The 55,163-nt window shown below is 56.8% G+C and carries 58 protein-coding genes (2 of these 58 cut by a window edge); 21 read left to right on the top strand and 37 right to left on the bottom strand.

Annotation, left to right across the window (positions count from 1 at the left end):
- From VPX56_RS11585 to sad, 5 genes are all read right to left on the bottom strand, one after another.
- On the bottom strand, positions 1–803 hold the 5' portion of the coding sequence (locus VPX56_RS11585; protein ID WP_326471912.1) for a sensor domain-containing diguanylate cyclase. 637 nt of this gene lie to the left of the window's left edge; the window shows 803 of its 1,440 coding nt (coding positions 1–803); the start codon lies at positions 801–803; its stop codon lies beyond the left edge, outside the window.
- A 116-nt stretch (positions 804–919) separates the two neighbouring features.
- Positions 920–1,276 carry a DUF4186 domain-containing protein gene (locus tag VPX56_RS11580; protein WP_131632652.1) on the bottom strand — a complete coding sequence of 119 codons (357 nt, stop codon included), beginning with the start codon at positions 1,274–1,276 and terminating at the stop codon, positions 920–922.
- Entirely contained in the window at positions 1,276–2,178 is a 903-nt protein-coding gene (gene glsB, locus VPX56_RS11575; RefSeq protein WP_407655152.1) for a glutaminase B, read from the bottom strand. Before glsB ends, VPX56_RS11580 begins: the two co-directional genes overlap by 1 nt.
- Before the next feature lie 86 nt (positions 2,179–2,264).
- On the bottom strand, positions 2,265–3,854 hold the full coding sequence (locus VPX56_RS11570) for a methyl-accepting chemotaxis protein (RefSeq protein ID WP_326471907.1): 1,590 nt from the start codon (positions 3,852–3,854) through the stop codon (positions 2,265–2,267).
- Between the two features lie 122 nt (positions 3,855–3,976).
- Positions 3,977–5,365 (bottom strand): succinate-semialdehyde dehydrogenase, encoded by a 1,389-nt coding sequence (gene sad, locus VPX56_RS11565; RefSeq protein ID WP_326471905.1) that lies wholly within the window; start codon positions 5,363–5,365, stop codon positions 3,977–3,979.
- 99 nt (positions 5,366–5,464) lie between these two features.
- Here sad and ptrR point away from each other — a divergent pair, with 99 nt between their 5' ends.
- A complete protein-coding gene (gene ptrR, locus VPX56_RS11560) occupies positions 5,465–6,343 on the top strand; it encodes a putrescine utilization regulator PtrR (protein ID WP_326471903.1) in 879 nt (292 codons plus the stop codon).
- On the opposite strand, the gene VPX56_RS11555 is transcribed toward ptrR, so the two are convergent.
- From VPX56_RS11555 to VPX56_RS11545, 3 genes are all read right to left on the bottom strand, one after another.
- A complete protein-coding gene (locus VPX56_RS11555) occupies positions 6,297–6,779 on the bottom strand; it encodes a GNAT family N-acetyltransferase (protein WP_326471901.1) in 483 nt (160 codons plus the stop codon). The two genes, ptrR and VPX56_RS11555, sit on opposite strands and share 47 nt — an antisense overlap.
- Before the next feature lie 79 nt (positions 6,780–6,858).
- Entirely contained in the window at positions 6,859–7,653 is a 795-nt protein-coding gene (locus VPX56_RS11550) for a PhzF family phenazine biosynthesis protein (protein WP_326471899.1), read from the bottom strand.
- 27 nt (positions 7,654–7,680) lie between these two features.
- Positions 7,681–8,469, bottom strand: a complete 789-nt coding sequence (locus VPX56_RS11545; RefSeq protein WP_326471897.1) for a PhzF family phenazine biosynthesis protein — start codon at positions 8,467–8,469, stop codon at positions 7,681–7,683.
- A 176-nt stretch (positions 8,470–8,645) separates the two neighbouring features.
- Here VPX56_RS11545 and VPX56_RS11540 point away from each other — a divergent pair, with 176 nt between their 5' ends.
- A complete protein-coding gene (locus VPX56_RS11540; RefSeq protein WP_326471895.1) occupies positions 8,646–9,842 on the top strand; it encodes a sugar transporter in 1,197 nt (398 codons plus the stop codon).
- 203 nt (positions 9,843–10,045) lie between these two features.
- On the opposite strand, the gene VPX56_RS11535 is transcribed toward VPX56_RS11540, so the two are convergent.
- Both VPX56_RS11535 and VPX56_RS11530 read right to left on the bottom strand, forming a co-directional pair.
- Positions 10,046–10,330 carry a hypothetical protein gene (locus VPX56_RS11535; protein ID WP_326471893.1) on the bottom strand — a complete coding sequence of 95 codons (285 nt, stop codon included), beginning with the start codon at positions 10,328–10,330 and terminating at the stop codon, positions 10,046–10,048.
- A gap of 106 nt (positions 10,331–10,436) precedes the next feature.
- Positions 10,437–11,102, bottom strand: a complete 666-nt coding sequence (locus VPX56_RS11530) for a MarC family NAAT transporter (protein ID WP_131632662.1) — start codon at positions 11,100–11,102, stop codon at positions 10,437–10,439.
- 256 nt (positions 11,103–11,358) lie between these two features.
- Between VPX56_RS11530 and marR the strand changes: the two genes are divergently transcribed.
- Genes marR through marB form a run of 3 tightly spaced genes read left to right on the top strand, consistent with a single transcriptional unit; the run spans position 11,359 to position 12,456 of the window.
- Positions 11,359–11,793, top strand: a complete 435-nt coding sequence (gene marR, locus VPX56_RS11525) for a multiple antibiotic resistance transcriptional regulator MarR (protein WP_131632663.1) — start codon at positions 11,359–11,361, stop codon at positions 11,791–11,793.
- A gap of 19 nt (positions 11,794–11,812) precedes the next feature.
- Entirely contained in the window at positions 11,813–12,193 is a 381-nt protein-coding gene (marA, locus tag VPX56_RS11520; RefSeq protein WP_001303241.1) for an MDR efflux pump AcrAB transcriptional activator MarA, read from the top strand.
- A gap of 47 nt (positions 12,194–12,240) precedes the next feature.
- Positions 12,241–12,456, top strand: coding sequence for a multiple antibiotic resistance protein MarB (gene marB / locus VPX56_RS11515; protein WP_131632664.1), 216 nt, complete (start codon positions 12,241–12,243; stop codon positions 12,454–12,456).
- A 37-nt stretch (positions 12,457–12,493) separates the two neighbouring features.
- Here the strand turns inward: marB and eamA are convergent, their stop codons facing one another.
- Positions 12,494–13,393, bottom strand: coding sequence for an O-acetylserine/cysteine exporter (gene eamA, locus VPX56_RS11510; RefSeq protein ID WP_326471889.1), 900 nt, complete (start codon positions 13,391–13,393; stop codon positions 12,494–12,496).
- 192 nt (positions 13,394–13,585) lie between these two features.
- On the opposite strand from eamA, the gene ydeE reads away from it, so the two are divergent.
- Positions 13,586–14,779, top strand: coding sequence for an efflux MFS transporter YdeE (gene ydeE, locus VPX56_RS11505; RefSeq protein WP_131632666.1), 1,194 nt, complete (start codon positions 13,586–13,588; stop codon positions 14,777–14,779).
- A 45-nt stretch (positions 14,780–14,824) separates the two neighbouring features.
- On the opposite strand, the gene zinT is transcribed toward ydeE, so the two are convergent.
- The 8 genes from zinT to VPX56_RS11465 all read right to left on the bottom strand — a co-directional run bounded on the left by zinT (position 14,825) and on the right by VPX56_RS11465 (position 22,839).
- The gene (zinT, locus tag VPX56_RS11500; protein ID WP_326471886.1) at positions 14,825–15,463 is read right to left on the bottom strand and encodes a metal-binding protein ZinT; all 639 of its coding nucleotides are present in this window, start codon (positions 15,461–15,463) and stop codon (positions 14,825–14,827) included.
- A 52-nt stretch (positions 15,464–15,515) separates the two neighbouring features.
- Positions 15,516–16,214, bottom strand: a complete 699-nt coding sequence (gene urtE, locus VPX56_RS11495; RefSeq protein ID WP_131632668.1) for an urea ABC transporter ATP-binding subunit UrtE — start codon at positions 16,212–16,214, stop codon at positions 15,516–15,518.
- A 9-nt stretch (positions 16,215–16,223) separates the two neighbouring features.
- Positions 16,224–17,021 (bottom strand): urea ABC transporter ATP-binding protein UrtD, encoded by a 798-nt coding sequence (urtD, locus tag VPX56_RS11490; RefSeq protein ID WP_131632669.1) that lies wholly within the window; start codon positions 17,019–17,021, stop codon positions 16,224–16,226.
- Positions 17,021–18,094: an urea ABC transporter permease subunit UrtC gene (gene urtC, locus VPX56_RS11485; protein ID WP_326471883.1), complete on the bottom strand. Its 1,074-nt coding sequence runs from the start codon at positions 18,092–18,094 to the stop codon at positions 17,021–17,023. The genes urtD and urtC overlap by 1 nt, the downstream gene beginning before the upstream one ends.
- On the bottom strand, positions 18,094–19,668 hold the full coding sequence (gene urtB, locus VPX56_RS11480; protein ID WP_326471881.1) for an urea ABC transporter permease subunit UrtB: 1,575 nt from the start codon (positions 19,666–19,668) through the stop codon (positions 18,094–18,096). The genes urtC and urtB overlap by 1 nt, the downstream gene beginning before the upstream one ends.
- A gap of 24 nt (positions 19,669–19,692) precedes the next feature.
- Entirely contained in the window at positions 19,693–20,964 is a 1,272-nt protein-coding gene (urtA, locus tag VPX56_RS11475; protein ID WP_263609701.1) for an urea ABC transporter substrate-binding protein, read from the bottom strand.
- Positions 20,965–21,165: 201 nt separating this feature from the next.
- Positions 21,166–22,269, bottom strand: a complete 1,104-nt coding sequence (locus VPX56_RS11470; protein WP_263609702.1) for a cobalamin-independent methionine synthase II family protein — start codon at positions 22,267–22,269, stop codon at positions 21,166–21,168.
- A 156-nt stretch (positions 22,270–22,425) separates the two neighbouring features.
- Complete coding sequence (locus VPX56_RS11465) at positions 22,426–22,839, bottom strand: rhodanese-like domain-containing protein (RefSeq protein ID WP_326471878.1); 414 nt, start codon at positions 22,837–22,839, stop codon at positions 22,426–22,428.
- A 73-nt stretch (positions 22,840–22,912) separates the two neighbouring features.
- Here VPX56_RS11465 and ftrA point away from each other — a divergent pair, with 73 nt between their 5' ends.
- Positions 22,913–23,911: a transcriptional regulator FtrA gene (gene ftrA, locus VPX56_RS11460; protein WP_326471876.1), complete on the top strand. Its 999-nt coding sequence runs from the start codon at positions 22,913–22,915 to the stop codon at positions 23,909–23,911.
- 145 nt (positions 23,912–24,056) lie between these two features.
- Here the strand turns inward: ftrA and VPX56_RS11455 are convergent, their stop codons facing one another.
- Positions 24,057–24,419, bottom strand: coding sequence for a hypothetical protein (locus VPX56_RS11455; protein ID WP_131632676.1), 363 nt, complete (start codon positions 24,417–24,419; stop codon positions 24,057–24,059).
- Between the two features lie 218 nt (positions 24,420–24,637).
- Here VPX56_RS11455 and VPX56_RS11450 point away from each other — a divergent pair, with 218 nt between their 5' ends.
- Entirely contained in the window at positions 24,638–24,868 is a 231-nt protein-coding gene (locus VPX56_RS11450) for a DUF2554 family protein (RefSeq protein WP_131632677.1), read from the top strand.
- Here the strand turns inward: VPX56_RS11450 and VPX56_RS11445 are convergent, their stop codons facing one another.
- Entirely contained in the window at positions 24,869–26,833 is a 1,965-nt protein-coding gene (locus tag VPX56_RS11445) for a peptidase U32 family protein (RefSeq protein WP_326471872.1), read from the bottom strand.
- 80 nt (positions 26,834–26,913) lie between these two features.
- Complete coding sequence (locus VPX56_RS11440) at positions 26,914–27,441, bottom strand: helix-turn-helix domain-containing protein (protein WP_263609706.1); 528 nt, start codon at positions 27,439–27,441, stop codon at positions 26,914–26,916.
- 92 nt (positions 27,442–27,533) lie between these two features.
- Here VPX56_RS11440 and VPX56_RS11435 point away from each other — a divergent pair, with 92 nt between their 5' ends.
- Positions 27,534–28,700, top strand: coding sequence for a benzoate/H(+) symporter BenE family transporter (locus VPX56_RS11435; RefSeq protein WP_326471869.1), 1,167 nt, complete (start codon positions 27,534–27,536; stop codon positions 28,698–28,700).
- Here VPX56_RS11435 and VPX56_RS11430 read toward each other — a convergent pair.
- Positions 28,680–29,552, bottom strand: a complete 873-nt coding sequence (locus tag VPX56_RS11430) for a helix-turn-helix transcriptional regulator (protein ID WP_326471867.1) — start codon at positions 29,550–29,552, stop codon at positions 28,680–28,682. The two genes, VPX56_RS11435 and VPX56_RS11430, sit on opposite strands and share 21 nt — an antisense overlap.
- Positions 29,553–29,725: 173 nt before the next feature.
- Between VPX56_RS11430 and VPX56_RS11425 the strand changes: the two genes are divergently transcribed.
- On the top strand, positions 29,726–30,622 hold the full coding sequence (locus VPX56_RS11425; RefSeq protein ID WP_326471865.1) for a DMT family transporter: 897 nt from the start codon (positions 29,726–29,728) through the stop codon (positions 30,620–30,622).
- 32 nt (positions 30,623–30,654) lie between these two features.
- Here VPX56_RS11425 and VPX56_RS11420 read toward each other — a convergent pair whose 3' ends face one another.
- Both VPX56_RS11420 and VPX56_RS11415 read right to left on the bottom strand, forming a co-directional pair.
- Positions 30,655–31,329, bottom strand: a complete 675-nt coding sequence (locus VPX56_RS11420; protein WP_131632683.1) for a DUF3313 domain-containing protein — start codon at positions 31,327–31,329, stop codon at positions 30,655–30,657.
- A 133-nt stretch (positions 31,330–31,462) separates the two neighbouring features.
- Entirely contained in the window at positions 31,463–33,058 is a 1,596-nt protein-coding gene (locus tag VPX56_RS11415) for an ABC transporter substrate-binding protein (protein ID WP_326471862.1), read from the bottom strand.
- 112 nt (positions 33,059–33,170) lie between these two features.
- Here VPX56_RS11415 and pepT point away from each other — a divergent pair, with 112 nt between their 5' ends.
- Entirely contained in the window at positions 33,171–34,400 is a 1,230-nt protein-coding gene (gene pepT, locus VPX56_RS11410) for a peptidase T (RefSeq protein ID WP_131632685.1), read from the top strand.
- Here pepT and tehB read toward each other — a convergent pair.
- Both tehB and tehA read right to left on the bottom strand, forming a co-directional pair.
- A complete protein-coding gene (tehB, locus tag VPX56_RS11405; protein WP_326471859.1) occupies positions 34,397–34,990 on the bottom strand; it encodes a tellurite resistance methyltransferase TehB in 594 nt (197 codons plus the stop codon). The genes pepT and tehB overlap by 4 nt on opposite strands.
- Positions 34,990–35,982 (bottom strand): dicarboxylate transporter/tellurite-resistance protein TehA, encoded by a 993-nt coding sequence (tehA, locus tag VPX56_RS11400; RefSeq protein WP_131632687.1) that lies wholly within the window; start codon positions 35,980–35,982, stop codon positions 34,990–34,992. The genes tehB and tehA overlap by 1 nt, the downstream gene beginning before the upstream one ends.
- A 122-nt stretch (positions 35,983–36,104) precedes the next feature.
- Between tehA and ydcK the strand changes: the two genes are divergently transcribed.
- Positions 36,105–37,085 carry a YdcK family protein gene (gene ydcK / locus VPX56_RS11395; RefSeq protein WP_263609713.1) on the top strand — a complete coding sequence of 327 codons (981 nt, stop codon included), beginning with the start codon at positions 36,105–36,107 and terminating at the stop codon, positions 37,083–37,085.
- Here ydcK and rimL read toward each other — a convergent pair.
- From rimL to VPX56_RS11375, 4 genes are all read right to left on the bottom strand, one after another.
- Entirely contained in the window at positions 37,080–37,619 is a 540-nt protein-coding gene (rimL, locus tag VPX56_RS11390; protein ID WP_326471855.1) for a 50S ribosomal protein L7/L12-serine acetyltransferase, read from the bottom strand. The two genes, ydcK and rimL, sit on opposite strands and share 6 nt — an antisense overlap.
- Positions 37,620–37,713: 94 nt before the next feature.
- Positions 37,714–39,369 (bottom strand): glucan biosynthesis protein D, encoded by a 1,656-nt coding sequence (locus tag VPX56_RS11385; protein ID WP_131632690.1) that lies wholly within the window; start codon positions 39,367–39,369, stop codon positions 37,714–37,716.
- A gap of 229 nt (positions 39,370–39,598) precedes the next feature.
- Positions 39,599–40,372 carry an ABC transporter substrate-binding protein gene (locus VPX56_RS11380; RefSeq protein ID WP_326471852.1) on the bottom strand — a complete coding sequence of 258 codons (774 nt, stop codon included), beginning with the start codon at positions 40,370–40,372 and terminating at the stop codon, positions 39,599–39,601.
- Positions 40,373–40,403: 31 nt separating this feature from the next.
- Entirely contained in the window at positions 40,404–41,573 is a 1,170-nt protein-coding gene (locus tag VPX56_RS11375) for a pyridoxal phosphate-dependent aminotransferase (RefSeq protein ID WP_326472036.1), read from the bottom strand.
- Between the two features lie 115 nt (positions 41,574–41,688).
- On the opposite strand from VPX56_RS11375, the gene VPX56_RS11370 reads away from it, so the two are divergent.
- Positions 41,689–42,531 (top strand): LysR family transcriptional regulator, encoded by an 843-nt coding sequence (locus VPX56_RS11370; protein WP_326471850.1) that lies wholly within the window; start codon positions 41,689–41,691, stop codon positions 42,529–42,531.
- Here VPX56_RS11370 and VPX56_RS11365 read toward each other — a convergent pair.
- Together VPX56_RS11365 and hglS are read right to left on the bottom strand one after the other, a co-directional pair.
- On the bottom strand, positions 42,518–44,023 hold the full coding sequence (locus tag VPX56_RS11365; RefSeq protein ID WP_326471848.1) for a carboxylesterase/lipase family protein: 1,506 nt from the start codon (positions 44,021–44,023) through the stop codon (positions 42,518–42,520). The genes VPX56_RS11370 and VPX56_RS11365 overlap by 14 nt on opposite strands.
- 42 nt (positions 44,024–44,065) lie before the next feature.
- Positions 44,066–45,409: a 2-oxoadipate dioxygenase/decarboxylase HglS gene (hglS, locus tag VPX56_RS11360; protein WP_326471846.1), complete on the bottom strand. Its 1,344-nt coding sequence runs from the start codon at positions 45,407–45,409 to the stop codon at positions 44,066–44,068.
- 455 nt (positions 45,410–45,864) lie between these two features.
- On the opposite strand from hglS, the gene VPX56_RS11355 reads away from it, so the two are divergent.
- The 7 genes from VPX56_RS11355 (at position 45,865) to VPX56_RS11325 (ending at position 52,195) form a co-directional block, all read left to right on the top strand.
- Entirely contained in the window at positions 45,865–46,050 is a 186-nt protein-coding gene (locus VPX56_RS11355) for a con-10 family general stress protein (protein ID WP_119936120.1), read from the top strand.
- 77 nt (positions 46,051–46,127) lie between these two features.
- Complete coding sequence (locus VPX56_RS11350; protein ID WP_326471844.1) at positions 46,128–46,625, top strand: YciE/YciF ferroxidase family protein; 498 nt, start codon at positions 46,128–46,130, stop codon at positions 46,623–46,625.
- A gap of 58 nt (positions 46,626–46,683) precedes the next feature.
- A complete protein-coding gene (locus VPX56_RS11345) occupies positions 46,684–47,190 on the top strand; it encodes a ferritin-like domain-containing protein (protein ID WP_131632696.1) in 507 nt (168 codons plus the stop codon).
- Between the two features lie 15 nt (positions 47,191–47,205).
- Entirely contained in the window at positions 47,206–48,078 is an 873-nt protein-coding gene (locus tag VPX56_RS11340; protein ID WP_131632697.1) for a manganese catalase family protein, read from the top strand.
- 69 nt (positions 48,079–48,147) lie between these two features.
- The gene (locus tag VPX56_RS11335) at positions 48,148–49,551 is read left to right on the top strand and encodes a cytochrome ubiquinol oxidase subunit I (RefSeq protein ID WP_010435240.1); all 1,404 of its coding nucleotides are present in this window, start codon (positions 48,148–48,150) and stop codon (positions 49,549–49,551) included.
- A complete protein-coding gene (gene cydB, locus VPX56_RS11330; RefSeq protein ID WP_119936125.1) occupies positions 49,551–50,561 on the top strand; it encodes a cytochrome d ubiquinol oxidase subunit II in 1,011 nt (336 codons plus the stop codon). Before VPX56_RS11335 ends, cydB begins: the two co-directional genes overlap by 1 nt.
- Before the next feature lie 8 nt (positions 50,562–50,569).
- Entirely contained in the window at positions 50,570–52,195 is a 1,626-nt protein-coding gene (locus VPX56_RS11325; protein ID WP_326471839.1) for an alpha-amylase family protein, read from the top strand.
- On the opposite strand, the gene VPX56_RS11320 is transcribed toward VPX56_RS11325, so the two are convergent.
- From VPX56_RS11320 to VPX56_RS11305, 4 genes are read right to left on the bottom strand one after another with little or no spacing between them, the layout of a single operon-like run.
- Complete coding sequence (locus VPX56_RS11320; protein ID WP_326471837.1) at positions 52,196–53,182, bottom strand: SDR family oxidoreductase; 987 nt, start codon at positions 53,180–53,182, stop codon at positions 52,196–52,198.
- Positions 53,183–53,192: 10 nt separating this feature from the next.
- Entirely contained in the window at positions 53,193–53,708 is a 516-nt protein-coding gene (locus tag VPX56_RS11315) for a 2-oxo-tetronate isomerase (protein ID WP_131632700.1), read from the bottom strand.
- A gap of 11 nt (positions 53,709–53,719) precedes the next feature.
- Positions 53,720–54,166 (bottom strand): DUF421 domain-containing protein, encoded by a 447-nt coding sequence (locus VPX56_RS11310; protein WP_326471834.1) that lies wholly within the window; start codon positions 54,164–54,166, stop codon positions 53,720–53,722.
- Positions 54,167–54,175: 9 nt separating this feature from the next.
- The gene (locus VPX56_RS11305; protein ID WP_326471832.1) at positions 54,176–54,679 is read right to left on the bottom strand and encodes a hypothetical protein; all 504 of its coding nucleotides are present in this window, start codon (positions 54,677–54,679) and stop codon (positions 54,176–54,178) included.
- Between the two features lie 139 nt (positions 54,680–54,818).
- Between VPX56_RS11305 and VPX56_RS11300 the strand changes: the two genes are divergently transcribed.
- Positions 54,819–55,163, top strand: the 5' portion of a protein-coding gene (locus VPX56_RS11300) for a YdeI family stress tolerance OB fold protein (protein ID WP_131632702.1). 45 nt of this gene lie beyond the right edge of the window; 345 of the gene's 390 nt are visible here — the first part of the coding sequence; its start codon is at positions 54,819–54,821; the stop codon falls past the right edge of the window.

Genomic DNA, 55,163 nt, shown 5'->3' with positions numbered 1-55,163 from the left:
AACATCATCGGTGTCGACAGCGGTGCGGCGACGGCAATATTGATAATGGAATTAGCGACCAGGACGATCTCCACGGCACCCGTGACAAACGTCAGCAGGCAGGTGGCCGGTAAAGAGTAGCGCACCGCGCACCAGATAAGCGCAGGCAGCGGGAAGGCCAGGCTCCCCGCACCGCCAATCACCACGGATGCCAAAACGGAAACCACCAGGGCCAGCACGGGTAACAGCTGTTCAACGCGTATCCGAATCTGCCGCGTCGGCATTTTTACGGTCAGCATACACGGCACAATGAGCACACCCGTTGAAAACTGCTCGCTGAACCAGTCGGCATACAGCGGCCAGAAGGTTTGGCTATCAATACCGACCGATCCCACCGCTCCCAGCAGGGCGCACAGCAGTGCGGCAATCAGACAGTAGTTAAACAGCCGCAGGGCGTTAAGGGGATCGGGGGTTTTCTTCATCAGCCGTTTATCGCGTATGACCAGCAGCGCGACCACCACGATAAACACCATATTCGACAGGTTAATCACCAGCGAGGCCGCACCCCAGCGGGTGGTCAACGCGTCGTACACCAGCATAGCGACGTAACACACCGCATAGTAATGCAGGCGATTAAGATAGGCGTAGCGGGCGAATATCCCGGCCATGACGCCGTTCAGCGGCCAGAAGAGGGATAGCGCTTCCACCAGGCGTAGCTCCGCGCCAACAAAGTAGAACAGCGTGGTGAGAACAAAGATAGCCGCAGCATTCTGCAGCGGGCCGTCTGGTCGAAAAAGCCTGAGGGTGGAAATCGCAGAACGCATTAAATATCAATCCATATAATTACGCGTGGCAATTATTTGCGGTTGTCAGCATGTGTGTGGGGATCATTCAACATGCATCTATAACACATATACAACAGGATCATAACTCGTCAAATTTAGGGGTTCATTTGCATCACCAGCCAGTGGTGAATGACGCCAACTATATAATGCTGCTGCTCCCCGCTGAGCTGAACACCCTGAGGAATGTTATGCCATTTCGCCAGGCACCCGCGACAGCAGGTGGCGGTCGCATGCTGGGCGATAAAGACCGGATGCCCGCGCATCGGCGTTTGCTTTCCGTCGTTAGCGGGATGCGCGGGTGCAAGACGTTTTGCAATAAAATCGGCGGCGTGCCGATCGATGGTTTCGGCACCCTTGTCCCAACAGTATTGCCGTTCTTTGTCGCCCAGGCGAAAGCGCGACCGAAAAGGTGAACGCGCCAGGCGAGAAAAAAGGGGTTCCAGCGTCGTCATCAGTAAACGGATCGCCCCAGGCGCTGGGTCAGTCTTTCCAGAACCGCCACGCCGGCAAGTGAATTTCCCGTTTCATCCAGTTCCGGGCTCCACACGGCTATCGCCATCTCATGCGGGACAATGGCAACCACCCCGCCGCCTACGCCTGATTTCGCGGGCAGCCCGACGCGCCAGGCAAACTCCCCGGCGTTCTGATACATCCCGCTGGTCGCCATCAGCGCGTTCACCTGACGCGCCTGCATCGGAGTAACAACCTCCTGATCAAGATGCGGGGCATGGCCCTGATGCGCCAGGAAAAGAAACGTCTGGGCCAGTTCGACACAGTTCATCTTCAGGGCACAGTAATGGAAGTAATTTTGCAGAACGGTCGCCACGTCGTTGTGGAAATTGCCGAAGGACTTCATGAGCCAGGCGATGGCCGCGTTGCGGGCGGAGTGTTCAAACTCCGAGCGGGCCATGACCGGATCGTAGGCAATATCCGATATGCCGGAAAGCTGGCGCACGATTTCGAGCATCCGCTGGCGAGGCGCGCTTAGGCGGCTTTGCAGCATATCGCACACCACCAGCGCCCCGGCATTGATAAAGGGATTACGCGGTTTGCCCTGCTCCATTTCGAGCTGAAGCAGCGAATTGAAGGGCTGGCCTGACGGATCTTTCCCGACCCGCTGCCAGATCTCCTCTTCTTCGTACTGACGCATGGCCGCGACCAGGCTCAGCACTTTGGAAATGGACTGAATCGAAAAACGCTCCGTCGCGTCACCGGCCTGAAAACGTTGTCCGTCTACGGTGCAAATGGCAATGCCCAGCTTATTGCCGCTCACCGAGGCGAGTGCCGGAATATAGTCGGCCACCTTCCCTTTTCCGAGTAAGGGACGAACCTGCGCCAGAACCTCGTCCAGCATCTCATTATGGATGACCGCAGCCACTCTTTGCTCCTTGCCCTCAGGCTAAAACGGGCTGCGAGTATAACAGACGCTTATATGTTGCGTCAGGCGCTAAGACGAAAACGGGAAACCGCCTGCAGCAAAAGGTCGGACGCGTTGTGCAGGCGGTCCGATGCCGTCGACGCGTCAGAAACCAGCGCGTCCGTCTGGCGGGAAACCTGATTCAGCGCCTGCAGCCGGCGCGTCATCTGATGAATACTCTCTCCCTGACTCAGGGTGGCGGTTGAGATATCGTTCAGCAAACTGCTTAAATTCGCCACCAGCCCGGTCACCTGCTGCAGATTATCCTCCAGACGGTTCACCGCCTTCGAGCCATCTTCAATCCCCTGCAGCGAGTGGTTAATCAGCTCCTGAATAGTTTGCGTCGAGTGGCTACTCTTTCTGGCAAGCAATCCGACCTCCCGCGCCACCACGGCAAATCCGCGCCCCTGATTTCCGGCATGGGCAGCTTCGATCGCCGCATTCAGCGCCAGAATATTGGTCTGGAACGCCACGCTGTCGATCATCGCCACGATCCCCCGCATTTCAGCGGATCGGCTGACGATCGCCTGCATGGAGTTATTTACGGTAGACATCATTTGATCGCCACCGGCCGCCGCCCGACGCGCCTCATCGGCACGCGTGCTGGCAAGTTTTGCATATCCCGTACTGCCTTCCACATGGGTTTCTAGCGTGGCGATATGGGCCGTTACGTCGTTCAGCTCTTTCGCCTGACGCGCCGACTGCTGGTAGAGCTTTTGGTTACCCTGCTCCAGAGAGCCAATGTTCTCGACCATTGAGGTTGTCGCATTGCTGACCTGGGTCACCAGCTGCTGCAGCCCCTGCTGCATGGTGGAAATACTGGCGCTGAGCTGCCCGATCTCGCGGTTAAAGCGCAGGACGTCCGGCGGCGTACCGGAGAGATCGCCTGCTGCGAGACGATTAATATGCATAATCAGGCGACGCAGCGGTGCGATGACCCATTTCACCATGCCAAACCAGACCGCAACGGCGATCGCCAGCAGAACTATCGGCGCCAACAGGAATAAGCGCTGCAGGCCGGAAAGCCGTTCCATCAGGGACTGCCGCCCCTGAATCGCCCGCTTCTCGCTGAGCTGCTGGTAGCGCGCATAGTTGTCGTTAAAGTCGCTCTCAAACGCCTGGGCCGGCACGGCAAAGAAGGCGTCAATGGCGTTGGTTTTAATCAGCCCTTCCGCCTGCTCTTTTATGGCACCGTAGAAAAGCTGATAGCTCGTGATCAGGGCATCATCTTTGGGGGGATTCAGCGCAAGCCACGCGTTCCATGCCTGCTGCGAGGCGTCCAGCGCCTGCCGCGCTTCATCCATCAGGCTATGCCAGCTTCCTTCGGAGCCGGTCTCTTTATCCTGCATGAAATACACGCCCGAGCGGTTAAGCAGATCGCTTGCGGCGAGCAGAGACACCCGCGCCAGATCCAGCTTGCCCTGCTGCTGATACGCCAGCTGGTTATGCCGTTCATTACGCTGGGCTTCTTTCAGGGAGGCGGTAAGCAGGAACGATGAGGAAAGCTGCAGGGCGGAGAAAAGACCGATAATACAAAAGATGCCGGCCAGCAGGCCAAACTGACGCGGGAGGATGCGCTGCGCAATACGGCGAAAAATTTGCGTTAGGTTCATAATTTTCTTCTGTAACAACACGTTAGACGCGAAGGAGTCTACGAGACGAAAATGACAGAACCATTGCAAAAAAATGACAGCGCGCAGAGAGTGCCGGGCGGCGCCACCGCCCGGCATCACAATCAAACGCGGTCTTTCCACACCGTCTGCACGTTACAGAATTCGTGCAGACCGAAGTGGGACAGCTCGCGACCAAAGCCGCTCTTCTTCACGCCGCCAAAGGCGACGCGCGCATCGCTGGCGCTGTAGCCGTTAATAAACACCCCACCGCACTCCAGCTCGCGCGAGAATCTATCGGCAAGCGCGGCGTCTGCGGTAAAGACCGTGGCAGACAGGCCAAAGTCGCTGTCGTTAGCCAGACGCAGGGCGTGATCCGCGTTTTTTGCTACCGTCACCGCCGCGACCGGGCCAAACAGCTCCTGACGGAACGCCGTCATCTCAGCGGTCACGTTGCCCAGCACGGTTGGCGCGTAATAGTTACCCTCACCCGCCATTTTCTCACCGCCCAGCAGCAGCGTAGCGCCTTCTGCCAGCGTGGCCTGCACCTGCTGATGCAGTTCATCGCGCAGATCGAAGCGCGCCATCGGGCCAATGTAATTTTCTTCCTCGTCCGGTGCGCCCATCCTGAGCGCGGCCACTTCCTCAACGAAGCGCCGGGTAAAGGTATCCGCAATGCCTTCTTCCACAATGAAGCGTTTTGCCGCCGCGCACACCTGCCCGGTGTTTTGATAGCGTCCGGCGACCGCCGCCTTCACGGCCAGATCAAGATCGGCATCGTTCAGCACGATAAACGGATCGGAGCCGCCCAGCTCAAGCACGCATTTTTTCAGCGCTGCGCCCGCCTGAGCGCCAATTGCCGCCCCGGCGCGCACGCTGCCGGTAACGGTAACGGCGGCAATGCGCCGATCGCCTATCGCCTGGCTGACGCCGTCATTGGTGGCGTTTACCCAGCCAAACACGCCCTGCGGGAAGCCGGCATCGATGAAGATCTGCCCAATCAGCTCTGCCGAACCAAGCACGTTCGGGGCATGTTTCAGGAGATAGCTATTCCCGGCCAGCAGGATCGGTACCGCGCCGCGCAGCACCTGCCAGAGGGGGAAGTTCCACGGCATAACCGCCAGTATCGGTCCCATTGGACGATACTCAATGACCGCCCTGTTGTTCTCCACCAGGGTCGGTTCCGCGCCCAGCATCGCGGGTCCTTGCTCAGCGTACCAGTCGCAGAGGCTGGCCGATTTAGCCACTTCAGCACGCGCCTGCAGAATGGGTTTGCCCATTTCGCGAGACATCATCTGCGCCATCTCTTCCGCACGGTTACGCAGCGCGGCCCCAAGGTCACGAAGCTTTTGCGCGCGATGCAGCACGCTTTCGCTTCGCCACTGGCGAAACCCCGCGTCGGCCAGGGCAATCGCACGGTCAACCTCTTCGGCCGTCGCCCATGGATAGGCCGCGAGGACTGCGCCCGTGGCGGGATTAACGGAGAGTGCGTGTGTTTCAGGTGAATGAGTCATTTTGTTCTCCACATGATAAGAGTTGATTCATTGTGGCCCACTCTGCTATTTCTTAAAACTGAATAATACTAACCACCTTATTCACGAATCGAGAATGCCATGGACTTAACCCAGCTTGAAATGTTTAACGCCGTCGCGCTCACCGGCAGCATCACCCAGGCCGCGCAGAAGGTGCATCGCGTGCCGTCAAATCTGACCACCCGCATCCGCCAGCTTGAGGCCGATCTGGGCGTAGCGCTGTTTATTCGCGAAAACCAGCGCCTCAGGCTATCGCCCGCCGGACATAACTTCCTGCGCTACAGCAGGCAGATCCTGGCGCTGGTCGACGAGGCGCGAATGGTGGTCGCAGGCGATGAGCCACAGGGGCTGTTTGCCCTCGGCGCGCTGGAGAGCACCGCAGCGGTGCGTATTCCGGAAAGTCTGGCGCTGTTTAATCAACGCTATCCGCGCATCCAGTTTGCGCTTTCAACCGGACCGTCCGGGACGATGATTGACGGCGTGCTGGAGGGAACCCTGAGCGCTGCGTTTGTGGACGGTCCGCTATCGCACCCGGAGCTGGAGGGGATGCCGGTTTACCGGGAAGAGATGATGCTGGTGACGCCCGCGGGGCATAGGAAAGTAGCCAACGCTATGCAGGTCAGCGGCAGCGATGTCTATGCCTTCCGCGCTAACTGCTCCTACAGGCGGCATCTGGAAAGCTGGTTCTATGCCGACCGGGCCACGCCCGGGCGCATTCATGAAATGGAGTCGTACCACGGCATGCTCGCCTGCGCGATCGCCGGCGCAGGGATTGCGCTCATGCCCCGCTCAATGCTGGAAAGCATGCCGGGGCATCATCAGGTTGAAGCGTGGCCGCTGGCGGAAAACTGGCGCTGGCTGACCACCTGGCTGGTCTGGCGTCGCGGCGCGATGACCCGCCAGCTTGAGGCGTTTATAGCGCTGCTAAACGAACGTCTTCAACCAGCGCCTTCTCCATAAACAGGCTTAGCGGATCTTCACTGTAGGGGGCAAATGCCGTACGCCGTTCATACCCGCTGTTTTCATACAGACGGACGGCGGCATGTTGCTTAATGCCCGTCTCCAGCCGAAGCGTATGGCAATCGCGGCTAAGGGCCTCATCCTCGAGGGCCGCCAGCAGCCGATCCCCCAGCCGTTGGCCGCGATGGGCTGGATCGATATAGACTCGTTTCATTTCGCCGGTGCCGTCGCCGTTAAGCACAACGGCACCGCATCCCACGGCTTTAAGCTGCGGGTCGCGAATAATCATCAGGATTAACGACGCTTGCGGGAGTGCAGACAGATCGAGCAAATGGTTGCTCTCGGCCGGATAGAGTTCGCTCTGGTAGCGGTCGAGGGCCGCTATCAGGCTGAGAATATCGGGATGACGTGCAGACTCAGAGGTAATGGAATACATGGCAGGCTCCTTGTTATTTTCCTTCAACATAGCGCCCGCCACGTCTTCTCACCTCATAGTTTTTGTTTATGACGGCGGCCTACCGGCGAAGGAAGATCTTTCCTTTCAGATACAGCGTCGCCTGGCCGCCAATCAGCACGCGATCGCCCTTCAGCTCGCAGCGCAGATCCCCGCCGCGGTAGGATACCTGGCGAGCGTTAAGTGCCGTTTTGCCCAATTTTTCGCTCCAGTAGGGAATCAGCATGCTGTGGGTTGAACCCGTCACCGGATCTTCGGGCACCCCTTCGCCCGGGCAGAAGAAGCGGCTGACGAAGTCATAGTCATCTCCTGGAGCCGTAACGCAGACCATTTTCCCCAGCGGGATCATCGCCGCGATATCCGGAGTCAGGGCTTCGACCTGCCGCTGGTTTTCCAGCACCACCATGTAGTCACGCCCGACGCGCACCTCCCGGGCCGCCTCAATGCCCAGCGCGCTGAATAGCGCCGACGGTGGATTATCGACAGACTCCGTTGACCAGGCCGGGAAGTTCAGCGTCAGCCAGTCACCGCTGCGTGAAACCGTCAGCTCGCCCACGAAGCGCGTGGAGAACGTGATTTCGGTATGCGGGTAATCAAGGTATTCGAAGATGACGTGGGACGCCGCCAGCGTCGCATGTCCGCACAGGTTGATCTCGTGCAGCGTGGTGAACCAGCGAAGCTCAAACCCGTCGTCAGTGCGAACGAAAAATGCCGTCTCGGACTGGTTATGCTGCTGGGCCATCTTCAGCAGCGTCTCGTCCGGGAGCCACGCTTCAAGCGGACACACGGCGGCGGCGTTGCCGCCAAAGGCTTTATCGCTAAAGGCATCTACCAGATAAAAATCAATTTCCTGCATCGTCTCTACCTCTCTTGTTATACGTCGTTAGCGCAGAAATACTGTGCCTTTCAAATACAGGGCTGCCTGCCCGCTCATCAGCACGCGGTCGCCTTTCAGCTCGCAGCGCACGTCTCCTCCACGCGCCGAAACCTGACGCGCAAGCATAGCCGTTTTGCCCAGCCTCTCGCTCCAGTAGGGAATGAGCATCGTATGTGCCGACCCCGTGACGGGATCTTCCGGAACGGCAACGCCCGGCGAGAAGAAGCGGCTGACAAAATCATATTCGCCCTCTCCCCGCGCGGCGATCGCCACTTTATGATCGCCTGGGGTCATGGCGGAAAAGTTCGGGGCTATCGCCTCAACCTGCGCGCGGTTTTCCAGCACCAGCATCCAGGCGCGGCCTTTACGGGCGTCAACATACTGGCTGATGCCCAGAGCCGCGAGTATTTCCGGCGGCGGCGTCTGTTCCTGCGTTGGACAGGCCGGGAAATCCAGCGTCATCCATTCACCTTCCCGACTCACGGTCAGTCGACCCGAGGCGGTCTCAAAATGGATTCGCGAGTCGGGATAATTAAGCTCGTTGAACAGGACGTATGCTGCTGCCAGCGTGGCGTGGCCGCAGAGATTGACTTCGGTAAGCGTGGTAAACCAGCGAAGCTCAATACCCCCTTTCGTGCAGACGAAAAACGCGGTTTCCGACTGGTTGTGCTGCTGCGCCATTTTAAGTAACGTCTCATCCGGCAGCCACGCTTTCAAGGGGCAAACGGCCGCCGGATTTCCGCCAAACGTGGTATGGCTAAACGCATCGACCAGATAAAAATCAATCTCCTGCATTGTCTTATCGCCTGTTATTGTTGTGTTGTTCTTTATATTCAATGAAAAAAACGCCCTTCGCTACCGCTTTGACAGGGTAAATTTTGAGATCTAAGTCACATAATGGTTGAGTTTTCGCCGTTTCTCGCTTTAAGATCGTCTCCTCATCTTTCAAGCAACGAATCCCAGATATCCCTATGACAACTCAGACTGTTTCCCGCAGGGTCGCGTGGCTACGGGTGGTCACGCTGGCCATTGCCGCGTTTATTTTTAATACCACTGAATTTGTTCCGGTTGGGCTGCTGTCTGACATCGCCGGGAGTTTCCAGATGGAGACGGCTCAGGTGGGCATTATGTTGACCATTTACGCGTGGGTGGTGGCGCTGATGTCGCTGCCGTTTATGCTGCTGACCAGCCAGATGGAGCGGCGCAAGCTGCTGATAGGCCTGTTTGTGGTGTTCATCGCCAGCCATGTGCTGTCGTTTATGGCGTGGAATTTTACGGTGCTGGTCATCAGCCGCGTCGGCATTGCCTTCGCGCACGCGGTGTTCTGGTCGATAACGGCCTCGCTGGCGATACGCCTGGCGCCGGCGGGCAAGCGCGCGCAGGCGCTGAGCCTGATTGCGACCGGTACGGCGCTGGCGATGGTGCTGGGCCTACCGATTGGCCGCATCGTGGGGCAATACTTTGGCTGGCGCACCACCTTCTTCGCTATCGGCATGGGGGCGCTGGTGACGCTGCTGTGCCTGATCAAGCTGCTGCCTAAGCTGCCGAGCGAACATTCCGGCTCGTTGAAAAGCCTGCCGCTGCTGATGCGTCGTCCGGCGCTGATGAGCATTTATTTGCTGACGGTGATTGTGGTGACCGCCCATTACACGGCCTACAGCTACATTGAGCCGTTTGTGCAGGTGGTTGCGGGCTTTAGCGCCAACTTTGCCACCGTCCTGCTGCTGATCCTGGGCGGTGCGGGCATCATCGGCAGCCTTCTGTTTGGCAAGCTGGGAAATCAACATGCTTCAGCGCTGGTCAGCAGTGCCATCGGCCTGTTATTAGCCTGCCTGCTGTTATTGATGCCTGCGGCAGGAAGCGAAAGCCATCTGGCGATCCTGAGCCTGTTCTGGGGCGTGGCGATTATGATTATCGGGCTGGGTATGCAGGTTAAAGTGCTTGCTTTGGCCCCTGACGCAACCGACGTAGCGATGTCGCTATTCTCGGGGATTTTCAATCTCGGGATTGGCGCGGGCGCGCTGGTTGGAAATCAGGTAATACTGCACGTCTCGATGTCGGCGATTGGCTATCTGGGCGCGATTCCGGCGCTTGTGGCGCTGATCTGGTCGGTGCTGATCTTCCGTAAATGGCCGGTGGCGATGGAAGAACATGGCCAGCATGGGTGACGTTGTTTGTGCCGGGTGGCGGCTTCGCCTTACCCGGCCTACGCGACTGCGTTAATAATCTGCTTCCTCATTGCCACCCAAATAACGGAACCTGTCCTCCGTCATTTTAGTCTGGCAATTATAGATGCTGGTTCTGGTAGCAAGCGGCGTGGTAGTTGATGACGCGTCGCTAATTTTTCCACATTTCTTCGCTTTTTCGTCAATTAAGCCTTTTCCAGCTCGTTTTTATTCATGACCAGAATCGTCACGCCAGCCAAAGATTCAGAAATATAATCCCTGTTAGCGTATTCATATAAGACTGAAATGTCTTTGCCGTTGTCCACTAACGACAATGCGTAGACAAATGCATCCCACTGAACGTTATTGTTGAGAACTTTAGCGTCACCCGTAGTGATGCCTTCCAGCATGCGCGGGTTGGAAGCGATGTAGTTCATGATGTCGGCCGGTACGGTGAGTAAAACTTTCGCTGTAATGCGGTTATTTTTCATCCTGAAATTTCGCAAAAGAATAAATTTTCAGAATTGATTTATATTCACAATAATTATGTTGGCAATAAGTAGGCCGGGTAAGGCGAAGCCGCCACCCGGCAAAAAATCAGTGGTAGTTTTTAATAATTTCCAGCACGCCGTTAATAATAAACTGCACGCCCATGCACACCAGCAGGAAGCCCATCAGGCGGGAAATGGCTTCGATACCGCCCTTGCCCACCCAGCGCATGATCGCTCCTGAACTGCGCAGCGATGCCCAGACGATGACCCCGATAAGCGCAAAAATCAGCGGCGGCGCTACGGCCAGCACCCAGTCAGGGAAGGTAGAACTGTCGCGCACCGTGGACGCGGAGCTGATGATCATCGCAATCGTCCCGGGCCCCGCCGTGCTCGGCATAGCGAGCGGTACAAAGGCAATATTCGCACTTGGCTCCGTTTCCAGCTCTTCGGATTTGCTTTTCGCTTCCGGTGATTCATGCGCCTTTTGCGCGGGGAACAGCATGCGGAACCCAATAAAGGCCACGATCAGCCCGCCGGCGATACGCAGGCCCGGAATCGAAATCCCAAAGGTGTTCATCACCACCTGTCCGGCGTAATAGGCAACCATCATGATGGCAAAGACGTAGATGGAGGCCATCATCGACTGATGATTGCGCTCCGCGCTGTTCATGTTGCCCGCCAGCCCAAGAAACAGCGCTACCGTCGTTAACGGGTTCGCCAGGGGCAGCAGCACCACCAGCCCAAGACCAATCGCTTTAATCAAATCCACCATAATACGTCGTTGTCCTTATCCATATTCAACACCGCAATTATAGGGTGAAACCATGACAATCAGCCATCTACACAACGTAAGCATTATTTACGCCGCACAATGATAACCCTCCGTTATGTTTTTGATTTGAAAGAGCACAAAAAAAGTTCATGAAACGTTTTAGCAATTCGTGGCATCGGCTTATTCATTCAGTTGACTTATACTTGCCTGAGCAATAATATCTGCCGTGACTAAACTACTTGCCAGGGCAACCATTGTGAAAAGCACCAGTGATCTCTTCAACGACATAATTCCACTGGGTCGTCTTATTCATATGGTTAACCAGAAAAAAGATCGCCTGCTCAATGACTACCTGTCACCGCTGGATATCACCGCGACACAGTTCAAAGTGCTGTGTTCCATTCGCTGCGAAGTGTGTATCACGCCGGTTGAGCTAAAAAAGGTGCTCTCTGTCGATCTGGGTGCGCTGACCCGCATGCTGGATCGTCTGGTCTGCAAAGGATGGATAGAACGAAGCCCTAATCCGAATGACAAACGTGGCGTCCTGGTGAAACTCACCGGCGACGGCGCGGCCATGTGCGAGCAATGTCATCAACTTGTAGGACAAACACTGCATCAGGAACTAACAAAAAACTTAACGGCAGATGAAGTGGCAACGCTTGAGCTTTTGCTTAAGAAAATACTGCCGTAAACAGAAAAGAGGTATGACGATGTCCAGACGCAATACTGACGCTATCACCATTCATAGCATTTTGGACTGGATCGAAGATAACCTGGAATCGCCGCTCTCCCTTGAAAAAGTGTCAGAGCGTTCAGGTTACTCAAAATGGCACCTGCAACGGATGTTCAAAAAAGAGACCGGTCATTCATTAGGTCAATATATCCGCAGCCGCAAGCTGACGGAAATTGCCCAAAAACTGAAAGAGAGCAATGAGCCGATCCTCTATCTGGCGGAACGTTATGGGTTTGAATCGCAACAAACCCTGACGCGAACGTTTAAGAACTACTTCGACGTGCCGCCTCATAAGTATCGTATCACCAGTATGCCGGGTGAATCCCGATATCTCTATCCGTTAAAACATTGCAGTTAACACGCTGTAGTTAATCATCGCCTGTAAAAGACGTAACCGAGGAATTCATGAAAGTTATCGCCTCCGCCGCCCTCGCCTTGCTGGTGCTCGTTTCCAGCCAGACCTTCGCGGAGCAAACTCCCCGTGCAACGCAGCAAAATAATCGCGATGCGATGATTTTGCCGTCCGCACATGACCAGACGCCGTATGATTTCAACCACATGGGCGCTGGTAGCGACAAATCCGACGAATTAGGCGTGCCGTATTACAACCACGACCTCTGATTCGTTTTGCCCCGCAGATGCGGGGCTTTTTTCTGCCTTATCCCCGCACCCGCGCCGCCCGACGCAAACGCAACCCAAACACGTTGATGTACAGCCCGGCCATGATCAGCACCGCGCCCAGCAGCTGTAGCGCACTCAGGTGTTCATCCAGCAAAATGACCGCGCTGGCAAGCCCCACCACCGGCACAAGAAGCGACAGCGGCGCCACCCGCCAGGTTTCATACCGTCCGAGCAGCGAGCCCCAGATGCCGTAGCCCACAATAGTGGCGACAAACGCCAGGTAGATAAGCGACAAAATGGTCGTGAGATCGATGTCGAGCAGGCTATGTAGCATCGCGTCCGTGCCGTCCAGGATAGATGACGCAACCATAAAGGGCACAATGGGAATTAATGCGCTCCAGACCACCAGCGACATCACCGGCGGGCGCGCCTCATGCTGCATAATCAGCTTGTTGAAGATATTTCCGCACGCCCAGCTCAGCCCTGCCGCCAGGGTTAGCATAAAGCCCAGTAGCGCCACGTGCTGGCCGTTCAGGCTGGCTTCAATCAATACCAGCACGCCAAACACCGCCAGCGTAATCCCCGCCAGCTGCTTGCCCTGCAGCCGCTCGCCAAACACAAACGCGCCAAGAATGATGGTAAAGAATGCCTGCGCCTGTAGTACCAGCGACGCCAGCCCGGCGGGCATACCAAATTTGATAGCGCAGAACAGAAATGCAAACTGACCGAAGCTGATCGTCAGACCGTAGCCTAACAGTAATGTAAACGGGATTTTCGGACGGGGGACAAAGAAGATTGCCGGGAAGGCGACCAGCATAAAACGCAGGCCGGCCAGCATCAGCGGAGGCATGTTGTGTAAGCCCACCTTAATGACCACAAAATTCAGCCCCCATACTACGACCACCAGCAACGCCAGCAGTCCGTCTTTACGCGTCATACCCTGCCCCTGAATTATTAAATTTTTGTAAACACTTCAAGGTAACAGAAAAAATAGCGCCGCGAATAGATCATTATTTTTGGGAGTCAGTCGAAGCACTTAGGGATAAATTAGGCGCTATACAAGCCCCTTATGCCGTGGTAATCCTGTTAGAACACAACAAAAAAATATAAGCATTTGTCGGGCAGGAATATGAAACCATCAATCAGGCGCTCAACCGCAGCGCTGCTGGCATCGTCATTGTTATTAACAATTGGTCGCGGGGCAACGCTGCCGTTTATGACCATCTACCTCACGCGCGTCTATAACATGAGCGTAGAGAATATTGGTTATGCCCTCACCATTGCGTTGACCATTGGCGTGGTGTTCAGCTTAGGGTTTGGCATTCTGGCCGACAAGTTCGATAAGAAACGCTACATGCTCATTGCCATCGTCGCGTTTATTGCTGGCTTTGTCGCGATCCCGCTGGTGGATAACGTCACGCTGGTGGTGCTGTTCTTTGCGCTCATCAACTGCGCCTACTCCGTTTTCTCCACCGTGCTGAAGGCCTGGTTTGCGGATGTACTCACCTCCAGCGAAAAGGCGCGCGTTTTCTCGCTGAACTATAGCTTCTTGAACATTGGCTGGACGATAGGACCGCCGATCGGCACCCTGCTGGTGATGTACAGCCTGCAGCTGCCGTTCTGGCTGGCGGCCTTCTGCGCCGCGCTTCCGCTCGGCTTTATCCATTTCTTTGTGCAGAAAAGCGTTGCGTTAGATACCGCAGAGGAAAAGATGCCGTGGCAGCCTTCCGTGCTGTTGAAAGACCGCGCGCTGTTCTGGTACACGCTGTCCGGCCTGCTTGCATCATACGTTGGCGGATCGTTTGCAACCTGCATTTCGCAGTATGTTCTTGCTGCGCATGCCGACAGCGATTTCGCCGAAAAAGTGGTGGCCGTGGTGCTGCCCGTCAACGCCGCCGTGGTGGTGACGCTGCAGTATGCCCTCGGGCGTAAGATCTCCGCAAGCAACATCCGTCCTTTGATGACGGCGGCGACCCTGTTCTTTATCGTCGGGTTAGGCGGCTTTATGCTCTCCGGTGAAAACCTGGTTTACTGGGGCATCGCGGCGGCCATTTTTACGCTTGGGGAAATTATCTACGCGCCGGGGGAATATATGCTGATCGACAACATCGCCCCGCCGGGAATGAAAGCAAGCTATTTCTCCGCCCAGGCGCTGGGCTGGCTGGGCGCGGCGGCGAACCCGATGATCACCGGGCTCATCCTGACCCATCTGCCGCACTGGTCGCTGTTCGTGATTATGATGGCCGCCATCGTCATTGCGTGGCTGATGATTTTGCGCGGCATGAGCGTGAAAGCGTGGTGTGAAGCGCCCAAAGTCGCGTAACCCTGTAGGCCGGGTAAGGCGTAGCCGCCACCCGGCAATAAAGCATTAATGGTGCAACATCTCCTCCACCACCTGCTCTTTGTACATCTCATTTGGATAATAGGTCGGCCAGTTATCCATCTCTTTCAGCAGCGCCTCATGGGAGGTGTTGCCCATGAAAATGTGGAAGTGTGAAGAGGCTTTCGGTCCAATAATATGGTCGCTGAACTGAACAAACTTCGGTGCCTTGCTGCTGGCATCCTTACACTCAAACAGATAGCGAACGCCTTTTTTGCCTGAGGCATAGGTCAGGATTTTGTAACCGCTGTAGTCATAGTGACAGCGGCTTACCGTTTCCCCCTGGTGGAATTCCATCACGCTATTTTCGATGCCGATAGATCCCACGTCCGTTGCGTAGCCCGTCCGGTAATAGGCTTTCACCGCCTCGACGGATGTGTGGTCCTTCTCCGCTTTCTTCTTAAACACCGGATCGAGCGAACCGTCCAGCAGGAACGGATAGACGGATTGCCAGGTGCCGTCCCAGTCGGAGAGCGCTCTGTCCTTGACGTCTTTATTCTCGAACACGCCGTTCGCCGCCTTCTGCTCCGCTTCGGTCATCTGGTGTCCGTGCGAATGGGCAAACAGCTGGCCGCTGACCAGCAGCGCCCCCAGAGTCATTGCAAATTTCCCAATATGTGCAGCCAAAACAAAACCCTCATTCCGTTTTATAAGAATGAGGATGTTATAGTATAACATTTCAAATCGCAACCAGCCCGCGCACGCCCTCCTGCTCCATATTTTCGCCGCGCCCGCGCTGGACGATCGCGCCTCGCGACATCAGCAGATAGCTGTCCGCCAGCTCTGCGGCGAAATCGTAAAACTGCTCAACGAGCAGAATAGCCATGTCCCCTCGATCCGCGAGCGTGCGGATCACCTGCCCAATCTCCTTGATGACCGAGGGCTGGATCCCCTCCGTCGGCTCATCGAGGATCAAGAGCTGCGGACGACTCGCCAGCGCTCGCCCAATCGCCAGCTGCTGCTGTTGCCCACCGGAGAGATCGCCGCCGCGACGATGCTTCATCTCTTTTAGCACCGGAAACAGCTGCCAGATATCGTCCGGTACGCTGTTTGCCTCACGCGCGGAAAATCGCGACAGCCCCAGAAGCAGATTCTCTTCGACGGTTAAGCGCGGGAAGATCTCCCGTCCCTGCGGAACATAGGCCACGCCGGACTGCACCCGCTGGTGCGGCCTGCTGTGCGTGATGGTTTTCCCCTGCCATATCACCTCCCCGGTTTTGGCCGGGATCAGCCCCATCAGGCACTTCAGCAGCGTGGTCTTCCCCACGCCGTTGCGCCCCAGCAGGCAGGTGACCTCGCCGGTCACGGCTTCGAAGCTCACGCCGCGCAGGATATGGCTTCCGCCGTAATATTGATTCAGTTCGTTAACCTGTAACATTCCGCCTCCCTAGCGACCAAGATAGACTTCAATCACCTGCTCGTTGGCCTGCACCTCGCGAAGCGATCCTTCCGCCAGCACGCGCCCCTGATGCAGCACCGTCACGTGGTCAGCGATAGTTTCGACAAAGCCCATATCGTGCTCCACGACCATTAACGAATGCTTGCCCGCCAGGGTTCTGAACAGCTCGGCGGTATATTCCGTTTCCGCATCCGTCATTCCGGCTGCGGGCTCATCCAGCAGTAAAAGATGCGGGTCCTGCACCAGCAGCATGCCGATCTCCAGGAACTGTTTCTGGCCGTGAGAGAGCAGCCCGGCACGGCGATCCCGCTCGGCGCTGAGGCGCAGCAAAACCAGCATCTCGTCAATTCGATCGCGCTGTTCGCCGTTGAGCTTTGCCCGCAGGCTGGCCCAGACGGACTTGTCGGTTTTCATCGCGATTTCGAGGTTTTCCCACACGGTCAGGGCTTCAAAGACCGTCGGCTTCTGGAATTTTCTGCCGATCCCCTGACGGGCAATCGCTGCGGGCTCCAGCGTGGTCAGGTCGATGGACTGATCGTAAATCGCCTTCCCGCTTTTTGGCCGCGTTTTGCCGGTGATCACGTCCATCAGCGTGGTTTTTCCCGCGCCGTTAGGCCCAATCACGCAGCGCAGCTCGCCCACGCCGATGTTCAGAGAAAGATCCGTCAGCGCCTGAAAGCCGTCAAAACTGACGTTGATTGCGTCAAGCTGCAGCACCGGATCGGTCTGGTCGCGGTAGCGATCGCCCGGCAGCTGGCGGGTAAAAAGTTCTTCGGCTGGCTGCATTATTTCTCTCCCCTGCGAAACAGGCCATAGACGCCGCGCGGCAAGAACAGCGTCACCGCGATAAAAATCAGGCCTAAAAATAGCTGCCAGTACTCCGGCATCGCGACCGTGAAGAAGCTCTTCGCGCCGTTGACCAGCGCGGCGCCTATCGCCGGGCCAATCAGCGTGCCTCGCCCGCCGAGCGCAACCCAGATCGCCGCTTCAATTGAGTTCGTGGGCGACATTTCCCCCGGATTGATAATGCCCACCTGCGGAACGTACAGCGCTCCCGCCAGCCCGCACAGCACGGCAGACAGCGTCCAAACCAGCAGCTTGAACCCACGCGGATCGTACCCGCAAAACGTCAGTCGGTTTTCCGCGTCGCGCACCGCGGTCAGGATGCGGCCAAATTTACTCTTCGCCAGCGCGAAGCCCACGCCCAGCGCCAACAGCAGCAGCATTACCGTCGCCAGAAATAGCGCGATGCGGGTGGTGGTCGCGGTCACGGAAAAGCCGAGCAGCGTGGTGAAGCCGGTAAAGCCGTTGTTGCCGCCAAAGCCGGTTTCATTGCGAAAATACAACAGCATGCCCGCGTAGGTCAGCGCCTGGGTCATGATGGAGAAATAGACCCCTTTGATTTTTGAGCGGAAGGCAAACCAGCCAAACACCAGCGCCAGCAGGCCGGGAACGGTGACGATAAGCAACAGGGTCCAGGCAAAGTGCTGCGTTCCCCACCAGAACCACGGCAGCTCGGTCCAGGAGAGGAAAGACATAAATGCGGGCAGCGCCTCCCCGGAAGCCTGACGCATCAGGTACATGCCCATCGCATAGCCGCCCAGCGCGAAGAAAATACCGTGCCCAAGGGACAGCATTCCGGCATAGCCCCACACCAGATCGAGCGCCACCGCGACGATGGCATAGCAGAGGATTTTGCCGATAAGCGTCAGCATCCAGGTCGACAGCGCCAGCGGATGCGTTGCCGGCAGCAGCGCGAAGAACGGTAGTACCAGCAGGCACGCCACCAGCAGGCTGCCTGCAATTTGCGTTGTACGCGGCGCTTTACGCGCCAGCGTTAAGGTCAGCGGCTGGCTCATCAGTCAATAACCCTCCCTTTCAGTGCAAACAACCCCTGCGGACGCTTCTGAATAAACAGAACGATCGCCACCAGAATCAGGATCTTGCCAAGAACGGCCCCCATCTGAGGCTCAAGGATTTTATTGAAAATGCCGAGCCCAAAGGCGGCGACGACGCTGCCGGCCAGCTGCCCAACGCCGCCCAGCACCACCACCAGGAAGGAATCGATAATGTATCCCTGACCCAGCTCCGGCCCCACGTTGCCCAGCTGAGATAACGCTACGCCGCCCAGCCCGGCAATCCCGGACCCCAGCCCAAAGGCCAGCATATCCACGCGCCCGGTTGGTACCCCGCAGCAGGCCGTCATGCTGCGGTTTTGCGTCACCGCGCGCACGTTCAGGCCAAGACGGGTTTTGTTGAGAATAAGCCAGGTAAAGAACAGCACCAGCAGCACAAAGCCCAGCACCACGATGCGGTTCCACGGCAGCGTCAGGTTGGCAAACACCTGAACCCCGCCGGACAGCCATGCCGGGTTGGCGACTTCAAGGTTCTGTGCGCCAAAGGTCATGCGCACAAGCTGAATAAGCATCAGGCTGATCCCCCAGGTGGCGAGCAGGGTTTCCAGCGGACGGCCGTAGAGGTGGCGGATGATGGTGCGTTCAAGCACCATCCCAATGCCCGCGGTCAGGCAAAACGCCACCGGCAAAGCCACCACGGGATACAGCGCCAGCCACTGGGGAACCCACTGCGCCATCGCCTGCTGCACCATCCAGGTGGCATACGCCCCGAGCATCAGCATTTCGCCGTGGGCCATATTGATGACCCCAAGCAGGCCATAGGTGATCGCCAGCCCAAGCGCCGCCAGCAGCAGGACCGATCCCAGAGAAAGCCCCATAAACGCCTGTCCCAGCAGCTCGCCCCACATCAGGCGGTGCTGAATACGCTCAAGACTCTCTGCGGCGGCGGTACGCACCCGCGCATCCGGTTCGGTTTGCGCCTGGGTGAACGGCGTGAGCGTGGCCTGCACGTCCGGATCGTCAGACTGACCCAGCAGCTCGACCGCCTTAAGCCGTGTTTCGGCCTGCGGGCTTGCCAGCTGAAGGTTTGCCAGGGCCAGCATCAGCGACTGCCGCGCAACGTCATCCGTTTCGCTGCCTGCCCGCTGCTGTAAAAAACCGAGCATATCCGGCCGGGCGTCACGCTGAAGCCGTTGCGCCGCCGCGCGCCTTTCTGTGACGCTGTCACTTACAAGCTGGTGCGTGGCGAGCGCCGTTGCCGCCAGAACCCGCAGGCGGTTGGTCAGGCGTACCGCTTTGGTTTGCCCTTGAGGGGTTTTCGACTCCCCCAGCGCAACCGTCTCGCCGCCGCTGCGCGTAAAAGCATGTTTTTGGCTGTCGGTTAACAGGTTTTCTTTTTGCAGCGCCTGGAGCAGCGGCACTCTCGCCGCGTCGGGCGCCGCCGCCCAGCGGGCCAGCATCTCTGCCTGCTGGCTGCGCGTCGCGGCAACAAAATTATCGGCATCCGATGCCTGCGCCATCCCTGGCAGCAGTCCGGACAGCCACACAATAGCGATGAACATGCGCATGGCGTTCATGACTTTTCTCCCTGCGGTGATGGCTTAGTTACTGGCGGTTTTCATCGGCTGGTCAGGCTTTTTGTCATTTCCGGCGATAAACGGGCTCCACGGCTGGGCGCGAACGGGCTCTTCCGTCTGCCAGACCACGTTAAACTGCCCGTTGCCTTCGATTTCACCAATCATGACCGGCTTATGCAGGTGATGGTTGGTGGCATCCATGGTCAGGGTAAAGCCAGACGGTGCCTTGAAGGACTGGCCTGCCATCGCCGCGCGCACCTTATCCACGTCAGTGGTGCCCGCTTTTTCAACCGCCTGCGCCCACATGTGGATGCCAACGTAGGTCGCTTCCATCGGATCGTTGGTCACGACGGTATCGGCATTCGGCAGTTTGTGCGCTTTGGCATAGGCTTTGTAATCCGCCACGAAGGCCTGGTTGGTTGGGTTATCGACGGATTCAAAGTAGTTCCACGCCGCCAGATTCCCTACCAGCGGCCTGGCGTCGATGCCCCGCAGCTCTTCTTCTCCCACGGAGAACGCCACCACCGGCACGTCGGTCGCCTTCAGCCCCTGGTTAGCCAGCTCTTTGTAGAACGGCACGTTGGAGTCGCCGTTGATGGTCGAGACCACCGCCGTTTTTCCACCGGCGGAGAATTTCTTGATATTGGCCACGATGGTCTGGTAGTCGCTGTGACCAAACGGGGTGTAAACCTCTTCGATATCCTTATCCTCTACGCCTTTCGAATGCAGGAAGGCGCGCAGGATCTTATTGGTGGTGCGCGGGTAGACGTAGTCCGTCCCCAGCAGGAAGAAGCGTTTGGCGCTGCCGCCGTCTTCGCTCATCAGGTACTCTACTGCGGGGATCGCCTGCTGGTTCGGCGCCGCGCCGGTATAGAAGACGTTAGGCGACATCTCTTCACCTTCGTACTGCACCGGGTAGAACAGCAGGCCGTTCAGCTCCTCAAACACCGGCAGAACCGATTTACGCGACACCGAGGTCCAGCAGCCAAACACCACGGCGACCTTATCCTGGCTCAAAAGCTGCCGCGCCTTCTCGGCGAACAGCGGCCAGTTTGAGGCCGGGTCGACCACCACCGGCTCCAGCTTTTTACCCAGCACGCCGCCTTTGGCGTTGATTTCATCGATGGTCATCAGCGCGACGTCCTTCAGCGGCGTTTCGGAGATCGCCATCGTGCCGGACAGCGAGTGCATAATCCCCACTTTGATGGTATCGGCAGCCTGCACGCCAAAACTCATTCCCATTGCGGCCACGGAGGCTGACAGTGCAAAAGCTTTTAATAAGGTACGACGGTGCATATTTTCACTCCTGAAAAGAAAGCTGTGCGAAAGCGTCCGATACCGCAGGAACGCGTAAATAAAAGTGCCAGCTTTAGCAGAGCAAAAACGATGCCAGAATGGAGAGCGTGGATTTTCAGGGGGCGATCGGGATAAACGCGCGGGAACGACTCAGAATGGAACAGCGCTGCACTTTTATAATGCAGCGCCTTACTGCAGGGCTTACCAGACTTCGCTGGCGATACGGGTCACCAGGCGAACCTTGTCCCACTGCTGGGCTTCGTTCAGGCTGTTGCCCTCTTCCGTAGACGCAAAGCCGCACTGCGGGCTGAGGCAGATCTGCTCTTTGGCAACGAATTTAGCCGCCTCTGCGAGACGCGCCTTCACTCCTTCAGGATTTTCCAGCTCGCCGTTTTTGGTGGTAATGAGGCCCAGCACCACCTGCTGTTTACCCGGGCGAACGAAACGCAGCGGTGCGAAATCGCCGCTGCGATCGTTATCATATTCCAGGAAGAAGGCATCGACGTTGACCGTGCCAAACAGCACCTCAGCCACCGGCTCATAGCCGCCTTCCGAGATCCACGTCGAGCGGAAGTTGCCGCGACACACGTGCAGTCCGATAGTCAAATCGTCCGGCTTGCCTTCCAGCGCTTTGTTCAGCACGCGGGCATAGATGCGCGCCAGCTCGTCGGCATCGTCACCGCGCTCGCGGATCTGGCGTCGCTGGTCGTCGGAGCACAGGTATGCCCAGACGGTGTCATCCAGCTGCAGATAGCGGCAGCCGGCGTTGTAAAATGCCTGAATCGCATCGCGCCAGGTGGTCGCCAGATCGTCGAAATAATCATTCAGATCCGGATAGACGTTCGCGTCGATATCTTTGCGCCCGCCGCGGAAGTGCAGCACGCTCGGGCTGGGAATGGTCATCTTCGGCTGCGCGGTGCCGCTGATGCTTTTCAGGTAGCGGAAGTCTTCCAGCATAGGGTGGTCACCAAAGCCCAGCTTGCCGGTTACCCGCACGCCGTGGGCTTTGGTCTGCACGCCGTTGAACTGAATACCCTGCTGCGCGTCGTAACGCTCCACGCCCTGGAGGCCGTCGAAGAAGTCGAAGTGCCACCAGGCGCGACGAAACTCGCCGTCGGTCACCACGTGCAGGCCGCAGGCGCACTGCTGCTCGACAACGTGGCGGATCGCCTCATCCTCTACCGCGCGCAGCTGTTTGGCATCAATCTCGCCGCTGGCAAATTTCAGGCGGGCCTGCTTGATGGCGTCCGGGCGTAAAAAGCTGCCTACTACATCGGCGCGGTACGGGGCGTGCTGTCGTTGCATGGAAATCTCCTCTGTCTGTCGGCGATGGTTGCCCACAGTGATAGTTCATTATTTGAATCTTTAGACTTCTGGATGTCTAAATGTCCAAAAAAGATGTCACACCTGCGCGCATCCGACAAACGAGAAAATTTCACGTGTGTTGAAAAAAATTCATGTTTAACCCATTACGGTCGATTCGTCCTGGGCAAATTCAAAGCCTTCATCTTCCCAGCCCGTTATGCCTCCCAGCATAATTTTAACCGGCAGCCCCAGCCGGGCCAGCTTGAGGGCCGCCCGGTCCGCGCCGTTGCAGTGCGGTCCTGCGCAGTAGACAACGAACAGCGTCCCGGCTGGCCATTGCGCCATGCGTTCCGCGTCGATCTGGCTCCAGGGCAAATGCAGGGCGCCGGGCACGTGTCGGCGGGCAAACTGCTCCGCTTTACCCACCACGTGCAGCAAAACAAAGTCCTGCTCATCGTTCACCAGGGCGTGATGCACATCGGCGCAGTCCGTCTCGACGCTCAGGCGACGCAGAAAATGCGCAACGGCTTCCTGCGGCTCTGCAGCCGGAAATTCAGTGATGTAGCTCATGATCCTTCCTCATCTTTAGCGTTTGTGTTAACACTACTCTATCCACAAATTCAGCCAGTGAATGCCTCCGCTCATGCCAGAAAACAGCAAAAAGATGACAAACTTAATACTGCCCCCTCGTCCGCAGGTGGTGGTGCTGGCCTATGACGGTTTGTGCACCTTCGAGTTTGGCGTGGCGGTAGAAATCTTTGGCCTGCCGCGTCCTGAACTGGGCGATGAGTGGTATCGATTTGCCGTTGCGGGGGTTGAAAGCGGTGAGCTAAGGGCCACGGGCGGGGTCCGCATCATGACCGATGGCGATTTAAGCCTGCTTGCAACCGCCGATCTGATCGTCGTACCGGGATGGCGAGGCGTTGACGCCCCCGTTCCGGACGCGCTCTGCGAGGCGCTGCGACGGGCGCATTCCAGGGGGTGTCGGCTAATGTCCATCTGTTCAGGCGTTTTTGTGCTGGCCGCTTCCGGCCTGCTTGACGGTCGCAAGGCCACGACGCACTGGCGTTATATCGACGCGCTTAAAGCCCGTTATCCGGCCATTAGCGTGGTTGAGGATGTGCTGTATCAGGACGAAGGCGACATCCTGACGTCCGCCGGGAGCGCGGCGGGTATAGACCTGTGTTTACACGTCGTTCGTCGGGACTATGGGCGCGAAACCGCCAACAGCGTTGCCCGCCGCCTGGTGATCGCCCCACACCGGGACGGTTCGCAGCCGCAGCAGCTGAGCCGCCCGGTGGCGCACCTGCGCGAGAGCCAGCGTCTGGGGCAGCTGTTTGATTTTCTCCATAACCATCTGGCCATGCCCCACAGCATCGCGTCATTAGCGCGGCGGGTCGGCATGAGCGAACGCACCTTTCTGCGTCGCTTTCAGGAAGCAACAGGCACCACGCCCGCACGCTGGCTGCTCAACGAGCGCTTGCTGCGGGCAAAAGATTTTCTGGAAAGCAGCCGTTTGAGCGTCGACAGCATTGCCGAACAGACCGGATTTGGTCAATCATCAACCTTACGCCACCATTTCCGCCAGCAGTTCGCGCTCTCTCCCGTCCAGTATCGAAAGCAGTTCGTTCGTACAGAATGACGGGCAAAAAAAACCGCCAGTATCTGGCGGTAAATGCTTGCATGGATAGATTTGTATTTTGGTCTCTACGTCCCGACATTTCATGGCGGGCAGCGGATCGGTTACTACCCTAGCATCCAGCGGCTCAACGAAGAGTAAACGAGCGTCAGCCGGCTTTGGTATTGATTTGCAGATAATGCATCAAACCCTGTCCGGCACTCTGTTTTGCATCGTCATTGATGGCTTCAAGATAGAACGAACGGGAGACGGCATACGGAGCGCGATCGGCGGAATAAACCGCATACTGGAAGTTCTTTCCCTTTGCCTGATTAATACAGCCTAATTCCCAGCGCTGTTCGTCAATTTTTGTGCTATTACAGGCAACCTTTCCGTAGTCGCTGGTTAAATAAGAACCTACCCGCGCCTCAGCCGACTGAATAAACTCTGGCTTATCATTCCACGAATAACTGACACACGCTGTTGCTCCCGCGACAATAACCAGCAGCGCAACACCCATTATTTTTTTCATTGAAATAGACCCGTTCCTTAGCCATAAAGTCTCATTATATAGGAATTTTCTTTAAAGGCATGTTTATTACCGTACCAAAAATGGCGGTTAATATATGCCTGTCCGCCTTGCCCGTGACAGAAATTGACATTCTCTTTTCGCTAATTTGAATATTTGAATAATAAACAAACGAAACTATTGGCATATTGAGCGCTGATTTATTGTTCAGTGGTGAGCAGATGTTTAAGAAAGGGTTAACGCTTATTTTGCTGATCTGCGCCCTATTTTCCGGTCAGCTGATGGCGGGAGACAAAGGGCATGAGTATTTATGGGTCAAGAATGTCGATCACCAGCTTCGTCATGAAGCCGACAGTGATGAATTACGCAGCACCGCAGAGGATTCAGCGGAGGGGTTGCGCGAACACCACCTTTGGCAGAAATCGCGCAAACCGGATACTCACTTTCGCTAATTAAGTACCCTTGCGTTTAGGCAAGGTTTTCATAAGGTCTTCGGGACTGACGGATGCCACAATGCTGCCGGGCTGTGGCATTTTGAAAATATGATTTTTCATCTTACCAATTACGTGCATTTCACACGGACGACAGTCGAACTTTAACGTCAGCACTTCGTCACCGTTTACCAGCTGCATCGGCGTGGCTTTCCAGCTCTTAATATTGCCTTTGGCCTGCTTTGGACACAGGTTAAACGCAAAGCGCAGGCAGTGCTTGGTGATCATCACCGGAACGTCGCCCTTTTCCTCGTGCGCTTCATAGGCTGCATCAATCAGCTGCACGCCATGGCGGTGATAAAATTCACGCGCTTTATGGTTATACACGTTCGCCAGGAAAGACAAATGGGTGTCAGGATACACCGGCGCTGGCACCGCTTCAGCCTTGCGGCTGCCGCGCGGGTAGTTTGCCAGACGAGCTTCATCCAGCATCTCTGCCGTTTCGCGGCGGAACTGGTTTAGCAGGCTGTTCGGCACAAACAGCGCGTCCGGCAGATTGACGTCGATATTGCGCGCGTAATAGAGCGTCTGCCCCAGCTTCGCGACGCCGTCTTTCAGGCTGTTAAACGCCTTCTCCGGGTTGTTGGCGACCTCAAACATGCCGTCGAGCGTATGGGTCACGCTGATGCCGTCTTCACAGGTCATGGTCAGAATCAGCTGCTCTTCCCAGCCGCCCAGCTCAATATCCACGGCGATACGGCGCTCGCTGGAGGTTTTCAGGAGCGCCTGCTGCCAGTTATGGTCGAGGTTACGGTTCAGCGCGGCGTTAGGACGCGCTTTGTAGAGATCCGCCGGCATTTCGTTAGGCCACACGCGATAGCGGTTTTCACCGGTTTTTTCTACGGTATTGGCGCGAAAGCCAACCACGTCACGCTTGATCATCACGTTCAGGCCGTCGCCGTTGGCCAGCGGCTCCGTCACTGCAACGTCGAGATGATCTTTCGCTACCTTCAGCACTTCGCCCACCTGCAGGCCGACGAACTTCGGCGAGTCGAACGCGCCGATATCGCCTTTACGGGCATTCACAAAGTAGTCGGTGCTGCCGCGGTGGAAGGTTTTGTCCGTTGACGGAATAAAGAAATGCTCGGTACGACCGGCAGAGGCGCGCGCCAGGTCGCCGCGATCGTCAATAATGGCGTCCAGCATCTGGCGATAGTGCGCCGTGATGTTTTTGACGTAGCTCATGTCCTTATAGCGCCCTTCAATCTTGAAGGAGCGCACGCCCGCGTCAATCAGCGCGCCGAGGTTGGCAGTCTGATCGTTATCCTTCATGGACAGCAGGTGTTTTTCGAAGGCCACAACGCGCCCCTGATCGTCTTTCAGAGTGTACGGCAGGCGGCAGGCCTGAGAGCAGTCGCCGCGGTTGGCGCTGCGGCCGGTCTGCGCGTGGGAAATATTGCACTGGCCGGAATAGGCTACGCACAGCGCGCCGTGGATAAAGAATTCAATCGTCGCGTCTGTCGCCTGGTGAATATCGCGGATCTGGTTCAGGTTAAGCTCGCGCGCCAGCACAATCTGCGAAAAGCCGACGTCGGAAAGAAACTTCGCCTTCTCGACCGTGCGGATATCGCACTGGGTGCTGGCGTGCAGTTCAATCGGCGGGATATCCAGCTCCAGCACGCCCATGTCCTGAACGATCAGGGCATCAACGCCGGTCTGGTAGAGATCGGTAATCAGACGTTGCGCAGGCTCCAGCTCATCATCATGAAGAATGGTGTTCAGGGTCACGAACACCTTCGCGCCAAATCGATGGGCGAACGGCACCAGCTCGGCAATATCGCTCAGGCTATTGCTGGCGTTATGACGGGCACCGAAGCCAGGGCCGCCGATGTAGACGGCATCGGCCCCGTGAAGGATCGCTTCACGGGCAATCGCGGCGTCGCGGGCCGGGCTTAAAAGTTCGAGATGATGGGAGTGCAGGCGCATACTTCGTCGTTATCCGTTATGGTCAAAATGGCGGCTATTGTAGTCAGAAGTATGCGACAGCGAAACAGTTTTGCGAGCCTTTAGCGGGGATAATGGATCAGGGAGTGAAAATGTACCGTCCGGGCAGTGCTGTTGCGGTAGGCGTGCGGTTTATCCCCGGCAAATCGCACGCCGGAATCCGCATAAAGGGTGCGCCACTCGCCGTCGATTTTCATCTCCAGCTCGCCGCTAATCACCACGACGTGTTCAATCACTCCGGCTTCATGAGGCGTGGATTCGCTCAGGGTGCCGGGGGCCAGCGCGATCGAGAAGTGATCGAACTTCAGCGCCTCATCCCACGGGAATAACGGTTTAACGACCATCGCCTGCTGTTGCGGATCGAAAACCGGCTGCCGGTCCGCCTCCGGGGTGATAAATGCGGAAAACGGCACGTTCAGCCCGGTGGCGATTTTCCACAGCGTCGACACCGTCGGGCTGGATTCATTGCGCTCAATTTGCCCCAGCATCGCTTTAGAAACGCCCGTCTCTTCCGCCAGCTTTGACAGGCTCCACCCGCGCGCCTGGCGCAGCATTTTTAGCGTGGTAGCAAGATGTTGTGTAATGTCCATGTTCCCTCCAGGTGCCGATAAGCATACCACTTGTACGCTATAGCGCACAGTGTTACCTTATCGCGGACGTTATAACGCACAACGGAGTTTTCATGCGCCCTTCCTCTCCTCTTTTTCCTGCCATCCTTGCCGGTTTCGTTGCCGTACTGGTGGGATATGCCAGCTCTGCCGCCCTCATCTGGCAGGCCGCCGCCGCCGCGGGGGCAAACCCGCAGCAGATCGCCGGGTGGATGACGGCGCTCGGCATTGGCATGGGCGCGAGCACGCTTGCCCTTTCCTGGTGGTATAAAGCCCCGGTCCTCACCGCATGGTCGACGCCAGGCGCGGCGCTGCTGGCCACCAGCCTGCAGGGGGTATCGCTTGCTGAAACCATCGGCATCTTTATCTTTGCCAATGCACTGATTCTGCTCTGCGGCGTCACCGGCGTATTCGCGCGCCTGATGAGGCTCATCCCGCACTCGCTGGCCGCCGCCATGCTGGCAGGCGTGCTGCTGCGGTTCGGGCTGCAGGCGTTCAGCAATCTCGACGGGCATCTGATGCTGTGCGGCAGCATGATCGCGGCGTGGCTGATGGCAAAAGCGCTGGCGCCCCGTTACGCCATCGTCGCCACGCTGCTGGTGGGTATTATTGTCGCATGGGCTGGAGGTGACGTTGTCACGAAAGAGCTGACGCTATCCGTGGTGATGCCTGAATTTATTGCCCCGACATTCTCCTTCACCAGCCTGGTGAGCATCGGCTTGCCCTTCTTCCTGGTCACCATGGCTTCGCAAAACGCGCCTGGATTCGCTACCATGAAGGCCTCGGGTTATCCGCTGGCCGTATCCCCTCTGATGATTTTTACCGGCGGGCTGGCCCTGCTGCTGTCGCCCTTTGGCGTGTACTCCATCTGCATCGCCGCCATCACCGCGGCGATTTGCCAAAGCCCGGACGCGCACCCGGATGCGGGAAAACGCTGGCTGGCCGCGATAGCCGCGGGTACATTTTACCTGCTGGCGGGGATCTTCGGCGGCTCCATAAGCGGGCTGATGGCCGCGCTTCCGCTTAGCTGGGTCCAGACGCTGGCGGGGCTCGCGCTGCTGGGCACCATAAGCGGCAGTTTATACCAGGCTCTGAATAACGATGTGGAGCGTGACGCGGCTATTGTCACCTTTTTGATGACCGCCAGCGGGGCGACGATCGTCGGAATTGGCTCTGCTTTCTGGGGGCTGGTGCTGGGGGGCGTCTGCTACGCCGTCTTTTCACGCGTTCGCCGCGCGTAGCTGCGAAGGCGTCATGCCCGTCACGCTGCGGAAGCGGTTGCTGAAATGGCTCGCTGAGTTGAATCCGCAGGCAAGCGCAATTTCGGTGAGCGGCATGGCGGTGTGTAGTACCAGCGCTTTCGCCTTCTCCATTCGCCGCTGCATGACGTACTGATGGGGCGCCAGCCCCATCGACTGGCGAAACATCCTCGCAAAATGGTACTCGCTCAGCGCCGCCTGCGCAGCCAGGTCGGCTAGCGTCAGCGGCTGAGAAAGGCTCTCTTCAATAAACTCAAGCACGTTTCTCAGCGTGAACGGCGACAGGCCGCCGGTCACAACCGGCAGCTTCCACTGCACGCTGGAATAGTTCTGCAGCAGATGCGTCATAAGCAGCGTGGACGCGGTGCTCAGCGTGAGCTGGTTGGCCTTTTGCTGCCAGTCGCAGCCGAGCAGAAACTGACGATAGAGCGCGGTGATTTTCGGATCGCTGCCGAAGATTTTTTCATCCAGCGTCAGCGACAGCGGCCGCTTGTCCCAAATTTTCTCGCCCACGTCGCGCAGGTGTTCGTCGGTACAGTAGAGGTGCACAAACGACAGATCGTCCCGAATATCCCAGGTCGACTCGCTCTCTTTCGGCATCAGGCAAAAACGGTCCGGGCCGCCGCCGTTTTTCCAGCCGCCCGGCGTTTTTTGATAGCTCTCATAGCCGTCCGCAACGTACAGGCTCAGCGTATGGTGGTCACTCTTAACGGTGATCGTATCGTGCTTGTTGTACCACGCCGCCAGCTGAATACCGGAATTCAGCGCAACGGTTTCCCGCAGCACGGCATTCTGTTGGCGAAGCGTTTCAAAGGTATCGTAAGCGCGAGACATAACCGTGTTCACGTGAATAATGGAAACGTCAGTCTAAGAAGTGTTGCTGCAGGTTGCCAGACCTGTCGCGAGAAAAAAGCGCAAGATTTTGCAAGTCAGCCGCAAACCGGTGAAAGCCGCACGCGAGCGCTCTCGCCACAATAAGGTTTCCGCGCTTTGAGAAGAGAGAAACAATGAACGCAATACTGTATGGGCTGGTGGTGGTGATATGGGGAACGACGTGGATTGCTATTTTCCTGCAGCAGGGCCCCGTCGCCGCGCCTGTCTCGATATTCTGGCGCTTCGCCGTGGCCAGCGCCACGATGATGATAGTCTTGGTTGCCCTGCGCCGTTTACGCAATATGGCCCTGCGGGATCACCTCTTCTGTATGCTCCAGGGGTGCTGCGTGTTCTGCTTCAACTTCTGGTGTTTTTATACTGCCGCGGCCCATATCAATACCGGGCTGGAGTCGGTAATCTTCTCTATGGCGGTACTTTACAACGCCATCAATAGCTTCATCTTCTTTGGTCAACGTCCCCCCGCCCGCTTCTGGACGGCTGCCGCGCTGGGTCTGATCGGCATTATCACCCTCTTCTGGGACGATCTGCTGGCAAGCGGCTGGAGTGCATCGCTGCTCACCGGCATTGGCCTGTCCGCGCTGGGTACGTACGGATTCTCGCTGGGCAACATGATCAGCATGCGCCATCAGCGCAAGGGGCTGGAAACCATGACCACCAACGCCTGGGCAATGCTTTACGGCACCCTGGTCATGGGCTGCATTGCGTTATTCCGTGGGGATAGCTTCATTCCTGAATGGACGGTGAGCTATATGGGCGCGCTGCTGTATCTCGCCATCTTTGGCTCGGTCATCGCCTTTGGGGCGTACTTCACGCTGGTAGGCCGTATTGGCCCGGGGAAAGCAGCCTATAGCACTCTGCTGTTCCCGCTGGTGGCCCTATCGATTTCAACGTTCTATGAAGGCTACGTCTGGCACATGAATGGAATTGTCGGATTGCTGCTGATTCTGGGCGGGAATATGGTGATGTTCACGAAACCCGAAACCTGGTTCAGCCGACTGAGAACGGCATAAAAAAATGGCCTGCACCTCGCAGGCCATTTTTCTTATTTTGCGGTTTTATGCACGTCAAACATGGTGGCGTCCGTCGCCATGTCATCCACAACCTGTTTCAGCGTAGCAAAACCCATCGGCGTATTTTCATTCGCCAGCTCTTTACCTTCGCCTTTGCGAACGACCTTCATCACAGGCTTGTTGGTCGCGGCATCGATCAGCTCGCCCTCGAAGAAGAGATGCGTATCCATCGTGCGGTGGCCGGTTGCCATCTGCGTACCTGCGACAACCAGCGCAACAGGAACCACTTCATAGAACTGCAGACCTTCTTTCTGCGAACTCACGCCGGTAATGGCACCACGGAAAATCAGGCTGTGTTTGCCCGGGGTAGTCACAATCGGCTTGCGCTGGCCAATGGCCGTTTTCATTTTGGTGTTGGTGTAGTTCAACAGCTCATCCAGCGTCTTTTGACCAATCTGAGTGGTCGGTTTAGGCGCTGGATAATAGGTGATCGGCGTCCAGATAATACTGTCGTAGTTCGCTTCGTTATACGAAGGATCAACCCAACGCAGCGTCGGTTTACCGGTCGCCGACGTCGTTTGCTGCAAGCCAGAATAATCTTTTAAAAAGCCTGAATATTGTTCGGGAGCTGCCACTTTTGATGCACAGCCAGCCAACGCCAACAGGCCAGAAAGCACTGCAACTTTAAAAAAAGTGTGAGTACGCATGATGGTATTCCATGTTATCTGCAAGTATGCATTTGAAGTTATAGCAAAAGTGAGGGGTATTTGTTGTGGCAAAAAATGATGCGGAGAGCACAAATTGCAAAAAGACTGCCCGGACGGAACCGGGCAGTGAAAATTACTCTTTAATGTCCACCTGCCAGAAGAGATGTTTGCCAAACGGGTCTATTTCGTAGCCTGTTACCTCTTTGCGCACCGGCTCAAAAATGGTGGAGTGGGCAATCATGACCGCAGGCATTTGGTCGTGCATCATCTGCTGCGCCTCTTTGTATAACGCCTCGCGTTTTTGGCGATCGGTTATCGATTTTGCCTCAGCGATAATCTTGTCAAACGGCTTGTAGCACCACTTCGCCGAGTTCGAGCCACCGTTCGCCGAGGTACAGGTAAACAGCGGACCAAAGAAGTTATCCGGATCGCCCGTGGCCGTCGTCCAGCCCATCAGCGCCGCCTGATGTTCACCGCCCTTCACGCGCTTAAGGTATTCGCCCCACTCGTAGGTGACAATGTTGGTTTTCACCCCAACTTTTGCCCAGTCTGCCTGGATCATCTCGGCCATGCGTTTAGCATTCGGATTGTATGGACGCTGCACCGGCATCGCCCATAAATCGATGCTCACGCCGTTGGCAAAACCGGCCTCTTTCAATAGCGCTTTGGCCTTATCAGGATCGTAGTCGTAGTCCTTTAGCTCGCCGTCGGCGCTCCAGACGCCAGGCGGCAGCAGGTTTTTTGCTGCGGTTCCCGTTCCGTGGAACACGGCGTCAATGATGGCCGGTTTGTTGATGGCGATAGCCAGGGCCTGGCGGACCTTGACGTTGTCCAGCGGGGGTTTTTGGGTGTTGAACGCCAGGAACCCGGTATTCAGCCCCGCCTTGCTCATCAGGTTGATATCTTTGTTCGCCTTCATGCGCGGTAAATCTGCCGGATTCGGGAACGGCATTACCTGGCACTCGTTCTTTTCAACTTTGGCAAAGCGCACGGAAGCGTCCGGCGTGATGGTAAAGACCAGCCGATCCAGCTTCGATTTACCCTGCCAGTATTCCGGGAAGGCGGTGAACAAAATGCGGGAGTCTTTCTGGTACTGCGCCAGCCTGAACGGCCCGGTGCCGATAGGGTCCATATCGACCTTCTCCGGCGTACCGGCCTTAAGCATTGCGTCGGCATATTCAGCGGAGAGGATAGACGCAAAATACCACGCCAGATCGGCAACAAACGGCGCTTCAGGATGCGCCAGCGTAAAGCGCACGGTATGGTCATCGACTTTATCAATCGCCGTTATCAGGCTACCAAACTCCAGGCTTTCAAAGTTGGAGTAGCTGCCGCTGGAGACGTTATGGTACGGATGATTCACATCCTTCTGGCGCATAAACGAAAAAATCACGTCGTCAGCGTTAAGGTCGCGCGTCGGCTTAAAGGATTTATTGCTGTGGAATTTCACTCCCTTGCGCAGATGGAAAGTATAAACCTTCCCGTTGTCGCTCACCTCCCAGCTTTCCGCCAGGCTCGGCACCAGCTCGGTAGTGCCTGGCTTAAAATCGACCAGCCGGTTATAGACCGGTACCGCGCTGGCGTCCACGCTGGTACCCGAGGTATATAGCTGAGGATTGAAGTTCTCCGGCGATCCCTCGGAGCAATACACCAGCGTTTTCGCCGCGACGGTGGAACTGACCGTCAATGCTGCGAGCGCCAGAGCTAACGTTGTGAGTTTGCTTTTCATCTTTTTATTCCTGTCTTTTTTATTCGACGGCTAATTAATTCTTTTGCCATTTCATAAATAACATTAAAGTGAGATTGCAAACACCTGAAAAATAAATAAAGAAGGAATCACTATGGGCACCGCACTTTCCAGACAATTAACGCACCGCTTCTTTCGCTATCTCGCCATCACCAGCCAGAGCGACCCGAAGGTGAAAACCCTGCCCTCAACGCAGGGCCAGCACGAGATGGCGCGCGAGCTGGCGCAGGAGCTGCAGCAGCTGGGCTTAGCGGATATCGTGATCGACGAATTTGCCACGGTCACAGCGGTGAAGAAAGGCAATGTCTCGGGTGCGCCGCGCATCGGCTTTATTACCCATATCGATACCGTGGACGTCGGGTTATCACCGGATATTCATCCGCAAATATTAACGTTCCGGGGTGAAGATCTCTGTTTAAATAAAGAGAAAGACATCTGGCTTCGCGTCAAAGAACATCCCGAAATTCTGGCTTACCCCGGCGAAGAGATTATTTTCAGCGACGGAACCAGCGTATTAGGCGCAGATAATAAATCCGCGGTGACGGTAGTGATGACGGTGCTGGAAAACCTGACGGCAGAGCATCAGCATGGTGATATCGTGGTCGCCTTCGTCCCGGACGAAGAGATCGGCCTGAACGGCGCGAAGGCGTTAGATCTCAAACGCTTCGACGTCGACTTCGCATGGACAATCGACTGCTGCGAGCTGGGCGAGATCGTTTACGAAAACTTCAACGCTGCGGCCGCTGAAATCCGCTTCACCGGCGTGACCGCGCACCCGATGTCGGCCAAGGGCGTGCTGGTGAATCCCCTGCTGATGGCGACCGACTTCATCAGCCATTTCGATCGTCAGCAAACGCCGGAGTGCACCGAGGGGCGCGAAGGCTACATCTGGTTTAACGGCATTCAGGCCGGGCAAAACGAGGCGGTGCTGAAGGCCAACATTCGCGATTTTGACCAGGCAAACTTTGCCGCCCGCAAGCAGCAGATCGCCGATGTGGCGGCGCTCATTGCGGCTTCGCATCCTACCGCCGCCGTGGAATATCACATCGAAGATACCTACAGCAACATCAGCAATGCGATCGGTGACGATCGTCGGGCCATCGACCTGATGTTTGAGGCGATGGAATCACTCGGGATCGTTCCAAAACCAACCCCAATGCGCGGCGGCACCGACGGTGCAGCCTTGTCTGCCAAAGGGCTGCTCACCCCGAACTTCTTCACCGGAGCCCATAACTTCCACTCGAAGTTTGAGTTTTTACCGCTGTCGTCGTTCGAGGCGTCTTATCGCACGGCCCTGCAGATCTGCCTGCTGGCCGCCCGTTAAGCGGGCTTGCGTGCCAGCATAGTGGCAAAGCGCAGCTTGATGCGGTTGCCGTTTGCATCGGTGCGGTGCAGTTCACCGACCTCTTCGTTGTACTTGAGCAACTCCCAGCCTTCGTAGTAGTTGCTCAGTTCACCGGTTTTAAACGCGAACGGGAAGCCAACGGTGCAGGGATAATCGGCCGTATCCATGGCGGCGACGATCAGGTTGTAACCCCCGGGTTGAGTGCAACGCTGCATATTGGCGATGAGGCCAGGGATGGTTTTCGCTTCGAGGAACATCATCACCACGGTGGAGAGAATAAAATCATACTCGCCGTCAAAGCTGAGGCTGTTCAGATCCTTAATCGCCGTTTGCAGATTGACGATCCCCTCCTCAGCCTTGATGCGCTCGATGTTATCGATGCTCATCGGATTTTTGTCCCACGCCGTGACGTCAAAACCGTTTGCCGCGAGGTAAAGGCTGTTGCGGCCATTGCCGCACCCGAGGTCGAGCGTTTTTCCGGGCTTAACGATCTCCGCGCTGTAAAGCACCTCTGAGTGCGTACGGGTCAGGCCATATTTTTCGGTAAAGTAATCAGCATCAACGATCATTATTTTTCCTCAGATTGCATAAGCAATGCCTTATCAGCGCGAACCAGAAGTTTGCCCTGCATCAGCAAGATAAATGTACGAACCAACAGCAGCGCAATGATGATGTTGGTAAAAATAAACAGCGGGACGGCAAGCGCATGAAAAAATCCCGACGGGCTGCTGTGTCCCAGATGTAGCCCGGTGGTCGCCAGCGCCGACACGCCGAATGAGAAGCTCCAGAACGAGGCGTTAAAGGGCTGGGATAAGTACCACGGCATCAGGCGCAGCATAAACAGCAGCTGAAGCAGACCGTAGCCAAACAGCATTTTAGCGAACGTGTCGGCCTCACCGCCGTTGACGCTCAGCCAGGCGCTGCAGGCCACCAGCGCGGGGGCGAGCTGAATGCCGAGCGACGTGCGCAGCGGTGCGGGCAGTTCACCTGCGCTGCGCAGGCGCTGCAAAATCACCGGCTCCAGGCTCAGCCAGGAGAAAACGCCCGCCCCGAGAAACACCAGCCCCGCATCGTTGAACCCCAGGGCGCCGCAGGCCATGGCGCTGATAAAGTTATTCGCCACCGTCGGCAGATACAGCCCCGGCGTCGTGGCGTCCTCGGGGTGCTTGCCCCGCCACAGCCCGGCGCTTTGCCAGGCGGCATAGCTGAGCTGTATCACCACGCCGATGCCAAACAATGCCAGCGAAACCGGACGACACCACGGGACAAAGCCAATCGCCACCAGCATCGTGGTGGCCGGAAACAGGCTAACAAAGCTGCTCATTACCGGGTGGCGCATCTCTGCCAGCACGCTGCGCGGAAAACGGATCGCACGCGCGGCAAACGCCAGCGTCAGCAAAAACCAGATCGCGACAGCAAGCGCGACCAGAATCTCTCCCGGCCAGCGCGTTACGGGCCAGAGGGTATTAGCATAGCGCCAGGCGAAGCCCATACCGATGGTCCCCAGCACCATCCCAAAATAACCCGCAGGCAGGTTTAGGACCTGTTGCTTTTTATTCATTTCATTGAAATTTTAAAATGTATTTTAAATGCTATTTTAGGGCGTTTGCGCGGTCGATGCCAGCACTTCGACTCGCGAAAAGTTTGCTACGTTTAGTAAAGACGCAATTCAGAGATAACCCCATGAAAAAATATCGCCTCAGCGATGAAACCCGCCTCTGGCAGTGGCAGGACGGCGACGCGAAGCACAGCGCAACGCTACGGCAAATTATCGCCACCGCAGATTTCAACGACGTCACCGCCGGCAGCAAAGGCGGCTGGATAGAGGATGAAAGCGCGCTGGCCCAGGAGGGCCACTGCTGGATCTACGACGAAAACAGCGTGGTTTTCGCCGGCGCGACGGTCAGCGGTAACGCCCGCCTGACGCAGCCTTGCGTTGTCAGCCATCGGGCGCGTATCGGCGGTAACTGCTGGCTGGACGGCGCCGAGGTCAGCCATGACGCCGTGATAGGTGACAACGTCACCATCCAGCGTTCTGCCGTGCGCGGCGAATGCCATATCTCTGGCGATGCCCGCGTGATGCATAACAGCATGGTGATTGCCGCCAAAGGATTAACGCCCGATCGCGAGCAGATCCTCAGAATTTACGACCGGGCCACGGTAAGCGAGTCGCGCATTGTGCATCAGGCGCAAATCTATGGCGATGCCCTGCTGCAGTACGCCTTTGTTGAGCACCGCGCGGAAGTGTTCGACAGCGCGATCCTTGAAGGCAATGAGGTGAACAACGTCTGGGTGTGTGACTGCGCCAAAGTGTACGGCAATGCCCGCCTGATTGCGGGCCTGGATGACGACGCCATTCCTACCGTGCGCTACAGCTCGCAGGTGGCGGAGAACGCCGTTGTGGAGGGCAACTGCGTCATCAAGCATCACGTCCTGATTGGCGGGCAGGCATGGCTACGCGGCGGGCCGATTCTGATTGACGATAAAGTGGTTATACAGGGGCGCGCGCGCATCATTGGCGATGTGCTGATTGAGCACCGGGTGGAGATTGCCGACGATGCGGTCATCGAAGCCTTTGCGGGCGAGAGCATTCACCTGCGGGGAGAAAAAGTGATAAACGGCGAACAGCGCATCACGCGTACGCCGCTTCTGGGTGCGCTATAGCGGGAATAGCCTCCCGTAGAGGTTCACATCGTCATAGCGTCCGTTAAGGTACTCGGCCTCGCGCAGGCATCCTTCGAGGGTAAAACCGTTGCGCAGCGCAACGCTGTTGCTGCTGTGGTTATCAACCCGACACTTGATCACAAACCGGCGAACGGTCCCAAGCGCAACGTAATGGCGCATAAACGCCTGCAGCGCCTGCGACATCGTTCCCTTTCCCTGATGCCCTTCATCCAGCCAGTAGCCGATATAGCCCGTTTTGTTCGCGGGCTCAATGGCGTTGAAGGACAGCACGCCTGCCATCACATCACCATGAAAAATCAAAAACATTTTGGCGTAGCCGCGCTGGTGCAGCATGTGGTTGCTCTGCACGTTGCGGCGGGTATCCTCTTCGCTCCCAACGTGCTGCGCCCAGTCAAAGGCAGTTTGCAGCCGGGCCTTATTTTTGACAACCAGGTTATGCAGCTCCGCGGTATAGCGCTCGTCGACGGCGCGAAGTTCAATGTGTTGCGAAACGGGGATGATTTCTGACGTCATACGGCCTCTCATAGCCCGGTGGCGCTAACGCTTACCGGGCCTACGGTGTCGAAAAGTAGGCCGGGTCAGGCGAAGCCGCCCCCCGGCACAAGGACTAGCGCATTACCCGGTCGTCAACGTAGTTACGTTTATCCGGCGCCGGCGGGAAGTACTGATATAGCCAGGTCTCGCTGATGGCATCCCCCTGACAGCGCAGGAACAGGCGCATATCTACCGGCTCCGTTGAATCCGAGGTTGGATACCAGTCGAACAGAATACGATACCCGTCAAACGGCTCGACGTAGAGGATCTCAACCTGCTTCGCTTCCCCGCTGGAGAGCGTAATCACCGGTTCAATCCCCTTCGGCGCAGCCGCTTTCAAATCCCCACCCACAAAGTCAATAGCGAAACGGCGCGCCCACACCTTCGGGTAGTGCTCGCCCGGCGCCCAGCCTTCCGGGAATCCGCCCATGCCGGTACGGGTCGCAAAGACGTTCGCCAGTGGAGAACGCACCGGAGGCTGCGCGCTCCAGTAAAGACGGTATTTGAAGTTCAGCTCATCGCCCGCCTGCACCGGCTTTTCTGGCTGCCAGAAGCAGACGACGTTATCCAGCGTTTCGCCCGTCGTTGGGATCTCCATCAGCCCAACGGAACCTTTCCCCCAGCTGTTGCGCGGCTCAACCCACAGGCTTGGGCGCTTGTTGTACCAGCCCATGATGTCCTGATAGTGGGAAAAATCGCGGTCAAGCTGCAGCAGACCAAAGCCTTTTGGATTTTTATCCATAAAGGCGTTGAACTGCAGCTTCTGAGGGTTATTCAGCGGACGACAGATCCACTCGCCGTTACCGCGCCACATTGCCAGACGGTCAGAGTCGTGGATTTGCGGATGAATGGTGTCGCACATGCGGCGCTCGTTGTTGCCGCAGCTGAACATGCTGGTCATCGGCGCAATGCCCAGCTGCTTAATGTCCTTGCGCGCGTAGAGGCGGTTTTCTACCTCCATGATCACCTGGCTCTTCTCGCAGTGGATCACGAACTTATAGGCGCCCGTGATGCTTGGGCTATCCAGCAGCGTATAGACGGTAAAGGTGGTATCGCCAGGCTTAACGGTTTCAAACCAGAACGCGGTGAAGTCGGGGAACTCCTCCGGCGTATCGGTAAAGGTATCTACCGCCAGCCCGCGAGCGGAAAGCCCGTACTGATAGGTATCATCGACCGCGCGGAAGTAGCTTGCGCCGAGGAAGGAGACGATATCGCGACGCGCCAGCTCAGGCGCTTTAAAGGCGCGGAAGCCCGCAAAGCCGAGATCGCTTTGCCCTTCCAGCTGTTTCGTATCTACGCCCGTCTCGCCATAGCTGAACAGCTCCGGGCGGAAGTGGATCTCGCGGGCCTGGGAGGTGGTCTGGTCCAGCGAGAACATTCGAACGCGGCGGCGGAACCCCATTCCCATATGGAAGAACTGCACGTCAAGCTGACGGCCTTCTATGTTGTTCCACAGCGACTGCTTTTCGTCGTAGCGAATGGCGTTGTAGGCCTGCGGCGTCATGGTGGCCAGCGTATCTGGCAGCGGGCGCGGCGCGCCACCCCACGGGGTTTTTGCCAGGTCATGCGCCATGGATTGCAGTACGGAAAAATCAAAGCGACGGCTCTGACCGTCTGCAATGTCTGAGTCAGCAGCGTATGCCGCCTGCGAAAACAGTGAAGCAAGGCCAGATGTGCCGCTCAGGGCAGCCATTGCCAGGGAGCCTTTTAAAAAACGTCTGCGATTCATGCCTGGAAAAACGTCCTTATGGTCGTGTGAATGTATTTCGCACGTGGCGAAACGACGGCAAGAAAGAACGCACAGCCTAAACAAAAACGGTTAAGAATCCAATTGTTGGCGGGTGATTATCTGAGCAAAGTGAGAAATATTTTCTGTCGACCGGAACGGCCTGAAAGTGATGTAAAGAAAGGTATAAAAAATCCCGGCTGGACATCGACAGCCGGGACAAACGAGGCGGTTATTTTACGCTGACATCGATACCCGGGAAGTACTTATCAGCGAGTTTAGCGATCGTGCCATCGGCACGTACTTTATCAATTGCGGCATCAAGCTGCTTTTTGGTGGCCTCATCCCCCTTACGCAACCCGAAGCCGATACCACTGCCCAGGATAGTGTCGTCAGACACCGGTTTGCCGATGAAACCAAACCCCTTACCCTGCGGCTTGCTCAGGAAACCTGCCTGTCCGGCCGCGGACATCACCAGCGAGGCGTCGATGCGGCCATTCAGCAGGTCAGCCCAGGCCATATTCTGATCTTTATACGACACCACGGTGACACCGTGCTTTTCCCAGTGCTCTTTGGCATAGGTTTCCTGAATAGATCCCTGCAGCACGCCGATGGTTTTACCCTTCAGCCCTTCCCCAGAGGTGTCTACCGCCGTCCCGGCTTTGCCCACGAGCTGAGAGGGAATGCGATAGATTGGCTGGGTAAAATCAATGCTCTTACGACGCTGTTCGGTGATATTCATCGCCGAGTTTATGGCGTCGAATTTCTTTGCCACCAGGCCCGGGATCAGGGCGTCAAACGAGGTTTCAACCCAGGTGCACTTTAGCGCTGCCGCTTTGCAGATAGCGTTGCCCAGCTCAACGTCGAACCCTTCCAGCTCGCCAGACGCATTACGGCTTTCGAACGGCGGATATTCCGCCTCAAGACCGTAACGCAATTCGGACGCCGCGAACGACGAAAACGTACACAGCAATCCCATGCCGATCATTAACGCGCGTAATTTCATCTCATACTCCTCAGAGCCTAATGGGATAGGCTCAGCGTGGTTGAACCCGACACAGGGCCTGAGCACCTGCCCGTAACGTCGCCTCATCTTTCGCGAAAGAGAGACGAATCAATTTATTGTCCGTGCCGTCAGCATAAAACGCCGACAGCGGAATGGTGGCAACACCGCACTCAACGATCAGCCGTTTCACCATCTCGCTGTCGCGCTCGTCGCTGAAACGGCTGTAATCCGCCAGCAGGAAGAACGAACCGGCGCTCGGCAGCAGCTTAAACGGTGATTCGGCCAGCAAACTTTGCAGCAGATCGCGCTTGCGCTGATAGAACGCGGAGAGCGAAAGCCAGGTCTGCGGGTCCGTCATGTGTTCGGCAAAGGCGTGCTGCATGGGAGTATCGGCAGAAAACATCAGAAATTGATGCACCTTGCAAATCTCGTCCATCAGCACCGCTGGCGCAACACAGTAACCCACGCGCCAGCCGGTGACGTGATAGGTTTTTCCGAAAGATGAAATAATGACGCTTCGCTCCGCCAGCTGCGGGTGCGTGGCCATACCGTGGTGCGGTTCGCCGTCAAAGACCACGTGCTCGTACACTTCGTCAGACAAAATTATGATGTCGGTATGGCGCGTCAGCGCCGCAAGCTGCTGCAGATCGTCCGCGTAAAAGACCTGCCCGCTCGGATTATGCGGCGTATTGACGATGATCATGCGCGTTCGGGGCGTAATCGCCGCGCGGACCTCCTCCCAGTCAACGGCAAAATCCGGCACGGTCAGCTTGATGGCGACCGGGGTCGCGCCCTGCAGGCGCACGATGGGCGCATAGCTATCAAATGACGGCTCGAAGTAGATCACCTCGTCGCCGGGGTGAACCAGCCCGCTGATGGCTGAATAGAGTCCTTCGCTGGCGCTGGCGGTCACCAGCACCTCGCAGCCGGGGTCGTACCGGGTGCCGTAAAGCGTGGCAATCTTCTCGGCAATGCGCTCCTTCAGGGACTGCAGGCCGGTCATCGACGCGTACTGGTTGTGCCCCGCTTCCATCGCGCGGGTCACGCCGGCGACCAGCTTCGGATCGCAGGAAAAATTCGGCGCGCCCTGAGAAAGGTTGATGGCGTTATGCTGGGCGGAAAGCTGTCCGATAACGGTGAATATGGTCGTGCCCACGTCAGGCAATTTCGAGCGTGTCTGCACCGGCGTTTGTAAAGTCATCATCTGTCCCTTCTCATGAATATTGCATAACTATTCAAACAATAAGTGAGTTGTCGGGACAATCGAATTGTTGTCATAATAGCCATGACAAAAATGCATAGCTGAGGTGTTTGATATGTCGCGCCGTTCTCTTCCGCTCAATGCCATCGACGCATTTTTAATTACCGCGCGGCATCTGAACCTCACCCACGCCGCCAGAGAGCTGTGCCTGACGCAGGGCGCAGTAAGCCGGAAAATTGCCGCTCTGGAAGAATGGTTTGGCTTTCCGCTGTTTGAGCGCCACGCGCGCGGCCTGCGCCTCTCTTCTCAGGGAAGCGCCCTGCTGCCGGAGCTGCAGTCCGCCTTTGAGCATCTGCTGAACGTCGCCGATCGGGCCCGTTCTCAGCAAACCGTCATCCGCCTGAAGGCCCCCACCTGCGCCATGCGCTGGCTGGTGCCGCGCCTTCTCGACGTCGAGCGCGAGCAGCCGGAGCTGCAAATTGCGTTAACGACCACAACCGATCACAACGTCAACTTCAAAACCGAATCTTACGACGCGGCGATTGTTTTCGGCACCCATATGAGCGCGGGCGATCTCCTGTTTGAAGAAGCATTAACGCCGGTGCTGAGCCCGCTGCGGGCAGGATCAACGCCGGAGCAGCTTACTTTCCTCCACCCGACGCGGGATAAGACCGACTGGTCGCTGTGGCTGGCGAAGCAGGATGGCCCGACGTTTGCCATGCGCAAAAATCAACACTTCGACACCATGGACTTAGCCATTACCGCGGCGATCCAGGGGTTAGGCATCGCCATCGTCGACGAAACGCTGGTGAAAGAGGATATCCGCGCCGGGCGCCTGACGCGCCCCTTCCGGACGAGCATTAAAACCGGGGCAAGCTACAGGCTGGTATTTCGCGAATCGCCAGGCGCAGAGAATGGCCTGGCCGCGTTCCGTTCCTGTCTGCTTAATCAAGGCTAACGTGATGCTTCATCACGCGCTTAAACAGGCTCATCCGCGCGCGCATAAAGCGGTTTTCAAGCCTGAATCCTGCATGTTTATTCACGCCGATGCGCAACAGCACATCCCTGCCTTTGCGGCAGGCCGGCCAGTGCGTCGGGCCGGGTAAGCTGTCCCGACGTCCTGCCTCGCGCGCGAAGCTCACCCAATAGTCCGCGACGCGGGCAGAAAACTGCAGGTCACGTTCGGTCACGTAATGCCGAGAAGGTTCAACCTGGCCGAGGGTATCAAACGCGTACGGCACCTCATTTCCGTGCCAGGCGCCGTTAGCGTATGTGTCATGTTCCGCTTCTGCCACGTAGTCAAACCAGTAGCGCCAGCAAGGCGCGCCCGCGCGCTGCTGCGCCTGCATCACCACGTATCCCATCGTCGTAAAGGCCATATCACGGCACACCTGCCTGCCCAGCTCCTCATCCCCCTTCACGCCCGGATAAAGCAGCCTGATCAGCCCCAGGCCAAAACGTCGTTCGCGGCGAAGCTTCTGGATTTGCCCGGCAAGATCGATGCCGAATACCGCCATCACGCTGGCCTCGTCGCTGTTTGAGCCAATCATTACCGGAACGGGATGCTGGCGCGCGGCAAAAAACACGTCGAGCATCGCCTCCGGCAGAACACAATCACCGACAATGGGCGCAGGGGCAACGTTCAGCGGTGCCGTCAGGGACCAGAACGCATCAGGAGGAATGGCGCGCAGCTGTTCGGCACTGGCGTTTTCCAGCCCAAAGTGCGCGGCCAGGGCTTCCCCTTTTATCAGCGCCTGCTGGCGCGGGGTATCCGGCAGGGTGTAGCCACTTTGCACTATTGCCTTATGGAAAAGCCCCTTCGCTAAAGGTGACGCCAGAAGTGACAATACGCTCCGCGCGCCTGCGGATTCGCCAAACAGCGTAATGCTGTCAGGGTCGCCGCCAAAAGCGGCAATATTGTCCCTTACCCATTCCAGGGCAGCGATCTGATCGAGCAGTGCAAAGTTATGCACCACGCGGTCTTCCTCACCCTCCAGCGCGGGATGGGCAAAGAAGCCAAGATGACCGAGGCGATAGTTGAGCGTAACAACAACCACGTCGCGTTGTGCGAGGGCTTTACCGTTGTACGGAGGCAATCCACCCGCACCGAGGGTAAAGCCCCCGCCGTGCAGCCAAACCATAACAGGAAGCGGCGCGGCGCGTTGCGCGGGTGACCAAACGTTGAGATACAGACAATCTTCAGAGAACTGGCCGGGATCGCCACCGCCAAGCTCCTTGCAGTACTCGCTGCTTTGCCAGCTGGACGGCGAAAAGGCTGTCGCCGGGCGCACGCCTTCCCAGCGTTCGGGCGGCCGTGGAGAACGCCAGCGCCAGTCGCCCACCGGCGGTGCGGCATAGGGAATACCGCACCACACGTTAATATCGCCATCGGTAAAACCAGTCAATGCGCCCTGGCGCGTTTCAACCACAGGGGCGGAGGGATTTTGCATAACTACCTTCTTTTTCCATCACACCCCAGCAGAGTAACGATTTCAGAGCAAACCGCAACGCTGTTTACTGCGCGTCTCAGCCTCCTGGTAGAGCGTAAACTCGTCGTGCACCGGACATCCCAGCGCCGTTTCGAACGCATCCCGACTGGCGTTGCCGTGGCTGCGCGCCTGGGTTTCGTTCCCGAGGTTGGACTGGAAAATGCCCGCCGCGCTGACGGGCAAGAAATCCTCGTAGGTAATCGGCTGGGCGATCACCCAGCCCCGCTCAATCAGCGGCTGCGGGTCGTCCCCGGGACGAAACGCGTGCCGGTGCGCTTCCCCTGCCGGGGTCAGGCGATAGCGGAAATAGGCCAGCTCCTGGCGCCGCATTAACATTTCGCTGTCCGGGAAGTCGCTGAACGCCTCCCGCAAATGAAGCTGGTGCATCAGGTTGTCTTTGCCGGTTCCGGCCTGGCCGAGCAGCTTATCGTATAGCTGGCGGCCTTTCGGCGTAAGCGCGACGCCGCGCTGTTCAATTTCGCCAAACCGCGCCGTATGGGTGCCTTTATGCTCTCCGGCAAAGAGAACCGGCTCCTCCAGCGCTTTAAAGCTGGTCTGACGCAGCAGCACCGGCACCTCACGGCGCGGCGGGCCTTCAATCAGAATTTTCGGTTCAATTCCGTATTTAGGCATCAGCTCCTGCACCCGGTCGATATCCAGCGTGCGCGGCGTGAGATGGTTAATGTGGCAACCGGGGAAACAGACCACGTCGGCAATCAGCCGATGTTCATTGCTCAGCGCCTGATAGGTGTCCCAGTCGACCGTCGCATGGCGGTGCCAGCGGAAAGTCTCTAGCGCTTCCTTCACAAACTCCCGAGCCTGCGGGTCGGTAAACTGCCCTTCCGCCTCGTGCAGTTCAATGAGCTCCAGGCAGCGCGGCGTAAAGATAGCGCGGCGAGAGAGGATCTTCGCGGCCCGCTCGCGCAGTGATGGATTTTCGATTAACTCAAGCCGCAGCAGCGACGTAAAAATGCGAAACGGATTGCGGCACAGCGCCGCATCGTCAACGGGACGAAACGCCGTTGAGTGAACGGGGACGCCTGCCTGAGAGAGATCGTAATAGCTGACCGGATACATCCCCATAATGGCAAACATGCGGCGTAGGGTGGCAAGCTCACGCGCCGTACCAACGCGGATCGCGCCGTGGCGCTCGACGTTCAGCCGCGCAAGCTCATCGGCGTTCGCCAGTTGTTCATGTAAATGTGGGTTGTTTTCGAGAACCGCCAGGTTCACATCCGCAACCAGTTCAAGCAAGGTGCCGTACTGCGGAACTTCCTGCTGGTACATCGCCGACATAGCCTGCGAAAAATGTTCCCGAATATCATCAGCCGTGATGGTGTTCGCCATGATGTCATGCCTCCAGTGAATACTACCTGGAGTGTAGAAAAGGCCGCTCCTTCCGGTGGGAAGAATTTAGGATTTGTGATCTTAAGACGTGAGTGGTTAAGCCGTGCGCGGCTATGCCACTTGTTCAGAACAAGAAAAATTAATCCAGGATTAATCTGCATTTATCATCAAATTTTATTTCAATTGGCTTATATGAAGGATGTAAATATATGTTGTCGCATTAATAATGCGGTTAGCCCCATTAAACACAACCGGTTACGTCGCTCCGTCAAAAATATATTACCTGCAAGCGAAGCGTTAATTACCCCCTTTTAGTTAGCCATAAACGCCAGATATCCAAATTATATTTGACTCAGCGCCACCAGCGTCTAGAGTTATTAATCGAACGACGAGTGATACGGATTATTTTCTTCGTATCTTACTGACATAACCAATATATGAATATGAGGTTTAATATGGCAGAGCATCGTGGTGGTTCCGGTAATTTCGCTGAAGACCGTGATAAAGCATCAGAAGCTGGTAAGAAAGGTGGCCAGCACAGCGGTGGGAATTTTAAAAATGATCCCCAGCGCGCGTCAGAAGCCGGTAAAAAAGGTGGTCAGAACAGTCACGGCGGAGGCCGTAAATCTGACAATTCCTGATCGTATTTTATGACCAGTGAGTATGCTGCGGGCCTCACGGCTCGCAGTAACCTTTACCTGTTTAACCGGAGCGTAATATGAATATGAAAAGTATTGAAGACGTCTTTATCCATCTCCTGTCCGACACCTACAGCGCGGAAAAGCAGCTGACACGCGCGTTAAGCAAGCTCTCCCGCGCCGCCTCCAGCGAACAACTCAGCGCCGCGTTCGCTTCGCACCTGGAAGAGACGCAGGGGCAAATTGAGCGTATTGACCAGATTGTTGAACAAGAGTCGGGGATCAAGCTCAAGCGTATGAAGTGTGTGGCAATGGAGGGGCTCATCGAAGAAGCAAACGAGGTCATTGAAAGCACGGAGAAAAATGAAGTGCGAGACGCGGCGTTAATTGCTGCAGCGCAAAAAGTCGAACATTACGAAATTGCCAGCTACGGCACCCTCGCCACGTTAGCAGAACAGCTTGGCTATAAAAAAGCCGTCAAGCTCCTTGCCGAAACGCTGGAAGAAGAGAAAGAAACCGATCTTAAATTAACCGATTTGGCCGTTGGTAATATTAATCAAAAGGCCCAAAAAGGTTAACCCAGGAAATAATGAGCATCAGCATTTAAATTATTTAAATCACTCCCAGGAGTTTATTATGAATCATGTAGAACACTACCATGATTGGCTGCGCGATGCCCATGCGATGGAAAAGCAAGCTGAATCCATGCTGGAATCGATGGCCAGCCGCATCGATAATTATCCTGACCTGCGCGCGCGTATTGAGCAGCACGTCAACGAGACAAAACGGCAAATTACATTGCTGGAAGAAATTCTCGATCGTAATGATATTTCTCGCTCTGTCTTGAAAGATTCCATGAGCAAAATGGCCGCTCTCGGTCAGTCCATTGGGGGGATGTTCCCTTCCGATGAGATCGTAAAAGGCTCGATCAGCGGCTACGTTTTCGAACAGTTTGAGATCGCCTGCTATACCTCCCTGCTGGCGGCGGCCAAAAAAGCGGGTGACACCGCCTCGGTGCCCGCTATCGAAACCATCCTCGCGGAAGAACGCGAAATGGCCGACTGGCTGATTCGCCACATTCCGCAGACAACGGAACAGTTCCTGCTGCGCTCTGACGCGGACGGCGTTGAAGCGAAAAAATAACAAGAGGGAGTGTATATGTTCCGACACGTAAAACAGCTGCAGTATACGGTTCGCGTTGCCGAACCGAATCCGGGCCTGGCTAACCTTTTGCTGGAACAGTTTGGCGGGCCGCAGGGCGAGCTTGCCGCCGCCTGTCGTTACTTCACTCAGGGACTGAGCGATGACGATCCTGGCCGCAAAGATATGCTGATGGATATCGCTACCGAGGAGCTGAGCCACCTCGAAATTATCGGCACCCTGGTCGGTATGCTTAACAAAGGGGCCAAAGGCGAACTGGCGGAAGGCGTTGAAAGCGAAGCAGAGCTGTATCGGTCCATGACCGAAAACGGTAACGACAGCCACATCACTTCGCTGCTTTACGGTGGCGGTACGCCGCTAACCAACTCGGCGGGCGTCCCCTGGACCGCGGCTTATATTGACACCATTGGTGAGCCGACCGCCGACCTGCGCTCTAACGTGGCGGCAGAAGCAAGAGCCAAGATCATCTATGAACGGCTGATTAACGTGACCGATGACCCCGGCGTTAAGGATGCGCTGGCGTTTCTGATGACGCGTGAGGCGGCGCATCAGCTCTCATTTGAGAAGGCGCTGCAGTCCATCCGCAATAATTTCCCCCCCGGAAAACTGCCGCCCATCCAGGAGTACACCAACAAGTACTACAATATGTCTGAAGGTGGAGAAGTCCGCGGAAGCTGGAACAGCGATAAGCACTTCGATTATGTGGAATCTCCCCAGCCAGCGGTCGACGGCGGTGATGGCAGTGCAAGCGTGACGCTCACGAAAGAGCAAGCCACGTTGGTTAAGGCCATGTCTGCGCGCACAAAGTCCGATCCTAAAGCCGATCCGCTAACCGGCGCCGAGCTTGGCGCAGGGAAGAAAAAACCGTAATCGGTTTTGCCAGGCGGCCCAACGCTGCCTGGCAATTCTCGTTAGCCCTCCGTTCCAGAGGTACGGCCCATGTTCGAACTCGATGCATTTCATCTGGCCAGAATCCAGTTTGCCTTTACCGTCTCCTTTCATATCCTTTTTCCTGCCATCACCATCGGGCTCGCCAGCTATCTGGTGGTGCTCGAAGGCATGTGGCTGCGCACCAAAAACGACGTCTGGCGCTCGCTGTATCATTTCTGGCTCAAGATCTTTGCCGTTAACTTCGGCATGGGCGTGGTGTCAGGGCTGGTGATGGCCTACCAGTTTGGGACCAACTGGAGCGGTTTTTCTCAGTTCGCAGGCAGCATCACCGGACCGCTACTCACCTATGAGGTACTTACCGCCTTCTTCCTCGAAGCCGGTTTTTTAGGCGTGATGCTGTTCGGCTGGAACAAGGTCGGCCCGGGGCTACACTTCTTCGCGACCTGCATGGTGGCGCTGGGTACCCTGATGTCTACCTTCTGGATCCTCGCCTCCAACAGCTGGATGCACACGCCGCAGGGCTTCAGCATACAGAACGGTCAGGTCATCCCCGAAGACTGGCTGGCCATCATCTTTAACCCCTCCTTCCCGTACCGGCTGATTCATATGTCGATTGCCGCGTTCCTCAGCAGCGCGCTGTTTGTGGGCGCATCGGGCGCGTGGCACCTGCTGCGCGGTAACGACACCCCTGCCGTGCGCAAAATGTTCTCCATGGCAATGTGGATGGCGCTGCTGGTCGCCCCCATCCAGGCCGTGGTGGGCGATATGCACGGCCTGAACACGCTGGAGCACCAGCCCGCCAAGATTGCGGCCATCGAAGGACACTGGGAGAACCCGCCAGGAGAAGCCACGCCGCTGCTGCTGTTTGGCGTGCCGGACATGGACGAAGAGCGTACCAAATACGGGCTTGAGATCCCCGCGCTCGGCAGCCTGATCCTGACGCATAGCCTGGATAAACAGGTGCCCGCCCTGAAGGATTTTCCGAAAGAAGATCGGCCTAACTCGCTCATCGTCTTCTGGTCGTTCCGCGTCATGGTCGGGATGGGGCTGCTGATGATTGCGCTCGGCGCGCTCAGCGTCTGGCTACGGTATCGGCACCGGCTGTACCATTCGCGCCCGTTCCACTGGTTTGCCCTGTGCATGGGGCCCGCCGGGCTGCTCGCGCTGCTGGCAGGCTGGGTGACTACCGAAGTGGGCCGTCAGCCGTGGGTGGTTTACGGCTACCTGCGCACGATTGACGCCGTATCGCTGCACAGCACGCTGCAGATGAGCATCAGCCTGCTGGCCTTTATCGTGGTCTACTGTTCGGTATTCGGCGTGGGCTATGTCTATCTCGTCCGGCTGATTAAGAAAGGGCCGCAGCCTGTCGGCACGCTGACCTCTAACACCTCGGGCACCCCTGCCCGTCCGCTGTCTGCCGCTGAATCTGTTCCTGAAGAGGAGAGAAGCTGATGGGCGTTGATATCTCGGTTATCTGGTTTGCGATCATCGTCTTTGCCACGCTGATGTACATCGTTATGGATGGCTTTGACCTCGGAATTGGGATGCTCTTCAGCTTTGTCGGCGATGCCAAAGAGCGCGACGTGATGGTGAACAGCGTCGCGCCGGTCTGGGACGGAAACGAAACCTGGCTGGTGCTCGGTGGCGCGGGGTTATTCGGCGCCTTTCCGCTGGCCTATGCGGTGATCGTGGATGCGCTGACCATTCCCCTTACCGCCATGCTGATTGGCCTGATCTTCCGCGGCGTGGCGTTTGAATTTCGCTTTAAGGCCACCCCGTCGCACCGCAAATTCTGGGACTACTCCTTTGCGGGCGGATCGCTGCTCGCCACCTTCAGCCAGGGCATCGTCGTGGGCGCAATGATCAACGGCTTCGACGTGGAAGGCCGCCGCTTCGTGGGCTCATCGCTGGACTGGCTGACGCCGTTCAACCTGTTCTGCGGGCTGGGGCTGATCGTCGCCTATACCCTGCTGGCGACCACCTGGCTCATCATGAAAAGCGAAGGCGCGCTGCAAACCCGCATGCGCGAGCTGACCCGCCACGTGCTGCTGGCGCTGATGGTGGTCATCGCCGTGGTGAGCATCTGGACGCCGCTTGGCTGGCAGTACGTGGCCGACCGCTGGTTCACCCTGCCTAATTTCTTCTGGTTCCTGCCGGTCCCCATTCTGGTGGCGGTGTTTAGCCTGCTGATCTGGCGGCTGACCCGCAATCCGAACAGCCATGCCCGCCCGTTCCTGCTGACGCTTGGTTTAATCTTTCTCGGCTTTAGCGGGCTGGGCATCAGCCTGTGGCCGCACATTATTCCGCCGCGCATTACCCTCTGGGAGGCCGCCGCACCGCCTGCCAGCCAGCTGTTTATGCTGGTCGGGACGCTGCTGATTATTCCGGTGATTCTGGTGTACACCGCCTGGAGCTACTACGTCTTCCGGGGCAAAGTGTCTGATACGGAAGGCTATCACTGAGGTGCGCTATGGCAGGCTGGCATACACGAGCCATTATCTACCAGATTGATACCGCCCTGTTTTACGACCTGAACGGCGATGGCTGCGGAGACATCGCCGGAATAGGGGCAAAGCTGCGCTACATTCGCCGGATGGGGGCGACGGTTATCTGGATCACCCCGTTTTATCTGACGCCGTTTCTGGATGAAGGCTACGACGTCAGCGACCATCTGCAGGTCGATCCGCGCTTTGGAAAACTGAAGGATATTATCGCGTTTATCGAGCAGGCCCGCGAGCTGGGCATGCAGGTGATTATCGAGCTGCTGATCCAGCACACCTCGGACGCGCACCCCTGGTTTCAACAGGCGCGCCGCAATCCGCAGTCCCCCTTTCGCGACTATTATCTGTGGTCAGACAGCGATGATGACGATACGCCGCCGATGTTTCCCGGCGTCGAGAAGAGCGTCTGGTCATGGGACGACGAGGCCGGGCAATACTACCGGCACATGTTCTATCGCCACGAGCCGGACCTCAATCTCGCCTCGCCTGCCGTACTCAAGGAGATCGACAACATCATCCTCTTCTGGCTCAAGCTCGGCGTATCGGGCTTTCGCCTGGACGCCGCGTCTCACCTGACAAAGCAGGCCGGGCGTGGGGAGGAGAAAAAGGGGCTTTGGATCCTCGAGCATATGCGTCAGCTGATTGAGCAACATAACCCGGAGGCGATCCTGCTTGGCGAAGTGGACGTCGAGGTAGAGGAATATAAAGACTACTTTGGCGATAACGATCGCCTTAACCTGGTGCTGAACTTCTGGCTTAACAAGTACTTCTACGTCAGCCTGGCCGAAAAGAGCGCCCGCCCGCTGCGTAACGCGGTGAAGAAAATGATCGTGCCGCCCGATTCCTGCTGCTTCGCCAACTGGCTGCGCAACCATGACGAGCTGGACCTCGAGGGCATTGGTCAAAAAGCCAAACAGAGCGTGCTAGACACCTTCGCGCCGGAGGAAAATATGAACGTGTATCAGCGCGGCATTCGACGTCGTCTGGCGCCGATGCTGAATGGCGATCAAAAACGGCTGGCGTTCTGTCACGCGGTGCTGTTCTCTCTGCCCGGCGTACCGGTGATGCGCTACGGGGATGAGATCGGCATGGGAGACGATCTGTCGCTGGAAGAGCGCTACGCCGTGCGAACGCCGATGCAGTGGGCGGGCTCGCAGGGCGGTGGATTTTCGGATGCCGATCCTGACGCATTTATCGCCCCCATCATCGATCGCGGCCCCTACCGCTACCACAAAGTCAACGTGGCGGATTCGCTCCTGCACCGCAGCTCCCTCCTGCACCGGATCATGGATATCGCTAACACGCGCTCGGAGTTCCCGGAAATCGCCGTTGCGCCGTTTCGGATCATCAATGTGGATAACGATGCCGTGCTGGGGATTTACTACGAGGCCGACGAACGCAGCATTCTGACCTTTGTGAATTTTAGCGACAAACCGGTTACGTTCGTCGCCAAAGGGATCCGGCACGCGACCTGGACCGCCTGTCTGGCAGACAAACATTACGATGATGCGCTACTCCCCGGCAAAACGGTTGAGCTGAGCCTCAGCGGCTACGGTTACCGCTGGTTCTGGACCAGCCGCACCGCGCTGCGCTGACTATTTTTTTCGGATCGTCAGCAGACGAGCCAGGACCACGCCCGCCACCGCGAGCGAACCGAGCAGTACCTTCCCCGGCACGCCGGAGGTCACGGTCACGGCGCGGTTTTTCGCTTCGGCAGTAAAACGCCCGTGGATCCTGTGCAGATCGTTGACGGGGCGATCGAGGTAGTCCTGACGATCTTCGGCATTCAGCGTATCGGTCATCTGCCCTTCCCAGGCTTTGCTGACCATCAGCCGATCGAGAAAATTGGGGAACAGGAACTGCCCGACAATCGACTGGACGGTGCTGCTGCCCACCCAAAGTTCGCGCACCGGTTTTTGCGCGACCTTAAAAATGGCGCTGGCCGCCACTTCGGGCTGGAAGACGGGCGGAACGGGACGCATCGCCCAGGCAAATTTATTCCTCGCCCACTCAAACTGCGGCGTATTGAGCCCCGGCATCTGCACCATTGATATCGACACCCGGCTATTTTCGTGCATCAACTCGGTGCGCACGGCGTCGGTGAACCCCCGTATGGCCGCTTTCGCGCCGCAGTAGGCGGACTGCAGGGGAATGGAGCGGTAGGCCAGCGCAGAGCCGACCTGGATAATCACCCCGCGATCGCGAGGCACCATCAGCTCCAGCGCGGCGCGGGTGCCATTGACGTAGCCCAGATACGTCACCTCCGTGACGCGGCGAAACTCCTCGGGCGTCATTGTCCGAAACGGTGCCAGCACGGCCCCCATGGCGTTATTAATCCATACGTCAATCGCGCCGAGACGATATTCGATGTCGTTGGCGGCGTCGGCTACCGCCTGGCTATCCTCCACGTCGGCCTGAACGGCGTACGCGTTCACCCCAAAACGGCGCAGTTCCTCCTGCGTAGAGTGCAGGCTGTCTGCGTCGCGGGCAATAATCCCCACGTCATACCCCGCTTTGGCAAAGTGCAGCGCCGTGGCTTTACCCACGCCCGCCGTCCCCCCGGTAATGACAATTACGGCCATATCCCCTCCATCATGACGTCAAGCCCGATAGCTCCCCGATCAGCTCCGTTAACGAATAACGGACCGCTTTTTCCACCACGTCCTGGCATTCACCGGAAAAGTGCACGGTACTCGTTTCCGTACGCCCCCGTAAATTCCAGGCGAAGCAGACGGTACCTGCTGCCGTACCGTCGTCGCCCCCTTCCGGGCCAGCGTATCCGCTAATGGCGATACTGATATCGGCCTCGGCAATCTCGCGAATTTTTGCGGCCATTTCGGTGACCGTCTGCTCACTGACGGCGGTGAAGCGCTCAAGGGTTTCGCGACGTACGCCCAGGATCCTCTCCTTGGCCTCATCGCTGAACACCACCATCCCAACATCATAGAACTCTGCCGTGTTCTCCTCAGCGCAGAGCGCAACCGCCAGATTGCCGCCGGTGCAGGACTCCGCCGTGGTTAAGCGAAGCCCTAAATCCGTCAGTTTCGTCGCCAGCTTTTTGGTGAGCTCGCCCGTGGTCTCGTTTTTATCGTGATCCAGATTGCTCATTAGGGTGCCTCTTAATTTTCAAAGGGAATGATTGAAATATGCCCATTCCGTTCAAGAATAGCGTATTTAATTTTAGCGAACTCGGTAATGCCATTATTTTGCCGGGCTGACACAAGAATATCATCGCAGGAAACATCAACTTTCTTCAGCTTATCGGTGAGCGGGACACCGTTTTCCACCAGAATAACCGGCGTGCCGTCCAGAATATTTTCAACGGGTGAAAAATATTTCTTCATCAGGCCAAATATTATATCCACCACCACCAGCGTAGTTATCGTAATCATTGCCCCGGTGACCGAGAAATCCTCGCCCAATAGCGCCTGCTGCGTCGCCTCGCTGATAATCAGGAGCAGAATCAGGTCGAAACTGGTCATCTGCAGCAAGGCTCGCCGCCCGGCCACCTTAAATACCACCACCAGAAACAGATATATAGCCAGAGCACGAAAGACCATATCCATGTTCGTCTCCTAAGGATAAATAACCTGCCAGAAAGGTATTTCGGGCTCGTTGTTGACACGCAGCGTATTTGTCCACTTACCGGCTTTAGAGGGCGTCACAAACAGCTGAATGGAGAATTTTTCATTCTGCTCCAGGTTGTTAAAGACAAAGAAGAGCGTATTGCCCCGGCTGTACATGCTGTCCGGCTGTGGCCATATGCTGCCGGGTTCATAAGCCTCCCTGTCCTCGCTTGTCATGCCGATCACGTACTTTCCCGGCGCCTTAACCGGAAATGCGATCCGTACCGGAAACTCCGTTTCACGCCGTCCAAAGCGCTCATAGCTAATCGTGAGCGTTTTTGCCGAATTTGTTTTTTCGGTATCACTCACCATTCCGCTTGAAAACAGACCGGCAATCGCGGCCACAATAATGCCTAACAAGACCACAAAGCCGACCTGACGAAAGGCATATTCGAACGTCTGCAAGCGATAACTTTCATTTATACCGGGCAACTTTTCATTTTTACGATTCATCTGCGGCATCACCGTTTCGCTTATTTAGTGAACGTTATGATTTTCATACCAAAATGCTTTTAGGACTTATCACATTTGCCACATAAAGGAATAGCAATAATACTTAATAAGTCAAGACAGCCATAATGAAGGATATCAAATGAAATTATCAGTCATTCCAGCATTATTTATATTACTCGCCCCTGCCGCGTGGGCCGATAATAACGGCGGTTTAGAAAAGGGAGAAGCTCCCCCGCCGCCGCACGCCCTGGATGATGGCTATCGAGGCACTGACGACGCGCGAATTATGACCATTAATCAGGCAAAAGAAATGCACGATGGCGCATCGATTTCACTGCGCGGTAACCTGATTGATGGCAGCGGCGATAAATATGTTTTCCAGGATAAAACGGGCAAAATAGACGTTATTATCCCTAAGGCGGTATTTGACGACAGAACCGTCAAGCCCGATCAGATGATCAGCATTAACGGCTCGCTCGATAAA

This window comes from Enterobacter wuhouensis, from assembly GCF_035835995.1.
Classification (GTDB): Bacteria; Pseudomonadota; Gammaproteobacteria; order Enterobacterales; family Enterobacteriaceae; genus Enterobacter; species Enterobacter wuhouensis.
The sequence above is the reverse complement of the archived record's forward strand: the minus strand, read 5'-3'. Positions and strand labels throughout refer to the sequence as shown.

Excerpts from the sequence above, each read along its gene's own strand:
- VPX56_RS11580 (WP_131632652.1), bottom strand. The coding sequence starts at position 1,276 with ATGACGACGCTGGAACCCCTTTTTTCTCGCCTGGCGCGTTCACCTTTT.
- glsB (WP_407655152.1), bottom strand. The coding sequence starts at position 2,178 with ATGCTGGACGAGGTTCTGGCGCAGGTTCGTCCCTTACTCGGAAAAGGG.
- VPX56_RS11570 (WP_326471907.1), bottom strand. The coding sequence starts at position 3,854 with ATGAACCTAACGCAAATTTTTCGCCGTATTGCGCAGCGCATCCTCCCG.
- sad (WP_326471905.1), bottom strand. The coding sequence starts at position 5,365 with ATGACTCATTCACCTGAAACACACGCACTCTCCGTTAATCCCGCCACG.
- ptrR (WP_326471903.1), top strand. The coding sequence starts at position 5,465 with ATGGACTTAACCCAGCTTGAAATGTTTAACGCCGTCGCGCTCACCGGC.
- VPX56_RS11555 (WP_326471901.1), bottom strand. The coding sequence starts at position 6,779 with ATGTATTCCATTACCTCTGAGTCTGCACGTCATCCCGATATTCTCAGC.
- VPX56_RS11550 (WP_326471899.1), bottom strand. The coding sequence starts at position 7,653 with ATGCAGGAAATTGATTTTTATCTGGTAGATGCCTTTAGCGATAAAGCC.
- VPX56_RS11545 (WP_326471897.1), bottom strand. The coding sequence starts at position 8,469 with ATGCAGGAGATTGATTTTTATCTGGTCGATGCGTTTAGCCATACCACG.
- VPX56_RS11540 (WP_326471895.1), top strand. The coding sequence starts at position 8,646 with ATGACAACTCAGACTGTTTCCCGCAGGGTCGCGTGGCTACGGGTGGTC.
- VPX56_RS11535 (WP_326471893.1), bottom strand. The coding sequence starts at position 10,330 with ATGAAAAATAACCGCATTACAGCGAAAGTTTTACTCACCGTACCGGCC.
- VPX56_RS11530 (WP_131632662.1), bottom strand. The coding sequence starts at position 11,102 with ATGGTGGATTTGATTAAAGCGATTGGTCTTGGGCTGGTGGTGCTGCTG.
- marA (WP_001303241.1), top strand. The coding sequence starts at position 11,813 with ATGTCCAGACGCAATACTGACGCTATCACCATTCATAGCATTTTGGAC.
- marB (WP_131632664.1), top strand. The coding sequence starts at position 12,241 with ATGAAAGTTATCGCCTCCGCCGCCCTCGCCTTGCTGGTGCTCGTTTCC.
- eamA (WP_326471889.1), bottom strand. The coding sequence starts at position 13,393 with ATGACGCGTAAAGACGGACTGCTGGCGTTGCTGGTGGTCGTAGTATGG.
- ydeE (WP_131632666.1), top strand. The coding sequence starts at position 13,586 with ATGAAACCATCAATCAGGCGCTCAACCGCAGCGCTGCTGGCATCGTCA.
- urtE (WP_131632668.1), bottom strand. The coding sequence starts at position 16,214 with ATGTTACAGGTTAACGAACTGAATCAATATTACGGCGGAAGCCATATC.
- urtD (WP_131632669.1), bottom strand. The coding sequence starts at position 17,021 with ATGCAGCCAGCCGAAGAACTTTTTACCCGCCAGCTGCCGGGCGATCGC.
- urtC (WP_326471883.1), bottom strand. The coding sequence starts at position 18,094 with ATGAGCCAGCCGCTGACCTTAACGCTGGCGCGTAAAGCGCCGCGTACA.
- urtB (WP_326471881.1), bottom strand. The coding sequence starts at position 19,668 with ATGAACGCCATGCGCATGTTCATCGCTATTGTGTGGCTGTCCGGACTG.
- urtA (WP_263609701.1), bottom strand. The coding sequence starts at position 20,964 with ATGCACCGTCGTACCTTATTAAAAGCTTTTGCACTGTCAGCCTCCGTG.
- VPX56_RS11470 (WP_263609702.1), bottom strand. The coding sequence starts at position 22,269 with ATGCAACGACAGCACGCCCCGTACCGCGCCGATGTAGTAGGCAGCTTT.
- VPX56_RS11465 (WP_326471878.1), bottom strand. The coding sequence starts at position 22,839 with ATGAGCTACATCACTGAATTTCCGGCTGCAGAGCCGCAGGAAGCCGTT.
- ftrA (WP_326471876.1), top strand. The coding sequence starts at position 22,913 with ATGCCAGAAAACAGCAAAAAGATGACAAACTTAATACTGCCCCCTCGT.
- VPX56_RS11455 (WP_131632676.1), bottom strand. The coding sequence starts at position 24,419 with ATGAAAAAAATAATGGGTGTTGCGCTGCTGGTTATTGTCGCGGGAGCA.
- VPX56_RS11450 (WP_131632677.1), top strand. The coding sequence starts at position 24,638 with ATGTTTAAGAAAGGGTTAACGCTTATTTTGCTGATCTGCGCCCTATTT.
- VPX56_RS11445 (WP_326471872.1), bottom strand. The coding sequence starts at position 26,833 with ATGCGCCTGCACTCCCATCATCTCGAACTTTTAAGCCCGGCCCGCGAC.
- VPX56_RS11440 (WP_263609706.1), bottom strand. The coding sequence starts at position 27,441 with ATGGACATTACACAACATCTTGCTACCACGCTAAAAATGCTGCGCCAG.
- VPX56_RS11435 (WP_326471869.1), top strand. The coding sequence starts at position 27,534 with ATGCGCCCTTCCTCTCCTCTTTTTCCTGCCATCCTTGCCGGTTTCGTT.
- VPX56_RS11430 (WP_326471867.1), bottom strand. The coding sequence starts at position 29,552 with ATGTCTCGCGCTTACGATACCTTTGAAACGCTTCGCCAACAGAATGCC.
- VPX56_RS11425 (WP_326471865.1), top strand. The coding sequence starts at position 29,726 with ATGAACGCAATACTGTATGGGCTGGTGGTGGTGATATGGGGAACGACG.
- VPX56_RS11420 (WP_131632683.1), bottom strand. The coding sequence starts at position 31,329 with ATGCGTACTCACACTTTTTTTAAAGTTGCAGTGCTTTCTGGCCTGTTG.
- VPX56_RS11415 (WP_326471862.1), bottom strand. The coding sequence starts at position 33,058 with ATGAAAAGCAAACTCACAACGTTAGCTCTGGCGCTCGCAGCATTGACG.
- pepT (WP_131632685.1), top strand. The coding sequence starts at position 33,171 with ATGGGCACCGCACTTTCCAGACAATTAACGCACCGCTTCTTTCGCTAT.
- tehB (WP_326471859.1), bottom strand. The coding sequence starts at position 34,990 with ATGATCGTTGATGCTGATTACTTTACCGAAAAATATGGCCTGACCCGT.
- tehA (WP_131632687.1), bottom strand. The coding sequence starts at position 35,982 with ATGAATAAAAAGCAACAGGTCCTAAACCTGCCTGCGGGTTATTTTGGG.
- ydcK (WP_263609713.1), top strand. The coding sequence starts at position 36,105 with ATGAAAAAATATCGCCTCAGCGATGAAACCCGCCTCTGGCAGTGGCAG.
- rimL (WP_326471855.1), bottom strand. The coding sequence starts at position 37,619 with ATGACGTCAGAAATCATCCCCGTTTCGCAACACATTGAACTTCGCGCC.
- VPX56_RS11385 (WP_131632690.1), bottom strand. The coding sequence starts at position 39,369 with ATGAATCGCAGACGTTTTTTAAAAGGCTCCCTGGCAATGGCTGCCCTG.
- VPX56_RS11380 (WP_326471852.1), bottom strand. The coding sequence starts at position 40,372 with ATGAAATTACGCGCGTTAATGATCGGCATGGGATTGCTGTGTACGTTT.
- VPX56_RS11375 (WP_326472036.1), bottom strand. The coding sequence starts at position 41,573 with ATGACTTTACAAACGCCGGTGCAGACACGCTCGAAATTGCCTGACGTG.
- VPX56_RS11370 (WP_326471850.1), top strand. The coding sequence starts at position 41,689 with ATGTCGCGCCGTTCTCTTCCGCTCAATGCCATCGACGCATTTTTAATT.
- VPX56_RS11365 (WP_326471848.1), bottom strand. The coding sequence starts at position 44,023 with ATGCAAAATCCCTCCGCCCCTGTGGTTGAAACGCGCCAGGGCGCATTG.
- hglS (WP_326471846.1), bottom strand. The coding sequence starts at position 45,409 with ATGGCGAACACCATCACGGCTGATGATATTCGGGAACATTTTTCGCAG.
- VPX56_RS11355 (WP_119936120.1), top strand. The coding sequence starts at position 45,865 with ATGGCAGAGCATCGTGGTGGTTCCGGTAATTTCGCTGAAGACCGTGAT.
- VPX56_RS11350 (WP_326471844.1), top strand. The coding sequence starts at position 46,128 with ATGAATATGAAAAGTATTGAAGACGTCTTTATCCATCTCCTGTCCGAC.
- VPX56_RS11345 (WP_131632696.1), top strand. The coding sequence starts at position 46,684 with ATGAATCATGTAGAACACTACCATGATTGGCTGCGCGATGCCCATGCG.
- VPX56_RS11340 (WP_131632697.1), top strand. The coding sequence starts at position 47,206 with ATGTTCCGACACGTAAAACAGCTGCAGTATACGGTTCGCGTTGCCGAA.
- VPX56_RS11335 (WP_010435240.1), top strand. The coding sequence starts at position 48,148 with ATGTTCGAACTCGATGCATTTCATCTGGCCAGAATCCAGTTTGCCTTT.
- cydB (WP_119936125.1), top strand. The coding sequence starts at position 49,551 with ATGGGCGTTGATATCTCGGTTATCTGGTTTGCGATCATCGTCTTTGCC.
- VPX56_RS11325 (WP_326471839.1), top strand. The coding sequence starts at position 50,570 with ATGGCAGGCTGGCATACACGAGCCATTATCTACCAGATTGATACCGCC.
- VPX56_RS11320 (WP_326471837.1), bottom strand. The coding sequence starts at position 53,182 with ATGGCCGTAATTGTCATTACCGGGGGGACGGCGGGCGTGGGTAAAGCC.
- VPX56_RS11315 (WP_131632700.1), bottom strand. The coding sequence starts at position 53,708 with ATGAGCAATCTGGATCACGATAAAAACGAGACCACGGGCGAGCTCACC.
- VPX56_RS11310 (WP_326471834.1), bottom strand. The coding sequence starts at position 54,166 with ATGGATATGGTCTTTCGTGCTCTGGCTATATATCTGTTTCTGGTGGTG.
- VPX56_RS11305 (WP_326471832.1), bottom strand. The coding sequence starts at position 54,679 with ATGAATCGTAAAAATGAAAAGTTGCCCGGTATAAATGAAAGTTATCGC.